This is a genomic window from Pseudomonas sp. NKUCC02_KPG, assembly GCF_019345465.1.
Lineage (GTDB): Bacteria > Pseudomonadota > Gammaproteobacteria > Pseudomonadales > Pseudomonadaceae > Aquipseudomonas.
In genome coordinates, this window is the sequence record NZ_JAHKRC010000020.1 from 1 (window position 1) to 55,220 (window position 55,220).

At 58.8% G+C, this 55,220-nt stretch carries 58 protein-coding genes (1 of these 58 running past the window's edge); 28 read left to right on the forward strand and 30 right to left on the reverse strand.

All coding sequences use genetic code 11. From position 1 onward, the window contains the following. The first annotated feature begins 176 nt into the window (after window positions 1-176). Genes KO536_RS21940 through KO536_RS21950 form a run of 3 tightly spaced genes read left to right on the forward strand, consistent with a single transcriptional unit; the run spans window position 177 to window position 2,161 of the window. Window positions 177-1,298: a beta-ketoacyl-ACP synthase III gene (locus tag KO536_RS21940; protein ID WP_133078980.1), complete on the forward strand. Its 1,122-nt coding sequence runs from the start codon at window positions 177-179 to the stop codon at window positions 1,296-1,298. A gap of 30 nt (window positions 1,299-1,328) precedes the next feature. Further along, entirely contained in the window at window positions 1,329-1,940 is a 612-nt protein-coding gene (locus KO536_RS21945) for an RNA polymerase sigma factor (RefSeq protein ID WP_219262935.1), read from the forward strand. Next, the gene (locus tag KO536_RS21950) at window positions 1,934-2,161 is read left to right on the forward strand and encodes an anti-sigma factor (RefSeq protein ID WP_133078982.1); all 228 of its coding nucleotides are present in this window, start codon (window positions 1,934-1,936) and stop codon (window positions 2,159-2,161) included. The genes KO536_RS21945 and KO536_RS21950 overlap by 7 nt, the downstream gene beginning before the upstream one ends. A 121-nt stretch (window positions 2,162-2,282) precedes the next feature. On the opposite strand, the gene KO536_RS21955 is transcribed toward KO536_RS21950, so the two are convergent. Beyond that, on the reverse strand, window positions 2,283-3,575 hold the full coding sequence (locus tag KO536_RS21955; protein ID WP_219262936.1) for a putative porin: 1,293 nt from the start codon (window positions 3,573-3,575) through the stop codon (window positions 2,283-2,285). A 323-nt stretch (window positions 3,576-3,898) separates the two neighbouring features. On the opposite strand from KO536_RS21955, the gene KO536_RS21960 reads away from it, so the two are divergent. Then, a complete protein-coding gene (locus KO536_RS21960; protein ID WP_219262937.1) occupies window positions 3,899-5,023 on the forward strand; it encodes a GNAT family N-acetyltransferase in 1,125 nt (374 codons plus the stop codon). 18 nt (window positions 5,024-5,041) lie between these two features. Here the strand turns inward: KO536_RS21960 and aqpZ are convergent, their stop codons facing one another. From aqpZ to KO536_RS21980, 4 genes are all read right to left on the reverse strand, one after another. After that, on the reverse strand, window positions 5,042-5,743 hold the full coding sequence (gene aqpZ, locus KO536_RS21965; protein WP_133078984.1) for an aquaporin Z: 702 nt from the start codon (window positions 5,741-5,743) through the stop codon (window positions 5,042-5,044). A 200-nt stretch (window positions 5,744-5,943) separates the two neighbouring features. After that, complete coding sequence (locus tag KO536_RS21970) at window positions 5,944-7,776, reverse strand: ABC transporter ATP-binding protein (RefSeq protein ID WP_219262938.1); 1,833 nt, start codon at window positions 7,774-7,776, stop codon at window positions 5,944-5,946. A 128-nt stretch (window positions 7,777-7,904) separates the two neighbouring features. After that, window positions 7,905-8,468: a peptidylprolyl isomerase A gene (locus KO536_RS21975; RefSeq protein ID WP_019828735.1), complete on the reverse strand. Its 564-nt coding sequence runs from the start codon at window positions 8,466-8,468 to the stop codon at window positions 7,905-7,907. A gap of 162 nt (window positions 8,469-8,630) precedes the next feature. Then, a complete protein-coding gene (locus KO536_RS21980) occupies window positions 8,631-9,554 on the reverse strand; it encodes a LysR family transcriptional regulator (RefSeq protein ID WP_133078986.1) in 924 nt (307 codons plus the stop codon). 155 nt (window positions 9,555-9,709) lie between these two features. On the opposite strand from KO536_RS21980, the gene KO536_RS21985 reads away from it, so the two are divergent. The 3 genes from KO536_RS21985 to KO536_RS21995 all read left to right on the forward strand — a co-directional run bounded on the left by KO536_RS21985 (window position 9,710) and on the right by KO536_RS21995 (window position 12,033). After that, on the forward strand, window positions 9,710-10,309 hold the full coding sequence (locus tag KO536_RS21985) for an FMN-dependent NADH-azoreductase (RefSeq protein ID WP_133078987.1): 600 nt from the start codon (window positions 9,710-9,712) through the stop codon (window positions 10,307-10,309). Window positions 10,310-10,570: 261 nt separating this feature from the next. Continuing rightward, a complete protein-coding gene (locus tag KO536_RS21990) occupies window positions 10,571-11,431 on the forward strand; it encodes a carboxylate/amino acid/amine transporter (protein ID WP_219262939.1) in 861 nt (286 codons plus the stop codon). A 41-nt stretch (window positions 11,432-11,472) separates the two neighbouring features. Next, complete coding sequence (locus KO536_RS21995) at window positions 11,473-12,033, forward strand: alpha/beta hydrolase (RefSeq protein ID WP_133078988.1); 561 nt, start codon at window positions 11,473-11,475, stop codon at window positions 12,031-12,033. A gap of 80 nt (window positions 12,034-12,113) precedes the next feature. On the opposite strand, the gene KO536_RS22000 is transcribed toward KO536_RS21995, so the two are convergent. After that, window positions 12,114-13,400: a mechanosensitive ion channel family protein gene (locus KO536_RS22000; protein WP_133078989.1), complete on the reverse strand. Its 1,287-nt coding sequence runs from the start codon at window positions 13,398-13,400 to the stop codon at window positions 12,114-12,116. Window positions 13,401-13,592: 192 nt separating this feature from the next. Here KO536_RS22000 and KO536_RS22005 point away from each other — a divergent pair, with 192 nt between their 5' ends. Beyond that, a complete protein-coding gene (locus KO536_RS22005) occupies window positions 13,593-14,939 on the forward strand; it encodes a DEAD/DEAH box helicase (RefSeq protein ID WP_133078990.1) in 1,347 nt (448 codons plus the stop codon). A gap of 129 nt (window positions 14,940-15,068) precedes the next feature. Here KO536_RS22005 and KO536_RS22010 read toward each other — a convergent pair whose 3' ends face one another. Together KO536_RS22010 and KO536_RS22015 are read right to left on the reverse strand one after the other, a co-directional pair. After that, window positions 15,069-15,791 (reverse strand): TorF family putative porin, encoded by a 723-nt coding sequence (locus KO536_RS22010; protein ID WP_219262940.1) that lies wholly within the window; start codon window positions 15,789-15,791, stop codon window positions 15,069-15,071. A 190-nt stretch (window positions 15,792-15,981) separates the two neighbouring features. Continuing rightward, complete coding sequence (locus KO536_RS22015) at window positions 15,982-16,161, reverse strand: hypothetical protein (RefSeq protein WP_003441690.1); 180 nt, start codon at window positions 16,159-16,161, stop codon at window positions 15,982-15,984. A gap of 358 nt (window positions 16,162-16,519) precedes the next feature. Between KO536_RS22015 and KO536_RS22020 the strand changes: the two genes are divergently transcribed. From KO536_RS22020 to KO536_RS22030, 3 genes are all read left to right on the forward strand, one after another. After that, window positions 16,520-17,356: a S1 RNA-binding domain-containing protein gene (locus tag KO536_RS22020; RefSeq protein WP_219262941.1), complete on the forward strand. Its 837-nt coding sequence runs from the start codon at window positions 16,520-16,522 to the stop codon at window positions 17,354-17,356. A gap of 23 nt (window positions 17,357-17,379) precedes the next feature. Continuing rightward, complete coding sequence (locus KO536_RS22025) at window positions 17,380-17,784, forward strand: DUF2177 family protein (RefSeq protein WP_133078993.1); 405 nt, start codon at window positions 17,380-17,382, stop codon at window positions 17,782-17,784. A gap of 72 nt (window positions 17,785-17,856) precedes the next feature. Further along, a complete protein-coding gene (locus KO536_RS22030; protein ID WP_133078994.1) occupies window positions 17,857-18,786 on the forward strand; it encodes a DMT family transporter in 930 nt (309 codons plus the stop codon). Here the strand turns inward: KO536_RS22030 and KO536_RS22035 are convergent. Beyond that, complete coding sequence (locus tag KO536_RS22035) at window positions 18,734-19,915, reverse strand: MFS transporter (RefSeq protein ID WP_219262943.1); 1,182 nt, start codon at window positions 19,913-19,915, stop codon at window positions 18,734-18,736. The genes KO536_RS22030 and KO536_RS22035 overlap by 53 nt on opposite strands. Window positions 19,916-20,018: 103 nt before the next feature. Here KO536_RS22035 and KO536_RS22040 point away from each other — a divergent pair, with 103 nt between their 5' ends. Together KO536_RS22040 and KO536_RS24355 are read left to right on the forward strand one after the other, a co-directional pair. Next, window positions 20,019-20,921, forward strand: a complete 903-nt coding sequence (locus tag KO536_RS22040; RefSeq protein ID WP_219262945.1) for a LysR family transcriptional regulator — start codon at window positions 20,019-20,021, stop codon at window positions 20,919-20,921. Between the two features lie 127 nt (window positions 20,922-21,048). Next, window positions 21,049-21,174 carry a PA1414 family protein gene (locus KO536_RS24355; RefSeq protein WP_019828748.1) on the forward strand — a complete coding sequence of 42 codons (126 nt, stop codon included), beginning with the start codon at window positions 21,049-21,051 and terminating at the stop codon, window positions 21,172-21,174. Window positions 21,175-21,296: 122 nt separating this feature from the next. Here the strand turns inward: KO536_RS24355 and KO536_RS22045 are convergent, their stop codons facing one another. The 3 genes from KO536_RS22045 to speB all read right to left on the reverse strand — a co-directional run bounded on the left by KO536_RS22045 (window position 21,297) and on the right by speB (window position 24,407). After that, complete coding sequence (locus KO536_RS22045; protein WP_219262946.1) at window positions 21,297-21,779, reverse strand: hypothetical protein; 483 nt, start codon at window positions 21,777-21,779, stop codon at window positions 21,297-21,299. Window positions 21,780-21,981: 202 nt separating this feature from the next. Beyond that, entirely contained in the window at window positions 21,982-23,361 is a 1,380-nt protein-coding gene (locus tag KO536_RS22050) for a sodium:solute symporter (RefSeq protein ID WP_219262948.1), read from the reverse strand. A 95-nt stretch (window positions 23,362-23,456) separates the two neighbouring features. After that, entirely contained in the window at window positions 23,457-24,407 is a 951-nt protein-coding gene (speB, locus tag KO536_RS22055) for an agmatinase (RefSeq protein WP_219262950.1), read from the reverse strand. A gap of 183 nt (window positions 24,408-24,590) precedes the next feature. Between speB and KO536_RS22060 the strand changes: the two genes are divergently transcribed. Then, window positions 24,591-25,484: a LysR family transcriptional regulator gene (locus KO536_RS22060; protein ID WP_219262951.1), complete on the forward strand. Its 894-nt coding sequence runs from the start codon at window positions 24,591-24,593 to the stop codon at window positions 25,482-25,484. Window positions 25,485-25,501: 17 nt separating this feature from the next. Continuing rightward, window positions 25,502-26,107: a tRNA-uridine aminocarboxypropyltransferase gene (locus KO536_RS22065; protein WP_219262952.1), complete on the forward strand. Its 606-nt coding sequence runs from the start codon at window positions 25,502-25,504 to the stop codon at window positions 26,105-26,107. A 95-nt stretch (window positions 26,108-26,202) separates the two neighbouring features. Here the strand turns inward: KO536_RS22065 and KO536_RS22070 are convergent, their stop codons facing one another. Both KO536_RS22070 and KO536_RS22075 read right to left on the reverse strand, forming a co-directional pair. Next, window positions 26,203-26,601, reverse strand: a complete 399-nt coding sequence (locus tag KO536_RS22070) for a YbaN family protein (RefSeq protein ID WP_219262953.1) — start codon at window positions 26,599-26,601, stop codon at window positions 26,203-26,205. Between the two features lie 4 nt (window positions 26,602-26,605). Further along, the gene (locus KO536_RS22075) at window positions 26,606-27,193 is read right to left on the reverse strand and encodes a YecA family protein (protein WP_095002653.1); all 588 of its coding nucleotides are present in this window, start codon (window positions 27,191-27,193) and stop codon (window positions 26,606-26,608) included. A gap of 269 nt (window positions 27,194-27,462) precedes the next feature. On the opposite strand from KO536_RS22075, the gene recQ reads away from it, so the two are divergent. Next, window positions 27,463-29,592, forward strand: a complete 2,130-nt coding sequence (recQ, locus tag KO536_RS22080; protein ID WP_133079002.1) for a DNA helicase RecQ — start codon at window positions 27,463-27,465, stop codon at window positions 29,590-29,592. 119 nt (window positions 29,593-29,711) lie between these two features. Beyond that, the gene (locus KO536_RS22085; protein WP_133079003.1) at window positions 29,712-30,146 is read left to right on the forward strand and encodes a MarR family transcriptional regulator; all 435 of its coding nucleotides are present in this window, start codon (window positions 29,712-29,714) and stop codon (window positions 30,144-30,146) included. Window positions 30,147-30,280: 134 nt separating this feature from the next. Here the strand turns inward: KO536_RS22085 and KO536_RS22090 are convergent, their stop codons facing one another. Beyond that, window positions 30,281-32,464 carry a patatin-like phospholipase family protein gene (locus KO536_RS22090; RefSeq protein WP_133079004.1) on the reverse strand — a complete coding sequence of 728 codons (2,184 nt, stop codon included), beginning with the start codon at window positions 32,462-32,464 and terminating at the stop codon, window positions 30,281-30,283. Between the two features lie 70 nt (window positions 32,465-32,534). Here KO536_RS22090 and KO536_RS22095 point away from each other — a divergent pair, with 70 nt between their 5' ends. Then, window positions 32,535-32,822 carry a SelT/SelW/SelH family protein gene (locus tag KO536_RS22095; RefSeq protein WP_219262996.1) on the forward strand — a complete coding sequence of 96 codons (288 nt, stop codon included), beginning with the start codon at window positions 32,535-32,537 and terminating at the stop codon, window positions 32,820-32,822. On the opposite strand, the gene KO536_RS22100 is transcribed toward KO536_RS22095, so the two are convergent. The 3 genes from KO536_RS22100 to KO536_RS22110 all read right to left on the reverse strand — a co-directional run bounded on the left by KO536_RS22100 (window position 32,816) and on the right by KO536_RS22110 (window position 36,015). Next, window positions 32,816-33,706 carry a DMT family transporter gene (locus tag KO536_RS22100; RefSeq protein ID WP_133079005.1) on the reverse strand — a complete coding sequence of 297 codons (891 nt, stop codon included), beginning with the start codon at window positions 33,704-33,706 and terminating at the stop codon, window positions 32,816-32,818. The two genes, KO536_RS22095 and KO536_RS22100, sit on opposite strands and share 7 nt — an antisense overlap. A 77-nt stretch (window positions 33,707-33,783) precedes the next feature. Then, window positions 33,784-34,542 (reverse strand): AraC family transcriptional regulator, encoded by a 759-nt coding sequence (locus KO536_RS22105; protein ID WP_133079006.1) that lies wholly within the window; start codon window positions 34,540-34,542, stop codon window positions 33,784-33,786. Window positions 34,543-34,560: 18 nt separating this feature from the next. Next, window positions 34,561-36,015 carry a TrkH family potassium uptake protein gene (locus KO536_RS22110; protein WP_219262954.1) on the reverse strand — a complete coding sequence of 485 codons (1,455 nt, stop codon included), beginning with the start codon at window positions 36,013-36,015 and terminating at the stop codon, window positions 34,561-34,563. Between the two features lie 119 nt (window positions 36,016-36,134). Here KO536_RS22110 and KO536_RS22115 point away from each other — a divergent pair, with 119 nt between their 5' ends. After that, the gene (locus KO536_RS22115; RefSeq protein WP_219262955.1) at window positions 36,135-36,698 is read left to right on the forward strand and encodes an NAD(P)H nitroreductase; all 564 of its coding nucleotides are present in this window, start codon (window positions 36,135-36,137) and stop codon (window positions 36,696-36,698) included. A gap of 130 nt (window positions 36,699-36,828) precedes the next feature. On the opposite strand, the gene KO536_RS22120 is transcribed toward KO536_RS22115, so the two are convergent. From KO536_RS22120 to KO536_RS22140, 5 genes are all read right to left on the reverse strand, one after another. Next, window positions 36,829-38,163 carry an ATP-binding protein gene (locus tag KO536_RS22120; protein WP_133079009.1) on the reverse strand — a complete coding sequence of 445 codons (1,335 nt, stop codon included), beginning with the start codon at window positions 38,161-38,163 and terminating at the stop codon, window positions 36,829-36,831. Window positions 38,164-38,241: 78 nt separating this feature from the next. Beyond that, window positions 38,242-38,673: a Spy/CpxP family protein refolding chaperone gene (locus KO536_RS22125; protein ID WP_133079010.1), complete on the reverse strand. Its 432-nt coding sequence runs from the start codon at window positions 38,671-38,673 to the stop codon at window positions 38,242-38,244. Window positions 38,674-38,815: 142 nt separating this feature from the next. Continuing rightward, the gene (locus KO536_RS22130) at window positions 38,816-39,493 is read right to left on the reverse strand and encodes a response regulator transcription factor (protein ID WP_133079011.1); all 678 of its coding nucleotides are present in this window, start codon (window positions 39,491-39,493) and stop codon (window positions 38,816-38,818) included. 71 nt (window positions 39,494-39,564) lie between these two features. Then, window positions 39,565-39,864, reverse strand: coding sequence for a YciI family protein (locus KO536_RS22135; RefSeq protein WP_133079012.1), 300 nt, complete (start codon window positions 39,862-39,864; stop codon window positions 39,565-39,567). Window position 39,865: 1 nt separating this feature from the next. Further along, the gene (locus KO536_RS22140) at window positions 39,866-40,462 is read right to left on the reverse strand and encodes a septation protein A (RefSeq protein WP_133079013.1); all 597 of its coding nucleotides are present in this window, start codon (window positions 40,460-40,462) and stop codon (window positions 39,866-39,868) included. A gap of 84 nt (window positions 40,463-40,546) precedes the next feature. Between KO536_RS22140 and KO536_RS22145 the strand changes: the two genes are divergently transcribed. The 8 genes from KO536_RS22145 to arfB all read left to right on the forward strand — a co-directional run bounded on the left by KO536_RS22145 (window position 40,547) and on the right by arfB (window position 47,973). Then, the gene (locus tag KO536_RS22145; RefSeq protein WP_133079014.1) at window positions 40,547-41,410 is read left to right on the forward strand and encodes a PHP domain-containing protein; all 864 of its coding nucleotides are present in this window, start codon (window positions 40,547-40,549) and stop codon (window positions 41,408-41,410) included. A gap of 13 nt (window positions 41,411-41,423) precedes the next feature. After that, complete coding sequence (locus tag KO536_RS22150) at window positions 41,424-42,056, forward strand: L-threonylcarbamoyladenylate synthase (protein ID WP_133079015.1); 633 nt, start codon at window positions 41,424-41,426, stop codon at window positions 42,054-42,056. 128 nt (window positions 42,057-42,184) lie between these two features. Continuing rightward, window positions 42,185-42,883: a ScpA family protein gene (locus KO536_RS22155; protein ID WP_162207958.1), complete on the forward strand. Its 699-nt coding sequence runs from the start codon at window positions 42,185-42,187 to the stop codon at window positions 42,881-42,883. A gap of 12 nt (window positions 42,884-42,895) precedes the next feature. Beyond that, window positions 42,896-43,840, forward strand: coding sequence for an SMC-Scp complex subunit ScpB (gene scpB, locus KO536_RS22160; protein WP_219262957.1), 945 nt, complete (start codon window positions 42,896-42,898; stop codon window positions 43,838-43,840). A gap of 116 nt (window positions 43,841-43,956) precedes the next feature. Further along, the gene (locus tag KO536_RS22165) at window positions 43,957-44,148 is read left to right on the forward strand and encodes a DUF1289 domain-containing protein (protein WP_133079018.1); all 192 of its coding nucleotides are present in this window, start codon (window positions 43,957-43,959) and stop codon (window positions 44,146-44,148) included. Between the two features lie 144 nt (window positions 44,149-44,292). Continuing rightward, a complete protein-coding gene (rluB, locus tag KO536_RS22170; RefSeq protein ID WP_133079019.1) occupies window positions 44,293-45,489 on the forward strand; it encodes a 23S rRNA pseudouridine(2605) synthase RluB in 1,197 nt (398 codons plus the stop codon). A gap of 561 nt (window positions 45,490-46,050) precedes the next feature. Continuing rightward, on the forward strand, window positions 46,051-47,469 hold the full coding sequence (locus KO536_RS22175) for an amino acid permease (protein ID WP_133079020.1): 1,419 nt from the start codon (window positions 46,051-46,053) through the stop codon (window positions 47,467-47,469). Between the two features lie 90 nt (window positions 47,470-47,559). Then, on the forward strand, window positions 47,560-47,973 hold the full coding sequence (arfB, locus tag KO536_RS22180; protein WP_019828782.1) for an alternative ribosome rescue aminoacyl-tRNA hydrolase ArfB: 414 nt from the start codon (window positions 47,560-47,562) through the stop codon (window positions 47,971-47,973). Between the two features lie 5 nt (window positions 47,974-47,978). Here arfB and KO536_RS22185 read toward each other — a convergent pair whose 3' ends face one another. From KO536_RS22185 to phhA, 6 genes are all read right to left on the reverse strand, one after another. Further along, window positions 47,979-49,163 (reverse strand): MFS transporter, encoded by a 1,185-nt coding sequence (locus KO536_RS22185; RefSeq protein WP_219262959.1) that lies wholly within the window; start codon window positions 49,161-49,163, stop codon window positions 47,979-47,981. Between the two features lie 35 nt (window positions 49,164-49,198). Next, window positions 49,199-49,375: a hypothetical protein gene (locus KO536_RS22190; RefSeq protein WP_019828784.1), complete on the reverse strand. Its 177-nt coding sequence runs from the start codon at window positions 49,373-49,375 to the stop codon at window positions 49,199-49,201. A gap of 87 nt (window positions 49,376-49,462) precedes the next feature. Continuing rightward, the gene (locus tag KO536_RS24360; protein WP_257623040.1) at window positions 49,463-49,594 is read right to left on the reverse strand and encodes a hypothetical protein; all 132 of its coding nucleotides are present in this window, start codon (window positions 49,592-49,594) and stop codon (window positions 49,463-49,465) included. A gap of 250 nt (window positions 49,595-49,844) precedes the next feature. After that, window positions 49,845-51,041 carry an amino acid aminotransferase gene (locus KO536_RS22195; RefSeq protein ID WP_257623041.1) on the reverse strand — a complete coding sequence of 399 codons (1,197 nt, stop codon included), beginning with the start codon at window positions 51,039-51,041 and terminating at the stop codon, window positions 49,845-49,847. Continuing rightward, window positions 51,041-51,397, reverse strand: coding sequence for a 4a-hydroxytetrahydrobiopterin dehydratase (locus KO536_RS22200; protein WP_048360736.1), 357 nt, complete (start codon window positions 51,395-51,397; stop codon window positions 51,041-51,043). Before KO536_RS22200 ends, KO536_RS22195 begins: the two co-directional genes overlap by 1 nt. 45 nt (window positions 51,398-51,442) lie before the next feature. Continuing rightward, window positions 51,443-52,234, reverse strand: a complete 792-nt coding sequence (gene phhA, locus KO536_RS22205) for a phenylalanine 4-monooxygenase (protein ID WP_133079023.1) — start codon at window positions 52,232-52,234, stop codon at window positions 51,443-51,445. Window positions 52,235-52,596: 362 nt separating this feature from the next. Here phhA and KO536_RS22210 point away from each other — a divergent pair, with 362 nt between their 5' ends. Further along, on the forward strand, window positions 52,597-54,153 hold the full coding sequence (locus tag KO536_RS22210) for a sigma-54-dependent transcriptional regulator (protein ID WP_219262961.1): 1,557 nt from the start codon (window positions 52,597-52,599) through the stop codon (window positions 54,151-54,153). 34 nt (window positions 54,154-54,187) lie between these two features. On the opposite strand, the gene KO536_RS22215 is transcribed toward KO536_RS22210, so the two are convergent. Continuing rightward, window positions 54,188-55,220 carry the final stretch of a DUF2235 domain-containing protein gene (locus KO536_RS22215; protein ID WP_219262963.1) on the reverse strand. 1,547 nt of this gene lie beyond the right edge of the window, so the window shows 1,033 of its 2,580 coding nt (coding positions 1,548-2,580); its start codon lies off the right edge, out of view — the gene reads right to left on this strand; the stop codon is at window positions 54,188-54,190.

The window sequence follows — 55,220 nt, forward strand, 5'->3', positions numbered from 1 at the left end:
GGGGGGGGCACGCTGCACCCCTTGTGACGGGGGGGGGGGGGGGGGAACGCGAGGCAATCCCGACCCAGCCCGCTCCCATGGGACATTGACCGTAACATCCGCAAATAACGCCAAATGCTGGCATTTATGGCAAACTTCGCGGCTATCGACAGCTGAATACATATAGAGGAACGACCGTGCATAACGTCGTCATTAGCGGCACCGGCCTGTATACCCCGGCCAACAGCATCTCCAACGAAGAGCTGGTGCAGTCTTTCAATACCTATGTGCAACAGTTCAACGCGGACAACGCCGAGGCTATCGAGGCCGGTGATGTCCAGCCTCTGGCCGAATCGAGCGCTGCATTTATCGAAAAGGCATCGGGCATCAAAAGCCGCTTTGTGATGGACAAGGACGGCATTCTTGACCCGCAACGCATGCGCCCGCACTTGCCGGCCCGTAGCAACGACGAAATGTCGGTGCTCTGCGAAATGGCCGTTGGCGCCGCCAAACAGGCGCTGGAACGAGCGGGCAAAACAGCTGCCGATATCGACGGCGTGATTGTGGCGTGCTCCAACCTGCAACGTCCGTATCCTGCGATTGCCATCGAGGTGCAACACGCGTTGGGCATTCAGGGTTTTGGTTTTGACATGAACGTGGCCTGTTCTTCGGCGACCTTCGGCATTCAGACCGCCAGCAACAGCGTCCAGTTGGGGCAGGCCCGCGCAGTGCTGCTGATCAGCCCTGAAGTGTGCACCGGCCACTTGAACTTCCGTGACCGTGACAGCCACTTTATCTTTGGTGATGCGGCGACGGCGGTGGTTGTCGAGCGTGCAGACCTGGCAACGTCCGAGTATCAGTTCGATATCGTCAGCACCAAATTGCTGACCACGTTCTCGAACAATATCCGCAACAACTTCGGCTTCCTTAACCGTGCTTCTGACGAGCCTGCTGACAGCCCGGACAAACTGTTCGTACAAGAAGGCCGCAAGGTGTTCCGTGACGTATGCCCGATGGTGGCTGAGCTGATCGGTCAGCATCTGCAAGAGAACCAGCTGGACGTTGAGCAGGTGAAGCGCTTCTGGCTGCACCAGGCCAACCTGAGCATGAACCACCTGATCGTGCGCAAATTGTTGGGGCGCGAAGCTTCCATCGAAGAAGCTCCGGTCATTCTCGATACCTACGCCAACACCAGTTCGGCCGGTTCGGTCATTGCCTTCCATACGTATCAGGACGATCTGCCAAGCGGTGCATTGGCGGTACTGAGTTCGTTCGGTGCCGGTTATTCGATTGGCAGTGTGATTTTGCGTAAACGTTAATCGCGCAGTGCTCGATCAGACGAGGTATCCATGACCGCTGCTGATGACTCAGAACTGCTCAAACGGCTGTTGAGTGGTGAGCAGCGGGCTTTTCGCGATCTGGTTAGCACCTATCAAAGCGCGATGCGTGCCGTGGCCTTTGCGATCGTCGGCAATCGACATGCCGACGAGGTGGTACAAGACGCATGGCTGTCCGTAGTGCGCAATCTGTCCGGGTTTGAGGGCCGTTCCAGCCTGAAAACCTGGCTATTGACCATCACGGCCAATTCCGCAAAAAACCGCTACAAGCAAAATCGCCGTGAAGTGCTGCTCGACGATTTGCCTTCGCCTCACGGCACCATAGACGATGACCGGTTCAGCAGTGATGGCCACTGGTTGCTGGCCCCGTTTGCCTGGCACCAGGACACCCCCGAAGCCTTGCTCACGGAAGACGAGTTGCGCGAATGCCTTGAGCAAACCCTTCTCGGCCTGCCGCAGCTGCAGAGCAGTGTGCTGGTGTTGCGCGAGCGTCAGGGACTTGAACTTGAAGAGATCTGTAATATTCTCGAACTGTCGCTCTCTAATGTGCGGGTGCTGGTGCATCGAGCCCGACTAAAAGTCTTTGCGACTGTGGAACACTTCGAGGAAACCGGCGAATGTTGAGCTGCAAACAGCAAGTAGCGCGCTCAAGCGACTATCTGGATGGCCAGCTGAGCGTTCGTGAGCGGTTGCTGGTGCGCCATCATCTGATGTTTTGTCCTAACTGCCGACGTTTCATCAAGCAAATGCGTTTGATGAGCGCCACGTTGAAAAGACTTCCCGAACCGTTGCCCCCGGACCTTGAGCAAACGGTTGAGCGAATGATGCGCGAGCAATCGCGCTAAAGAAGAAGCATGGGCGAGGGTGTCGTCGGAGGATGTGATGGGGGGCCGACGCCAGCCTCGCTCTGCTGTTCTGACACAAAACGCCGAACGGGTTCGGGGTTTTGTTGATGACGGGACGCTTTTAGAACTTGGCTTCCAGGTCCAGTTGCAAGGTGTTGGCCTTGGCATCTTTCTGGGTGGACGTTACGTAGTCAGCCTTGGTCAGGAAGTACGTCAGGCCAACACCAAAGTTCTTGTCGATTTCGTAACCCACTTTGAACTTGTGACCGCGTGAACCGGTAGTACCGTTGGCAAAGTCGGAGTCGGTGAAGGCGCCGACCACGGCGTTACGCTGAATGTCGCGGTAGTTGTAGTCCAGGCTGAAGGCATTGAGCTTGCTTTTGAAACCCACCAGCCAGGCGTCGTCCTGATCGCTGTCGGTGGCGGCGTTGTGTACGTACTGGCCGTAAAGGGACAGAGGCAGCGGCAGGTTGGCGATATCGACCTGGCCGAAGCCTTCGTACAGGCGGAACTCGCTGGTGCTGTTGCCGTTAACGGCCAGGGCGCAAGGGGTTGTCTTGGTCCCGGTGGTAGGGCAGGCACTGTCCTTGTCATTGTCGTAGCTGTAAACGCTACCGCCCAAGGTCACTTTCAGGCTGTCCGTGGGGGCGAATTTTGCACCCAGCTGACCTGCGTACAGACGCAAGTCATGACGGAATTGCACGCCGTCGCCGTCGACGTTGTCCTTGAGGGTGTAGTAACCGGCGCTACCGAACATCTCGACGCCGCTGTTCCCCAGGTTGTGCTTGTAAGTGGCAGCCAGGCCTTCGGGGTTGATATCGCTATCCCAAATCACATCACCCATGCTGACCCAGGGCTGAGCCATCTTGCCGGCGATCAGGTGCAGGTCCTTGACGGCAGTCGGGTGATAGTCGATGAACGCCATGTCCAGCCACAACTGCTTCTTGTCGAAGTAGTTATCCAGATCCTGGTTGGTGGAGCGCGCATCGTCGCCGCCGCCAGTGGCGATACGAATACCGGTGTTCACTTGCGGGTTGATTTCGGTGTAGGCACCCAGACGGGCACGAATGCGCTGACGGTCCTTGTTCTTGCCATCGGACTCGCCATCAATCTTGATGTTTTCGTGACGAACCCGGACATCCCCCTTGAGTTCGGTTTTAGCTGCCCAGGCGACTTTTTGTTCGAAGGCGGTGAGGTCGGATTTTTTGACCTGATTGGCCGCAGCTTCTTGCTTGGCTTGATTCTCACTGGCGAGTTCAGTTTGCAGCTCGGAGTACTGAGCTGGCGAAATGGAACCGTTGGCTTTCAGCATTTCGAGCAGTCTGGCATCGACTGCTGCGCTGGCCGGAACGCTCATGGCCAGTACCAGGCCACCACACAGTCCAGCCGCAACCCGTGTAGAAACAAGACGCATTGTGAATCTCCCAGTGCAGAGGTGGCCTTGGCCACCTCAAGAAAAATCGGCCCTATACGGGCTCACGTTAACGAGGCTTGGGTGTGTCATGAGCGTGTTGGCAAACAGGTCACTCATAACCTCGTGATCTAAGAAGCGGCGCCAGTATCGCGGCTGGATATGACAGAAAAGTGGCAGTCTGATAGCAAGTCAGTGACACTCGCGGCGGTCGCCAAACCTGCAGGAGCCGAGCTTGCCCGCGCAGGCATCACTGCGTGACATCAGCGCCCACCTCGGTTGCGGTGCTACCATCGCGGCTCACATGTCGCGCCCGGGGATTCTCAATGCCGTTACAACGACTGGACAGCCTGTCCGCCATCACCGCTCAGGAATGGGATGGGCTGGTGCCGGTGGAGCAGCCGTTCTTGCGGCACGCCTTTCTCAGCACGCTTGAAGACAGCGGCTGCCTGGGTCCGCATTCCGGCTGGCAGCCCGAGCACTTGCTGCGCTACGAAAACGGGCAGTTGCAAGCAGCGTTACCCAGCTACCGCAAGTGGCACTCCTACGGCGAATATGTGTTCGATCACGAATGGGCGCAGGCCTGCGAGCGGGCGGGCATCGAGTACTACCCCAAGCTGTTGACGGCCATACCGTTCAGCCCGGTCAGTGGTCCTCGATTGTTGGCCGCCAGTGCCGAGGACGGGATGGAGTTGCTGGCGGCTTTGCCCGGTTATCTTGAGATTGAGGGTCTCTCGAGTGCCCATATCAATTTCACCGATACGCTGGCCGATACAGCCCTGGCGCAACAGCCCGGCTGGATGCAGCGGCTCGGTTGCCAGTTTCATTGGCAGAACCGCGAGTACCGCGATTTTCAGGACTTTCTTGATGCCCTGAGCTCCCGCAAGCGCAAGCAGATGCGCAAAGAGCGCGAGCAAGTGGCCGCTCAAGGGTTTGAGTTCGAATGGCTGGAGGGTCAACAGGTCAGCGAGGCGCAATGGGATTTTGTCTACGCCTGTTACGCCAATACCTACGCAGTACGGCGACAAACACCTTACCTGACGCGGGCGTTTTTCAGTCTGCTGGCCGAGCGTATGCCCGAATCCATTCGCGTTGTGCTGGCCAGGCAGGGCTCGACCCCGGTAGCGATGGCGTTCAGCCTGATCGGTGGTGACAGTTTGTATGGTCGTTACTGGGGGTGCCTGGCCGAGTTTGATCGCCTGCATTTCGAGACATGTTTCTACCAGGGCATGGATTACGCCATTGCTCAGGGTTTCAAGCGTTTTGATGCCGGTGCCCAAGGCGAGCACAAGCTGATCCGCGGCTTTGAGCCGGTGATCACTCACTCATGGCATTACCTGCGTCATCAGGGGCTGAAATCGGCTGTCAGTGACTTTCTGCAGCGTGAGCGGGCAGGGGTGCTGGCGTATGCAGAAGAGGCGAGGTCGGCGCTGCCCTACCGGCAGGCCTGAACCTCGCCGCCTCAATGCTCAGCTGTCCTGTTTGCCCAGCCATCGATAGGTCAGTGCGCCAATCGCTGCGCCCACCAGTGGCGCCAGCCAGAACATCCACAGTTGTTGAAGCGCCCAGCCGCCCACTATCAAGGCCGGGCCTGTGCTGCGTGCCGGGTTGACCGAGGTGTTGGTGACCGGGATAGAGATCAGGTGGATCAGCGTCAGCGCCAACCCTATGGCGATCGGAGCGAAGCCTGCAGGGACTCGCGTGTCAGTGGCACCCATGATGATGAGGATGAACATGGCCGTCATCACCACTTCGCATACCAGTCCCGAGATCATCGAGTAGCCACCGGGAGAATGGTCGCCATAGCCATTGGCTGCCAGCCCGCTTGCAGCCAGATCAAACCCGGGTTTGCCGCTGGCAATGAAGTACAGCAGTGCGGCGGCGATGATGCCTCCCAGAACCTGGGCCACGATGTAAGCGGGTAGCTCTTTTGCAGGGAATCGGCCACCCACCCACAGCCCGAAGGACACGGCGGGGTTCAGATGACAGCCTGAAATATGCCCGATAGCGAATGCCATGGTCAGTACGGTAAGGCCAAAAGCCAGTGCGACCCCTAGCAGCCCGATACCCACGTTGGGGAAGGCTGCAGCGAGTACTGCGCTGCCACAGCCGCCAAGAACCAACCAGAAAGTGCCTACCAACTCAGTTGCCGAACGTTTGAGCAAGGTCATTTGAAGGTCCCGGATAGATAAATCTATCGAGCAATTGAAGCTGCGTCGCGTCCTGCGGTTAACTACAGAACTCTCCCGAATCCTGGTTTAAGTACAGCACTCGCCCGGGTTTTTTCCAGTGCCATAAAAAACGCCAGAGCCCTTTGAAACCGGGCGCTGGCGTGGTGTTTCACGGGCTTTACACTTGCGTGTTTGCGGTCTCAGTCGATGCCTACAAAACCACCCGTTTGATGTTGCCAAAGCCGTGAGTACAGACCTCCCCGTGCGAGCAGTTCACTGTGGGTTCCGGTTTGTGCGATATGGCCGTTTTCCAGCACCACCAGACGGTCCATGCGGGCGATGGTTGAAAGGCGGTGGGCGATGGCAATGACGGTTTTGCCCTGCATCAGGGTTTCGAGGCTTTCCTGGATCGCGGACTCGACTTCGGAGTCCAGTGCCGAGGTGGCTTCGTCCATGATCAGGATCGGTGCGTTCTTGAGCAGTACCCGTGCAATGGCAATCCGCTGGCGTTGACCGCCGGACAGCTTGACGCCGCGCTCGCCCACGTGGGCGTCAAAACCGGTGCGGCCCTGAGCGTCGGACAGAAGCGGGATAAACTCATCGGCCCGGGCTTTTCGCACGGCTGCCCACAGTTCTTCGTCGGTAGCGTCAGGTTTGCCGTACAGCAAGTTGTCACGAATCGAGCGGTGCAACAGCGAAGTGTCCTGGGTAATCATGCCGATCTGTTCGCGCAGGCTTTCCTGGGTTACTTCGGCGATGTTCTGATCGTCGATAAGGATGCGACCGCCTTGCAGGTCGTACAGGCGCAGCAAGAGGTTGACCAGGGTCGACTTGCCCGCGCCGGAAGGTCCGATCAGGCCGATTTTTTCGCCGGGTTTTATCACCAGGTTGAGGTCGCTGATGATGCCGCTGCGTTTGCCGTAATGGAAGTCGACGTGCTCAAAGCGCACTTCACCGCGGCTGACATTAAGGCGTGGTGCCTGTTCACGGTCAGTGACGGCAATGGGTTGTGCAATGGTTTGCAGACCGTCCTGCACCATGCCGATGTTTTCAAAAATACCGTTGACCACCCACATGATCCAGCCGGACATGTTGACGATGCGGATCACCAGGCCGGTGGCCAGGGCGATGGCACCGACGCTGATCAGCGACTGGCTCCACAGCCACAGCGCCAGGCCGCTTGTGCTGACGATCAACAAGCCGTTCATGGTGGTGATCGTGACGTCCATGCTGGTGACCACGCGGCTGGCCAGCCGGGTTTTTTCGGTTTGCTCGATAATGGCTTCACGAGCGTACTGTTGCTCGAAATTGGTATGGGCAAACAGCTTCAGGGTGGTGATGTTGGTGTAGCCGTCGACGATACGCCCCATCAGTTTTGAGCGCGCATCGGAGGACACCACGGAGCGCTCTTTGACCCGGGGGACGAAGTAGTACAGGGCGCCGATGTAGCAGGCGATCCAGATCAGCAGCGGAATCATCAGGCGCCAGTCGGCTTCGGCAAACAATACCAGTGAGCTGATGGCGTAGATCAGCACGTGCCACAGGGCGTCGACCGCCTGAACGGCTGAGTCACGCAGCGAGTTGCCGGTTTGCATGATGCGCTGGGCAATGCGGCCGGCAAAGTCGTTCTGGAAGAAGTTGAGGCTTTGCTTGAGCACATAGCTGTGGTTTTGCCAGCGGATCATGCTGGTCATGCTCGGGCTCAGGGTCTGGTGTACCAGCAGGTCATGCAGGCCGAAGAACACCGGGCGGATGATCAGTGCCACCACGGCCATCCAGATCAGTTCGCTGCTATGGACCTTGAAGAATTCGGTATTGGGCGTGCCCTGGGTCAGATCGATCAGCGTGCTCAGGTAGCTGAACAGCGAGACTTCGATCAGTGCCGCTATCAGCCCGATCACCAGCAAGGCGACAAACATGGGCCAGACCTGGCGCAGGTAGTAGAGATAAAACGCCCAGACAGTGCTGGGAGGGGCTGCGGTAGGGGCTTCGCGGAAGATATCGATCAGTTGTTCGAAACGGCGATAAAGCATGGGCACTGACGCCCGCAGCGCGGGCTCTCCTTTAGTTGACGTTACCCATCCCGTAGCAGTAACGCAGCCTCGTTCCTTCGGCAGCTGCTACGGGGCACAGGTCAAAGCTCCCTGCTGTGTGCCGCCTGTCAGTCGATACGCTTGGCCGACTTGATCAGCACCGGGTCGATCGGCACATTCTGCATGCCTTGTTTGGTGGTGGTTTGCGAGTTGACGATCTGGTCAACCACATCCATGCCATTCACGACCTTGGCAAATACGGCGTACCCGGCGTCACGGCCCGGATCCAGGAACGCGTTGTCTGCCACGTTGATGAAGAACTGGCTGGTGGCAGAGTTCGGGTTGGAGGTGCGAGCCATCGACAGGGTGCCGCGCACGTTATGCAGGCCGTTGCTGGCTTCGTTCTTGATCGGGTCGCGGGTCGGCTTTTGCGCCATCTGCGAGGTGAAACCTCCGCCCTGCACCATAAAGCCCGGGATCACACGGTGAAAAATGGTGTTGTTGTAGAAGCCGCTGTCCACATACTTGAGAAAGTTGTCAGTGCTGATCGGAGCCTTGACCGGATCCAGTTCGATTTCGATCTTGCCGAAGCTGGTATCCAGAACGACATGAGGTGCCTTGGATGTATCGGCAGCCATCAGGTTGGCAGCAAACAGCATGGCGCCAGCGGCAAGTGCAATTTTTTTAAGCATGGTTCAGTGATCCTGGAAAGTGGGGTGACTGTTCAATGCCACGCAGGCAGTGGCGCCCTGTGGTTTGAACCAATGCCCGTGCTACATCCGGTAATGACAGATGTTCACGGGCGGCGGGTGTTGGACAGGATATTCTCGAATCGGGTTCCTGCCCACTGATCTTCACGCTTGCTGCGGTGCTGCAAACGGCGCATCCAGCGGGGCCGTGTCAAAAGTTTGCAGCAGTTCAACCAGGATTTGTGTGGCTGGGCCCAGAGGCTTGTCCTTGTTGGCGTACAGGAAAAATACCGGGTGACGCTTGCCGCCCTGATTGAGCGGCAACGGTTTGAGCACACCTTCCTTGAGTTCGCGCTCGATCATGTGCCGCGGCAACCAGGCAAAGCCCAGCCCGCTGCCCACGAAGGCGGCCGCCGTGGCCAGGCTGCCGACGGTCCAGCGCTGTTCGGAGCCGAGCCAGCCCACGTCACGGGGCTGTTGGCGCCCGGAGTCACGAATCACGACTTGCAGCTGGCTTTCCAGATCCTGGAAATGCAGTTCCCGTTGCAGGCGATGCAGGGGGTGGTCGGGGTGAGCCACGGCAACAAATTCCACGGTGCTCAACTCGGTGCCCAGGTAACCGGGAATATTGAAGCTGCTGATGGCCAGGTCAGCCACGCCTTCGAGCAGGACTTCTTCGACGCCGGACAGCACCTCTTCGCGCAGGCGCACGCGGCAACCACGGCTTTGCGGCATGAAGGCGGTCAGGGCACGCACCAGCCGTGCATTGGGGTAGGCCGCGTCGACCACCAGGCGGACCTCGGCTTCCCAGCCTTGCTCCATGTGATGGGCGAGGTCTTCGAGCTGGCTGGCCTGCTTGACCAGTTGCCGGGAGCGGCGCAGCAGCACGCCGCCCGCCTCGGTGAGCACCGCCTTGCGTCCGTCGATCCGCAGCAGCGGCACGCCGAGTTGATCCTGCATGCGTGCCACGGTGTAGCTGACAGACGACTGCGAGCGATGGAGGACTTCGGCGGCTTGAGCAAAGCCGCCATGATCGACCACCGCTTGCAGGGTGCGCCATTGATCAAGGGTCACGCGGGGCGCTTTCACGATGATTACCTCTGAATGGGAGTGCTGACAGGATACCGCTAAATAAACAGGTTTATAGATAGGTTGTAGCAAATAAATGCGCTTTTTAATCGAACCAATGCTCTCTATTCTCTGCGCCATCGCCTTACCGTATTTACAGATGGAGCTTATCCGCCATGTCCAACGTTCTGATCATTGAAAGCAGCGCACGCCAGCAGGACTCATTCTCCCGACAGTTGACCCGGCAGTTCGTCAGCCAGTGGCAAGCGGCACATCCAGCTGATCAAGTGACCGTTCGTGACCTGGCCCTGAACCCGGTGCCGCATCTTGATGCCAACCTGTTGGGTGGCTGGATGAAGCCCGAAGCACAACGCAGCGCTGACGAGCATGTTTCCCTGCAGCGCTCCAATGAGCTCACCGATGAGCTGCTGGCAGCGGATGTACTGGTGCTCGCGGCCCCGATGTACAACTTTGCGATTCCGAGCACTCTCAAGGCCTGGCTTGACCACGTACTGCGGGCTGGCGTGACGTTCAAGTACACCGAAACCGGTCCGCAAGGACTGCTGGTCGGCAAGAAAGCATACGTTTTGACTGCACGTGGCGGGCTATACGCGGGTAGCACCTCGGACCATCAGGAACCCTATTTGCGTCAGGTCATGGCCTTTATCGGAATTCACGATGTGACCTTTATCCATGCCGAAGGCATGAACCTGGGCGGTGACTTCCAGGAAAAAGGTTTAAACCAGGCCAAGGCCAGGCTGTCTGCAATCTCATAGGCTGTTAATCGACAGATAATCGCTGAATGGCTTAATCGCTTCATTGCTCCTTCAAGCATGCGGTTCGCGCATCGAACCTCCCTTTGCACTTTTTTGAGTGCTCGTACCCGATCAGCCATAGCGCCGGATCGGGTTTTTTTTGTCCGGGTTTTGCAGGGTGATGGTAAAGGTTGATGGAAAACCGCTAAGGTCGCGGACCTTCTGATGCGCTCGCGGGTGTTTTTGCCGGAGAGCCGTTTCGATTTCCTGGGCGAGAGATTCATGGGCTATCTGTTAATTGTCACCTTGATTCAAGCATTCTCCTTCAGCCTGATTGGCGAGTATCTGGCTGGACATGTCGACAGCTACTTTGCGGTGCTGGTGCGTGTGGTGCTGGCGGGGCTGGTATTCATCCCCCTGACGCGCTGGCGTCAGGTAGAGCCTGGCTTTATGCGTGGCATGCTGCTGATCGGTGCCCTGCAGTTCGGCATCACTTACGTCTGTCTGTACTTGAGTTTTCGGGTGCTTACAGTGCCGGAGGTGCTGTTGTTCACCATCCTCACTCCGCTGCATGTGACCCTGATCGAAGATGCCCTTAATCGCCGTTTCAACCCGTGGGCGCTGGTGGCGGCACTTGTAGCTGTAGCGGGGGCGGCGGTCATTCGCTTTGACAGCATCAGCCCGGACTTCTTTGGAGGCTTCCTGTTGCTGCAATTGGGCAATTTCACCTATGCCGCCGGGCAGGTGTTGTACAAGCGCCTGGTGGCGCGTTACCCGAGCGACGTGCCGCATTACCAGCGGTTTGGTTTCTTTTATCTGGGGGCTTTGGCAGTGGTGTTGCCGGCCTTCCTGCTATTTGGCAAGGCCAACTTCCTGCCTGAGGCTCCCTTGCAGTGGGGTGTTCTGGTATTTCTGGGGCTGATTTCTACGGCCCTGGGCCTGTACTGGTGGAACAAAGGCGCGTGCATGGTCAGGGTTGGCACGTTGGCTGTGATGAACATTTTGCATGTGCCGGTCGGCCTGTTGATCAGTTTGCTGATCTGGAACCAGCACGAGCCGCTGGGGCGACTGTTCATCGGCGGGCTGGTGATTGCATTTGCCGTGTGGATCAGCCGGCTAGACCGCAGGGCTGTGACGGTCTAAGGTCAACCACAGTCCATCTATCGCCTAAAGGGAGAGTCGGAATGACAGTCAGGGTGTTGATCTTGCCGGGCCTGTTCAATTCGGGAACAGAGCATTGGCAATCTCACTGGGAACAGCGCTACAGCGGGCTGCACCGAGTCAAGCAGGAGAACTGGGAAACCCCCGTTTGTACGGATTGGGTGCAGAACCTGCAGAAAAAGATCACCAAGAGCGAGCGTCCTGTGGTGCTGGTGGGCCACAGCCTTGCCTGCACGCTGATTGCCCGTTGGGCGCAGCAGCACCCCAAAGAGGCGCGGCGTGTGCGTGGGGCACTGCTGGTCGCGCCCAGCGATACCGAAGCCGACAGTTATCCGCCAGGCACAACGGGTTTCAGCCCGATGCCGCTCAATACCCTGCCTTTTGACGCAATTACCGTCGCCAGTACCAACGACCCCTATGTCACCCAGGAGCGGGCCAGCGCATTCAGCGATGCCTGGGGCAGCGAACTGGTATGGCTGGAAAATGCCGGGCACATCAATGGTGAGGGGGGCTATGGCAACTGGCCCCAAGGGATCGAGTTGTTGTTCAAGCTCACAGGCGATCCACAGTTCAAGCAAGCCTGAGCGCATTATGGGTGATGGAACTGTGGGAGCGGGCTTGCATGGCATCACCCGAATCGCGAGCAAGCCCGCTCCCACAGGGTTCAATCGTCTTTGGACAGCTCCAGCGGAGTATTCAGCTTGCTCAGCAATCCTTTGCGCAGGTCATTGCCGCTCGGTTGCTGATACATGCTGAGCCCGAATTCGGGCAGCACTGACAACAGATAGTCGAAAATATCGCCCTGGATTTGCTCGTATTCGCTCCACACCGTGGTCCGGGTAAAGCAATACACCTCAAGGGGTACACCCTGTGGCGTGGCTTGCATCTGGCGGACCATGCAGGTCATGTTCGGCTGAATGTCGGTATGGCTTTTCAGGTAGGCCAGGGCATAGGCGCGGAAAGTGCCTATGTTGGTCATGCGCCGACGGTTGGCAGACATGGCCGCGACATTGCCCTGGGCTTCGTTCCAGCTTTTGAGCTCTGCTTTCTTGCGATGCAGGTAATCGCTCAACAGGCGTACCTGTTCCAGGCGCTGCTCCTGCTCATCGGTCAAAAAAGCAATGTCGGCGGCGTCAATATACAGGCTGCGCTTGATCCGGCGTCCGCCGGACTGCTGCATGCCACGCCAGTTTTTGAACGATTCGGACATCAAACGCCAGGTCGGAATCGAGACAATGGTTTTGTCGAAGTTCTGTACTTTGACGGTGTGCAGGGTGATGTCGATTACATCGCCATCGGCACCGACCTGCGGCATCTCGATCCAGTCGCCTACGCGCAGCAAATCATTGCTGGTCAACTGCACGCTGGCCACAAACGACAACAGCGTGTCCTTGTAGACCAGCAGAATGACAGCAGACATTGCGCCAAGGCCGGAGAGCAGCAGCATTGGCGAGCGGTCGATCAGGGTTGCGACAATGATGATTGCGGAGAACACATACAGCAGCATTTTAGTCAGCTGAATGTAGCCCTTGATCGGCCGGGTCTTTGCGTAATTGGTGCGCGAATAGATATCGAGCAAGGCATCCAGCAGTGAGCTGATCACCCGCGTGAGCACAAAAATGGTTATGGCCAGCGCCAGGTTGCCAAGGAAGTGGCGACCGTTGTCGCTCATGTCCGGCACCAGGTTGCGTCCGAACTGCACCATCAGGGAGGGGGTCAATTGCGCCAGGCGATGGAACACCTTGTGTTCGCGTAAATCGTTGATCCAGTGCAGGGCCGGCTGACGGCCCAGGATTTTGGTCACGCGCAACACCAGGATGCGTGCAATGTGACCGGCCAGCAGGGCAATGCCCACCAGAACGATCAGACCCAGCATGGCACTGACCCAGGGATGTTGATCCAGGTTTGCCCAAAGGGTCTGGATTTGGGTCCAGAGTGGTTGAGTTTCCATAAGCTAAAACGATATCCCAGTAATAAATGGCCATGGGATTAGAGCACTTCAGAGCAATTTATGGGCTCAGGTTGGACTAAAGACCCTAAAAAACCATTTGTTTCATGCCGTTCGTGCAAAGTAACTCGGCCTTGGCGCTCGAAACCGTTACTCTATGCCGCTGATTTTTTGTATTTCTTCGAGGTAGCACCCGTGTTTTCCGATTTCGCCCTGCACGAACGCCTGCTTAAAGCTGTGGCCGAGCTTAAATTTGTCGAGCCTACGCCTGTGCAAGCAGCGGCCATCCCGCTCGCGCTCGAAGGGCGTGACCTGCGGGTTACAGCTCAAACCGGGAGTGGTAAAACTGCCGCTTTCGTACTGCCGATTCTGAATCGTCTGATTGGTCCAGCCAAAATCCGCGTAAGTATCAAAGCGTTGATTCTGCTGCCGACCCGCGAGCTGGCACAACAAACGCTCAAGGAAGTTGAGCGTTTTTCGCAGTTCACGTTCATCAAGTCCGGCCTGATCACCGGCGGTGAAGACTTCAAGGTCCAGGCCGCCATGCTGCGCAAGGTGCCGGATATCCTGATCGGCACCCCGGGTCGTTTGCTGGAGCAACTGAATGCCGGCAACCTCGACTTGAAAGAAGTTGAAGTGCTGGTACTCGACGAAGCCGACCGCATGCTCGACATGGGCTTCTCCGAAGACGTCCAGCGTCTGGTCGACGAGTGCCCTAATCGCCAGCAGACCATGCTGTTCTCGGCCACCACCGGTGGTTCGGGTCTGCGCGAGATGATCGGCAAGGTGTTGAACAATGCCGAGCACTTGCAGCTCAATCAGGTCAGCCAGCTGAACGCTACCACGCGTCAGCAAATCATCACCGCTGACCACAACCAGCACAAAGAGCAGATTGTTAACTGGCTGCTGGCAAACGAGACGTACCAAAAAGCGATCGTTTTCACCAATACCCGCGCTATGGCAGACCGTATCTACGGTCGTCTGGTGGCTCAGGACTACAAAGCGTTTGTCTTGCACGGTGAAAAAGACCAGAAGGACCGCAAGCTGGCCATCGACCGCCTGAAGCAGGGCGGCGTCAAGATTCTGGTAGCCACCGACGTGGCGGCCCGTGGCCTGGACGTTGAAGGCCTGGATCTGGTGATCAACTTCGATATGCCACGCAGCGGCGACGAATACGTGCACCGTATTGGTCGTACGGGTCGTGCGGGTAACGATGGCCTGGCCATCTCGTTGATCTGCCACGGCGACTGGAACCTGATGTCCAGCGTCGAGCGCTACCTGAAGCAGAGCTTCGAGCGCCGCACCATCAAGGAAGTCAAAGGCGTTTACGGCGGTCCGAAAAACGTCAAGGCCTCGGGCAAAGCTGTTGGTGTGAAGAAGAAAAAAACCGACGCCAAGGGTGTCAAGAAGAAGTCGGGCGCCAAGGCTCCGACCAAGCGCAAAATTGCCAACCGCCCGAAGACTGATGCACTGTCGCTGGTCAGCAAGGACGGCATGGCTCCGCTCAAGCGCCGCAAGCCAGAAGCACCGGCTGCTGAATAAAGCGCAGGTGTAACCTACAAAAAACCCGGCCTGTGCCGGGTTTTTTGTTGTCTGAAAAGGCTGTAGGCGTTGCTGTTTGTCAGGTAGATCGACGTCGTGGGAAAGCCCGCTCCCACAATAAATCAGGGCTCAGTAAAAAGTTCGCTCGGCCTTGAATGTCAGCAAGCCATCACACTGGGCGTTTTGCCCCGAATACGCTGAACAGTCTGTGCCGTCCAGGCTGGAGTCGCTGTAGATCAGATCCAGGTCGATGCCCATCCAGGGGCGGGAAAATTTTATCGACCAGTCATTGAAAGCGCTCACGCGGCCACCATCGGCAATGGATACGGGGGAGCCCAATTGGTGGGTGGTGTATTTCATGCTCACTCCGATACCGAAGGGCTGGTTGACCCCCAGGTCGGCAAACAGCGTGCTGTCGCGTCGGTCCGGGTCGTTGCTGAAAGCGGCGCCAAAGCGCGTACCCAGCACGGTCAGGCCGGCAAAAATCTGCTGACTGTCCAGTGAGTCGAGTTTGGGGTAGCTGTAGTGGATTACCCCCAGCTCGTAGCTCAGGGTTTGGTCGAAGGGGTGTTTGTAGCCCAGGTAGGAATCAACTTCCAGATTGCTGCCAGGCTTGATGCCCATGGTGGGTGCCCATTGGCCAGCGTACCAGCCACTGTCATGGGTCAGGTCCAGGCCGCCATGAAAGGTCGAGCCGGGGCTTGTAGGCTTGACCAGGCCCTGAGCCATGCTGCGGCTGGGCTGTGTGGCCAGTTTGAGGTCGAAGTTGCCCAGTTCGCGGGAAAAGACCTGTGCATCCACAATCGTGCTGGCCAGCAACGTGCCGGTCAGCAGTACCGCCCGTGTGAGCATAATCGGCTCCCTATATGGGCTCAAAGGCTTGATTCAGAGCCTTTGGAGCATACGCAGGAATATCGGCAATAAAGTGCCGTTCGTCGATTTATCGATTCGAATCAGGGATGTGGCGCAAGGGTGGGATAAATCGATAGTCCTAGCGCCTTGGAAGGCAAAGCGCAAGAGGACCAGATGACGCGAGGGGGTATTACTTCTTGCCGAGCGTGATTTGCTTGGACGGGCCAAAAGTTTGGCCGCTGACGCCTTTGTTGATTTGCTGGATCTCGCCGCCGGATTTCAAGAATGCTTCGATTTGAGCATTGATGGAATCACTGGTTTCTACAGCGGGAGCTGGCTTTGCTTTGCTGGCAGATGCTTTAACGCGCATGGCGGCTATTGACCTTTAGAAAATAACTTGGCCAGCGATAGTACCAGAAATACTTGACAATTGCTTGTTAAATATCTTCGTAAAATAATAGAGGTGGTGTCGGCGAAGACATAAGCAAGTGTCTAATTGCCTGCTAACTCGCTGTTTTAATTCATAACAGTGGAGGGATTTTAAACATGTTCAGGTGCTGCCGGACGGGAGGGTGGCCTCCTGCAGGCTGACGAGTGGCAGCCTGACAGCGTTAGAAAATCCTGATAAATCAAACCTTTCACAGATTTTTTGAATACCGGGTCGCGGCGCTCCAATTTGCCCCCCTAAACTCGGGTAGAATGCCGCCTACGTAATGAGGGTATTGGACATGGCTTTAATCGGTCGCTACAACAGTTTGCAAGTGGTTAAACATACAAGTTTTGGTTTGTATCTCGATGGCGGGGCAGACGGCGAAATCCTGTTACCGAATCGTTATATTCCCAAAGATATTCCCAGTGAAGATGAAGACTGGCTCAACGTATTTGTTTATTTGGACAGCGCTGACAAGTTAATTGCCACCACTGAAAAACCAAAAGTTCAGGTCGGTGAGTTCGCCAGTCTTAAAGTGGTTGAAGTTAACAGCATTGGTGTATTCCTCGATTGGGGTCTGCCAAAAGATTTGCTGCTGCCGTATTCCGAAGAAAAACGCCAGATGACCGCCGGCGAATATGTCGTGGTGCATGTCTACCTCGACAAGCACACACGCCGTATCACCGCGACTGCCCGTCTGGACCGTTATCTGGACAAAACCCCGGCCAACTATCAGGTAGGCCAGGAAGTTGATCTGTTGGTGGCCGAGGCCACGGACATGGGTTTCAAAGCCGTGATCAACAACAAGCACTGGGGTTTGATCCACAAGAATGAAATCTTCAAGTTCATGCGTGCGGGCAAGCAAGAGAAAGGTTTCATCAAGGAAATCCGCGCTGACGGCAAAATCAGCCTGAGCCTGCAACCGGTCGGCCAGGAAGCAGCCAGCAGCCTGAACTCAAAGATCCTCAGCAAGTTGCGCGACAATAACGGCGTGCTGGCAGTCAGCGACAAAAGTGCTCCTGAAGTGATCAGCAACCATTTTGGCGTCAGCAAGGGCAACTTCAAAAAAGCCATTGGCGCGCTGTACAAGGAAGGCAAGATTGCGATCCACCCGGACCGCATCGAATTGATCTGAACTGACGCAGGGAGGCTGGCGAGATGAGCAAGGCAGTGTGGGCGTATATCGGTGCGTTACTGGCTTTTCTGGTGCTCGACGGCCTGTGGCTCGGCGTGCTCATGAGCTCTACCTATAAAGAGCTGCTGGGCTCGTTGATGCTGGCGCAGCCCAAGTGGGGCCCGGCCATCGTGTTCTATCTGATGTACGTGCTGGGCGTGGTGTTCTTTGTCGTGCTGCCGGCCCTTGCCCGGGCCAGTGCGCGCAGAGCTGCATTGGCCGGCGCGTTCTTCGGGCTGGTCGCCTATGGCACTTACGACATGACCAACTGGGCTACGCTGCAAGGCTGGTCTGCCCAGTTGGCTTTGATGGACATGGCGTGGGGCGGGTTGTTGACCTGTCTTGCTTCATTGTCGGGTTACTGGACGGCCCGCAAGCTGGCGTCCTGACTCTATTTTCTTGCACGTTAAACACTGTGCTGTTCTGCATTTGTGCGGGCGTGGCTTTTTTTCGGGTGGACTATGAGTGTTACGCGGCGTGCAACGGATGCATTCGCACTGCAGGTCATGCTGGGCTTATGCCTGATCTGGGGCGTGCAGCAGGTCATCATCAAAATTGCCGCACCCGACATCGCCCCCGTGATGCAAGCGGCCTTGCGCTCAGGTATTTCAGCGCTGCTGGTGGGCCTGTTGATCTGCTGGAAGGGTGGGTGGAGCCAGGTGCCCGCCACCTGGCGTGGCGGCTTGCTGGCCGGTAGCCTCTTCGGCCTTGAGTTCTTCTTCATTGCCGAAGGGCTGCAACTGACCAGTGCTGCGCATATGTCGGTATTCCTCTATACCGCGCCCATTTTTACCGCCCTCGGAATCAACTGGCTGTTGCCCAGCGAGCGTTTACGACCGTTGCAATGGCTGGGGATCATTCTCGCGTTTGCCGGGATAGCCTTTTCTTTTGCCGGGGGGATTTCGTTTGCCGACATGGACCGCAACATGCTGCTGGGCGATGTCTACGGGATTCTGGCAGGCATGGCCTGGGGGGCGACCACGGTGGTGGTGCGCGGCTCCCGGTTGTCGGAAGCGCCAGTCACCCTGACCCTGTTCTACCAGCTTGTCGTAGGTTTTTTCGGATTGTTGGTAATTGCAGCGGCCAGCGGCCAGATCACCCATGTCAGCCTGACCACCGTCGCGGTGGCCAGCGTGCTGTTTCAGGGTTTGGTTGTGTCGTTCTTCAGCTACCTGGTGTGGTTCTGGCTGCTCAAGCGCTATATGGCTTCCAATCTGGCGGTGTTCTCATTCATGACGCCCCTGTTTGGCGTGACCTTCGGTGTGCTGGTGCTTCACGAGCCCCTGAGCGTCAACTTTGTCGTGGGCGCGATTCTGGTGCTGTGCGGCATCACGTTTGTCAGCGCTGAGCAGTGGGTGCGCCGCAAAGTGCGCGCTCTGCTGGGGCACTGATCGACTTCCAGGCAAGCACGCCAGCAAGCAACAGCCCGCTGGCGGCAATGATCAGCGCCGGTTGCAGTCCACCGCTGAAATGGCTGCTGAGGGCTGCCAGCAATGGCCCGGACAGCTGGCCCACGGCAAAGCAGGCGGTCAACAGGGCTGCGTTTCGGGCGGTGGCGCGGGGCGCCAGATCCCGTGAGCGCTGCATGACCAGCGACATGCAGGCCAGAAACGGCGTGCCGCACAGGATCACACCCAGGGCCAGGCCTGCGCTGCTCGGTATCAGGCACGCAAGTACGCCAAAGGCCTGAACCCACAGCGCGCCCATCAGCCAATAACGGGTGGTGGCAGGGCGATGACGACGAAAACTGATCAGTACCACGCCAATCGCGGCGCATAGCCCGAAGGCAGGCCAGAACAGATCGGCTTGCCATTGGCCGTGAAACCGTGCGTTTGCCATCTGTGACAAAAACGTCGCAGGAATGATGTACCCCAGGCCATACAGCCCATAAATCGCCCCCAGTCGTGCGATTCCGGGTTGGCGGCTGTCAGGTGCTGAGGTGTGGGTTTGTTCGGCAGTCGAAGCCGGTTGTGGCAGGGCGGGCCAAATCACCAGCAGCATCAGCAGCGCCGCCACGGCATAGATCATCCAGAGGGTGGCCGAGTTTTGCCCGGTTACATTGGCTGCCAGTGCCAACAAGCCGGTAAGCATCACGCCAAGACCGGGCCCGGCAAACACCAGGGCGCCCAGGCGTGGCCGATTCTCAGTGAGAGCTATGTGCTGACTAAGCGCGGTAATCATGACCATCACCCAGGCACTGGCGATACCGGAACCAAACCGCAAGAGCAGGTGCGGCCAAAAACCGTAGGCCCAGTACGAAACCAGAGTCAGCAGGACGCACAGCCACAGGCCAGTGTGCAAACGGCCGCGCACCTGCTCCGGACGCCGGGCGCGCATGGCATCCAGTGCTCCGAGCAGATAGCCAAGGTAGTTGGCGGCAGCAATCAGCCCGGCGCCGGTCAGGTCGATCTGCCCTTCACCAATCAAGTGAGGCAGTTGCGGGGTCAGGGAGAAGCGTCCAATGCCCATGGCCATCATGAGCGCGATAAAGCTGGCGAGTAAGCGGATCAGGGGCGACATGCTGCAGGTTCCTGGGTAAAGGCAATGACCGTCAGGCTAGTGCTGTTTGACTTTCCTTAAAAATGAATAATAGTGAGTGACTTATTCAGTTTTGGAGAATGGTGTGGAATTCAGCCAGCTACGGATTTTTCAGGCTGTGGCCCAGGAAGGATCGATCACTCGTGCGGCTGAGCGCCTGCATCGAGTGCCTTCAAATCTGTCGACTCGGCTCAAACAGCTTGAGGAACAGATGGGCGTCGAGCTGTTCGTACGTGAGCGCCAGCGCCTGCAGTTGTCTCCTGCGGGGCAAGTGTTGCTGGACTACACGGCACGGCTATTTGCCCTTCACGATGAAGCCCTGAGCGCCGTTCAGGGGGGCGTGCCTTCGGGCAAGTTCACGCTGGGGACGATGTACAGCACGGCGGCGATCCACTTGCCGGGTCTGCTGGCGCACTATCACCGCACGTATCCGGCAGTGAGTTTGCACGTTCAGTCGGGCCCCAGCGGCGAGTTACTCGAAGGGCTGTTGACGGGGCGTCTGGATGCCGCGCTGGTGGATGGCCCGCTGGAGTTGGCCGGGCTGGACGGTGTGGAGTTCTGCGAGGAGAGCCTGGTGCTTATCAGCGATCTGGACCATCCGCCGATTGGCCGTGCCCGGGACGTACAAGGCAGGGAAGTCTTTACCTTTCGTCAGGGTTGTTCGTATCGCGCCCGGCTTGAAGCCTGGTACGCCAGCGACCGTGCCTCCTTGGGGCGGGTGATGGAGATCGAGTCCTATCAAGGGATGCTGGCGTGTGTGGCGGCGGGTTCAGGGGTGGCGCTGATGCCGGCGTCGATGCTGGCCAGCTTGCCGGGGCGAGAAAATGTCAGGATACATCCCTTGAAACAACCTTTTGCCAGCGCCACAACATGGTTGATGTGGCGAAAAGGCATGATGGGCACCAACTTGAATGCGTGGATTGAGCTGCAGCAGACGGCGCCGTTGCCAAATGGGGCTGTGTCGCCGCAACTCAAGGTGCTGCCTTGAGTCAGATAAGTAGGAAATTAGCCTAAAGTTCATTGACCTTAGGCAAGCATTGAGTAGGACTTAGGGCTATTATCTGTGTGAAGCGACCACAGAATTCCCGTCGCCAGAGTGACCCCAAGGGGGATATATGAAAGACAAACTGCAAACCTGGCTTCATGACGTTGGTGTTGCGCTTGGCCTGATCGAGCCGCCACTGCAGCCTGTGCCGATTCCTGTCGATGACACGCGTCGCCGTCCACAACGTCGCCGCTAAGGCCTGATTGCACGTTAGACCAGCGCGCTGGTCGTGTTTCTTTCGGTCCTTGATCGGCGAAAGAGTTGTGTGCTGCAAAAAACAAAAGGGCAGTGTGAGCTGCCCCCTCCCTCCAGGTTTTTTCAGCCCATGGTGAAGCGCACGCTGTAATTGAGCGGCGCTTCGTCTGTTTTCTCCGTTACCCGCGCTTCACATTTCACATCGTCCATGCCTGTAGAGGTTGCGCTGGCTGACCGCGTAGCGCTCAGTGTCGGCTTGAATACGCCGAATGACTGGGTAACTCTCAGCGCCGTGGTAAAGGTGCATTCCCGATTGCCATTGGCATATGAAATGACTTCGCGCAGTGTCGCAGGGGTTTTTCGCGGGTACCCGAAGTTGGTCTGATAGTTCGCTTCAAAGGAGTGCTCGCCATACGGGTCCACATCAAAGAAGCCGGGGGCGGCCAGTGAAAGCTCCCAGCTTGAACGGTTGAGCTTGAGTGCTCCCGAAGTGTTATTGACGACTTCGAATGTCAATGTGGTGACGTCGGCTTGAGCGTTGACGCCGGTTAGCGCCAGGGTGCAAGCCATGACAGCGGTGGCCAGACAGTTGTTTGAGTAGGTCATGTGTTAAGTCCATTTAGTGAGTTGCACGTTGCTTGAAGGTGTGCGGCGACATCCCATGTGGCCGCTTTTCAAGCGTAGTTGGACTCATTGATGGGCTGGCAGAGATAAGGCGATGTATGGGCGGGGTATTGGTATTCGGGGGTGTATGAAAGAGGAAAACGGGTACGACCTGTCACGTCGTACCCGTCGAACAAAGGGTTTATCAGGCGGCGCTCACCACCGAAGCAGGGCGTCGATCCATCAGGCTAACCACAACAAAGCTGATCAGCGCCACGCCCAGGCTGTAATAAATGGGCGTGTTGGCTTCCAGGCCATCCTTGAGCATGAACCCCAGTGCCGTGACAAACCCCAGGCTCATGCTGGTGATGGCGCCCGCAGTGGTGGCCCGCTTCCAGAAAATCGCCCCGATCAATGGCACCAGCATGCCGCCGACCAGCAGGTTGTAAGCCAGGGTGAGGGCGCTGATGACATCAGAGACCACCAGGGCGATGCCCAGTACGGCAAAGCCTGTCAGCAAGGTAAACAAGCGGTTGATATTGAGGCTCGATTGCTTGCCGCCACGCAGCCTTGGCAGCAGATCCTCGGTCAGTACTGTGGAGGCTGCCAGCAAGCCAGCGCTGGCGGTCGACATCATGGCCGCCAGGGCCGCAGCGATCACCAGGCCGCGAATACCGTCTGGCAGCGAGACTTTCACGATGGCGGCGAAAGCGTTGTTGACGTTGTCCAGGTCCGGTAGCAGCACGTGGGCGGCCATGCCGATCAGCGCGCACGTCAGGCCGTAGAGGATGCAATACAGGCCTGCGAATGTCCCCGCGTACTTCGCCACCCGGGCCGTTTTGGCGGTAAACACACGCTGCCAGATGTCCTGGCCGATCAGGATGCCGAAGAAGTAGATCATGAAGTAAGTGATGATCGTGTCCCAGCCGATGCTGGTGAAGCTGAAGTTCGATGCGGGCAGCTTGCTGACCAGTTCGTCCCAGCCGCCGACGCGGTACAGGCAGATCGGCAGCAGCACGAACATCAGGCCGATGGTCTTGATCGCAAATTGCACGATATCTGTCAGGGTCAGCGACCACATGCCGCCAATGGTCGAGTAAATCACCACCACGCCGCCGCCCAGCAGTACGGAAATCCAGAAAGGAAGATCGAACAGGACTTCCAGTACGGTGCCAATGGCCAGAATCGAGGTCACGCCAATCATCAGCGCGTAGGCCAGCATGATCACCGCGCTGGCCTGGCGGGCCATCGGGTTGTAGCGCTTCTCCAGTACCTGGGTCACGGTGAATATTTTCAGCTTGAGCAACGGCTTGGCCAGGAACAGGTTCAGCGCGATGATCCCGCAACCCAGTGCGGCACACAGCCAGAAGCCTGAAATTCCGTGCACATAACCCAGGCGCACGGTGCCGACGGTGGAAGCCCCGCCCAGTACCGTCGCGGCCATGGTGCCCATGTAGAGCGTAGGGCCCAGGTTGCGGCCTGCGACCAGATAGTCTTCGTGGGTCTTGGCCTTGCGCATGCCGTAGTAACCCAGCACCAGCATTGCCGCAGCGTAGATAAGGACGACCAGTAGATCTAAAGCCATGATGGCGAATCTCCGATTATTTTTTTTATGGATGCAGCAGGCACGGTGGCTTGGTGCCGTAAAGCGCAAGGCTTGATGGCACCGCAAGGATGTCCTTATCGATGTACAACGCCGGGCAGCACGCAGAGCATTTCGTACAGCAGGTTGGCGCCCAGTAACGAGGTGTTGCCGGTGGTGTCGTAGGGCGGCGAGACTTCTACCAGGTCGCAGCCGACCAGGTCGAGGCCTTGGCAGCCGCGGATGATTTCAATCGCCTGAATGGTGGTCAGGCCGCCGATTTCCGGAGTGCCGGTGCCGGGAGCCCAGGCCGGGTCGATGCCGTCGATATCAAAGCTGAGGTAGACCGGGCCGTTGCCGACTTTTTCGCGTACCTGTGCCATCAGGGGCTCCAGGGACTTGTGCCAGCACTCTTCGGCCTGCACCACGCGAAAGCCCTGGTTGCGGCTCCAGTTGAAGTCTTCGGCGGTATAGCCCTGGGCGCGCAGGCCGATCTGAACCACGCGGTCACAGTCCAGCAGGCCTTCTTCAACGGCGCGGCGGAAGGTCGTGCCGTGGGCGATTTTCTCGCCGAACATATGGTCGTTCACATCGGCGTGGGCATCGATATGCACCAGCCCGACCTTGCCGTGTTTTTTGTGCATCGCCCGCAAAATCGGCAGGGTAATGGTGTGGTCGCCACCCAGGGTCAGGGGGATGACATCGTGCTCAAGGATTTCGTCGTAGGACGCTTCGATGATGCGCACCGCATCCAGCAGATTGAAGGTGTTGATCGCCACATCGCCAATATCGGCCACGGACAGCGAGTCGAACGGCGCGGCGCCGGTGGCCATGTTGTAAGGGCGGATCATCACCGATTCGGCGCGGATTTCCCGAGGACCGAAACGGGTGCCGGGGCGCAGCGAGGTGCCGATATCCAGGGGCACGCCGACAAAGGCCGCGTCCAGGCCCTTGGCCGATGGCAGGTGGGGCAGGCGCAGCATGGTGGCGATGCCGGCGAAGCGCGGCATTTCATTGCCGCCCAGTGGTTGATGAAGAATTTTGTCCACGGGTAAGGCCTCGTCGTTTGTTGTGGTTATGGCGTTCGATTCTGCGAAAGGCGCGAGGCGGGAAGAATCGCTGTGGGCAAATACTTAGTTCAGGTTTTTCTAAACTAATGGCGGTAGACTCTGGCTCTCAACGTCGCCTGTATGGCGAGCAAGTCCGCTCCCGCCGTGGCAAGTGAGTGATTGATGGCCAGCGCGTTACCCGATCTGAAACTATTACGAATATTTGCCAGCGTGGTCAGGCACCAGGGGTTTGCCAATGCGCAACAGGCGCTAAACCTCTCGACCTCGGCCATCAGCACCTATATGAGCCAGCTCGAAGCCAGTCTGGGCCTTGTGCTGTGCCATCGCGGGCGCGGCGGGTTCAGCCTTACCAGCAAGGGCGAGCTGTTTCACCAGGAAACTCTGCGCCTGTTGGGTGAGCTGGAAGGTTTTGAACAGTACGCCGCAGCACTCAAGGGTGAGTTGCGCGGCACTTTGAACCTGGGGGTTATCGACTCCACGGTCAGCGACAAGGCCTTGCCCTTTGCCGAGGCCATTGGCGCCTATAGCCAGGAGCACCCGGCGGTGCATCTGCATTTGTCGGTGATGAGCCCCTACGAATTGCAGCTTGGCGTGCAAGATAACCGCCTTGATCTGGCCATCGGTGCGTTTTCGACGCGCATGAGCGGGCTGGTCTACCAGCCCCTTTATCGTGAGCAGCACTGGTTGTACTGCAGCACACGGCACCCCCTGTTCAGCGAGCGGCGCATTCCCGAGCCGGTGATTACTCAGCAGAGGATGGTGGGGCGCGGCTATTGGAGTCAGGCCGAACTGGCGCGTCACGGCTTCAAGCACAGCGCGGCGACGGTCGACAGCATGGAAGCACAGCTGATCCTGGTGCTTTCGGGGGCTTACATTGGTTATTTGCCCGAGCACTACGCAGAGCCCTGGGTGGAGAAGGGCGACTTGCGGGTGCTGCTCCCCGCGACCTTTGGCTATCAGGCGCCGTTTTCGATGATCGTGCGCCGTGGTCGCAGCCGAGAGCCGCTGATTCAAACCTTCCGCGACCTGCTCAAAGCACAGCTTAATCAACCTTGAACGAGAGCTTTATTCCCATGTCACGCGCCCAATGCCCTCGCTGCTTGCGCCCGCAGTCGCACTGTTTGTGCGACTTGATTCCACACCTCGACAGTCGCACCCGTGTGTTGCTGTTACAGCATCCGAGCGAGGTCAATCATGCGCTGAACACTGCACGGCTGGCGGCGCTGGGTTTGATCAATGCCGAGTTGCTGGTGGGCGAAGTGTTTGAGGATCTGGACAGGTTGCTCAACCCGCCGGGGTATCAGGCGCGGTTGTTGTTCCCGGGGGATGATGCACAGTTGCTCCAGGCGAGCACTGCGCCAGGCGAAAGCCTGCCATTACTGCTGGTAGTGCCGGACGGAACGTGGCGCAAGGCCCGCAAGTTGTTGCACCTCAACCCTCTGCTGGCACAGTTGCCACGGGTCACGCTGCCCGAAGGTGCGGTGTCGCGCTACCGACTGCGCAAAGCGCCGGGGCCGGGCGCCTTGTCGACCCTGGAAGCCATCGTGCAGGCGCTGGAGATCCTGGAGCCGCCCATGTCGTTTGTGTCGTTGCTGCGCCCGTTCGAGGCGTTGATCGAAGGGCAGATCGAAGCAATGGGCGCTGAAACCTATCTGAAAAATCACGGGGACAAGTCGTAACGTGTGGGAGCGGGCTTGCTCGCGATGCAGGCGGCGGGGTATGTCAGGGAGGCAGGGTTGATGCGATCGCGAGCAAGCCCGCTCCCACAAAGGTTTCAGGGTTTTTCGAGGGTTTTTTGACGCAGGATGTAAATGCTCACCAGCACCGCGCTGGTCAGCATGAACCCCCGTGCCCAGGGTAAAGGCACCAGATAACACGACACGCCGATACTCAACCACATCAGGCCGATGGCGTAGACCTTGCCTTTGAGCGGGATGCCGTTGCCATCAAGGTAGTCGCGGATCCACGGCCCGAGTCGAGGGTGTTCGACCAGCCAGTGATAAAAGCGCGGCGAGCTGCGGGCAAAGCACGCGGCAGCCAGTAGCAGAAAGGGCGTTGTGGGCAGGACAGGGAGGAAGATGCCGATCACTCCCAATGCCACGCTCAGCCAGCCGATGGCAAACAGAACGTGGCGCAGCAACCGCGAACGGTTGCCGAAATCGGGAGGTGTCACTGAATCAGTGGTGACGTGGCTTGAGGATCGCAGGCTTTTCGTCCGGCGCCTGGCACAGCAGGTACAGGGCAGTCAGCGCTTCCGGGATCTGGACGATCATGTCGTCCATCAGGTTGGCATCCTTGGCGATGTCTTCGAACTCAGGCTGATCATCGAACAGGCCCGAACCCACCATGATGGGCAGCAGCATTTCGCTGACTTCTTCTTCAGCGGTTTCGAACCAGGCGGCTTCGCGCATGAATACGCCTTCCATGAAGCCTACACACCAGCCGCGCAGGTCGGAATCATCCGGCTCGTCGCCCAGGTCCAGGTCGCATGGCAGTTCGAACTCTTCATCGGACGCCAGTTGGCGGGCGATGTGAGCCTTGAGCTGGATCAGCGTGCCTTCGATTTCGGCGCGCTGGGCGTCGTCTTTGTAATGCGGGGCTTCGGAGAAGATTGCGTCGATCCACTCACGCTCAGGAACTTCTTCGGAGCAAATGGACAGGGCAGTCAGATAGCCGTGGGTGGCCACGTAGTCCAGCGCCTCGTCATGCAGCTCGTCGGCGTCGAGGAAGGCTTGCAGGCGGGTTAGTTGCTCAGCGAAGGACATTAAGTGCTACCTAGTAAATAAACGATAGTGAATTCTAGGCTTTCTTGAGCTTCCAAGCCAGTCGCAGGGCACATTTGCCATCAGTTCCCGGTTATCGGTGTTGCAATTACACAACCCGCAGCGGGGGAGTGCTCGGGTATACTGCCGCGTTTTGTGATGCCCTGCGTCAAATGTAGCGCACCGGTGGCCAGTGCCCGAACCTTTTCAAGGTTTGCGGCCGTGCCGGATCGCGCTGGCGCAGGGGTGTTTCGGCGATTTCTGGAGTTTCTATGCTCGAACAGGCTCAACGCGTACTCAAAGACATCTTCGGCTACGACAGTTTCCGTGGCCGTCAGGGTGACATCATTGAGCGCGTGGCCAGTGGCGGTGACGCCTTGGTGCTGATGCCTACCGGCGGCGGCAAATCCCTGTGCTTCCAGGTACCGGCATTGTTGCGCGATGGCCTGGCCGTGGTGGTTTCGCCGTTGATCGCCCTGATGGACGATCAGGTGGCAACCCTTGAAGAACTCGGGGTGGCGGCTGCGGCCCTGAACTCGACCCTCAGCGCCGAACAGCAGCGTGATCTGGCCAACCGCATCAAGCGCGGTGAGGTCAAAATGCTCTACCTGGCGCCCGAGCGTCTGGTACAGCCGCGCATGATGGCGTTTTTGCAGAGCCTGGACATCGCCCTGTTTGCCATTGACGAAGCCCACTGCGTATCGCAGTGGGGCCACGATTTCCGTCCGGAATACCTGCAACTGGGCCAGCTGGCCGAAGTGTTCCCCAATGTGCCGCGTATCGCCCTGACCGCCACGGCAGACAAACGCACCCGCGAAGAAATCGTTACCCGTCTGCATTTGCAGAACGCCGAACGCTTTCTGTCGAGTTTTGACCGCCCCAACATTTTTTATCGCATCGTGCCTAAAGAGCAGCCGCGCAAGCAGTTGCTGGCGTTCCTCTCGGAGCGACGCAGCGACGCGGGCATCGTGTATTGCCTGTCGCGCAAAAAGGTCGATGAAGTGGCGAAGTTTCTGTGCGAGCAGGGCTTCCCGGCCTTGCCGTATCACGCCGGTTTGCCGAGTGATACCCGGGCCGCCAACCAGAAGCGCTTCCTCAACGAGGAGGGGCTGATCATGGTGGCGACCATCGCGTTTGGCATGGGGATCGATAAATCCAACGTACGTTTTGTCGCGCACCTCGATTTGCCCAAGTCCCTTGAAGCTTATTACCAGGAAACCGGTCGGGCAGGGCGTGATGGCCTGCCGGCTGATGCTTGGATGGCCTACGGTCTGCAAGACGTGGTGATGCTCAAGCAAATGCTGCAAAACTCCGAGGGCGATGAGCGACACAAGCGTCTGGAGCACCACAAGCTCGATGCCATGCTGTCGTTGTGCGAAGAAACCCGCTGCCGTCGTCAGACCCTGCTCGCGTATTTTGATGAAGACATGCCGCAGCCTTGCGGGCATTGCGATAACTGCGTGGATGGCGTTCAAACCTGGGATGCCACCGAGCCTGCACGTCAGGCACTTTCGACGATTTATCGTACGGGCCAGCGTTATGGCACCGGGCACTTGATCGACGTGTTGCTGGGTCGAGAAAACGAAAAAACCCGCAGCATGGGTCATCAACACCTGTCCGTATTCGGTGTTGGCAAAGACCGCAGCGAAGGCGAATGGCGCACGCTGTTCCGCCAGCTGGTAGCCCGTGGCCTGGCCGACATTGATATTGAAGGCTATGGCGGCTTGCGGTTGAGCGACACCTGTCGCCCGTTGCTGCGTGGCGAAGTGACCCTGGAACTGCGTCGCGAGCTCAAGCCGCAAACTTCGGTCAAGAGCAGTTCTGCCAGTCCGGCCAGTCAATTGGTGCGCGGCGAAGAGCGCGAGCAGTGGGAAGCCCTGCGTGCGTTGCGGCGCAAGTTGGCCGAAGAACACGGCGTGCCGCCTTACGTCATCTTCCCCGACTCAACCCTGCTCGAAATGTTGCGCAGCCAGCCGACTTCCTTGTCCGAGATGGCAACGGTCAGCGGTGTGGGCGCGCGCAAGCTGGAGCGTTACGGCGAGGCGTTCCTCGAAGTGCTGGGCGGGCAGGCCGAAACGCCAAAAGTGGTGGCCGATATCCGTCACGAGCTGATCAGCCTGGCCCGGGCCGGCATGACTCCGTTGCAGATCAGCGGGCAATTGCAGTGTTCTGAAAAGAATGTTTACACAATGTTGGCCGAGGCCATTGGTCGTCAGGAGCTTTCGCTGGAACAGGCGCTGGACTTGCCTGAAGACCTGATGGAAGAAGTGCAGGATGCGTTCCTGGATGGTGAAGGTGAATTGCCGAGCGTGGCCAGCATCGCCGAGCAGTTCAAGGGCCGTGTACCGGAAGGTGTGCTGTATTGCGTACGTGCAGCGCTGCAATCTGAGTTTGAAATGTGACCATGTTGCTGATTTTGTAACGATTGATTGACTTGCACCTCTTGCCTATGAGCAAGCGGCATGCTTAGCTGACTAATAATTAGCTTCACTCTATTTTCAGTCTAATCATCGAGTTTTTTATGCCGTTAACCGATCAGCACCGTTTTGGTATGCAACTGGCCCAAATGTCTCGTGGCTGGCGTGCCGAGCTGGATCGTCGTCTTGCCGGTCTGGGGTTGTCCCAGGCGCGTTGGCTGGTGCTCTTGCATCTGGCCCGCTTTGACGAAGCGCCGACTCAGCGCGAACTGGCCCAAAGTGTTGGCGTTGAAGGTCCGACCCTTGCTCGTTTGCTCGACAGCCTTGAAGCCCAGGGCCTGGTTCAGCGTCACTCGGTGGTTGAAGACCGTCGCGCCAAGAAAATCGTCCTGAGTGATTCTGCCCGTCCGTTGATCGAGCAGATCGAAGCCATCGCCACGGCGTTGCGCCAGGAGCTGTTTGTGGGTATCGATGAAGAAGAGCAGCGCATTTGCCTGCGCGTCCACAAGCGCATTCTGGATAACCTCGAGAAGAACTGATGTAGACCTGTGGGAGCGGGCTTGCTCGCGATGCAGGCGGCGTGGTGCATCCGGGTGGCCGCGTCGATGCAATCGCGGGCAAGCCCGGCTTCCACAAGTTCTGTGCTGTTTACAGCTCTCTGTGGGCGGGCTTGTCAGAACGTCTGCCCCAGGTTCAGATACAACGCTTTTTGGTCATCATCGTTAAAGCCATAGCTGAAGTTCAGCGGGCCCAGCGGTGTGTCGAAGCCGATAAAAATACTCGCCGCATTGATATAGCCGCTGTCGAACTCGTTGTCGTTGTTCCAGGCGCGCCCGCGCTCCAGCGAGGCACCGGCATACAGCGGGAAATCAAACGGCAGATACGAGCGCGGTGTGAGGCGACGATAGTACACGGCCCGCATCAGGCTGATGTTCTGCCCCGAGATCCCGTCCTCCCTGAACCCGGACAATTGCCGTGCTCCGCCCAGCAGGAAGCTGGAGGTCACCACATTGGCCTTGTCCAGCGTGCGCCCGTAGCGCCCGCCCAGAATCCAGGTGTCGGGCCCTGAACTCAGGGCCTTGTCCAGATTGAACTCCCACTGACGATAACGCTCATCCGAGCCAAGCCCCGGTTCGAATTGGCGCACGCTCAGGCTGATGTCTTCACCCGAATGGGGGAAGTACACGTTATCCAGAGAGTCGAAGGAGTATTTCAGGTCGTAGAAGCCTTCGTTGAAGCTGGTACTTGGCAAGTCACGTTCCCCAATTCGCACGTCGGCCTTGCCCCATGCCTCGCCCACTCCCAGACGGATCTCGCCGCTGTTGCCGATTTGACGACCAAAATTGAGGCCAAAACCGTAACGCTCAAGTCGGTATTCGGCAATGGGGTCGTTGTCGAGGATGGCTTCCACGTTTTGTGACTGGGCGTTGATGTAGGGCGCAACGAAGTAGCGCGATCCCGCATCCAGCGGCTGGTAAAACTCGCTGTACAGCTCTTGCTTGTCGCCAATCTGCACCCGCGTCAGCCACTCTGCGCCCAGGGTATTGATGCCGTTGATGCGGTAACTGGCGCCGATATTGAATGCGCTGTCGCCGCGCATATCGTCAGACAGGTTCAGTCCCAGGCGCAGATAGTCGGTACCGCTGCGTTTGCCGCGGGCGCTGATCACCAGGGTGCGATCCTTGCCCTTGTGCACCACGCGGTATTGCACCTGATCGAAGTAGTCCAGCCCGTACAGCGTGCCCATGTCCCGTTGCAGGCGGCCCAGGTCCAGCGGTTCGCCAATGGGTTGGCGAATGTAATAGCGGATCACCGAGTCGCCGATTTTAGAGTCGTTTTCGATCCTGATCGCGGTAATGACCGGGGTGCGCTCTTCGGGGGAGCGGGCCTCGGCCAACTGAGTGCTGGAGTCATGGCGCAAGCTGGCCAGGCGTTTTTCGAGAATCTGTGTGGCGCGGTAGCCGGCGTTGATGATGTCTTGAGAGCGACCAAAATCAGTGGCGCCATAACTGGCCAGTGCGGGCTGGATCAGGATGTCATCGGGCTTGAGTGACGCAAGCTGTATCTCGGAGTTGCTGCGGGTCATCAGGGTGATGGACTGATTGAGGATGTCGAACACGGTATTGAGTTGTTTGCGCCCGCGAAGGGGGGTGCCGATATCCACCACGATGACCATGTCCACGCCCATCTCGCGGGCCACATCCACGGGAATATTGTCGACCATGCCACCGTCAACCAGCAGTTGGCCGTTGATCTCAACCGGGGCGAACACCGCCGGGATCGACATGCTGGCGCGGATCACCTGGGGTAGATGGCCTTTGCGAAACACCACCTTTTCACCATTGACGATATCAGTGGCGACGGCGCGGAACGGGATCGGCAGCTTGTCGAAATCACGGATGTCGCTGCTGTGGGCCAGCAGGCTTTCGAGCAGTAACGCCAGGTTCTGGCCCTGAATCACGCCCAATGGCAGACCCAGACTGCCATCATCACGGAAACTGAGTTGCTGTTTGACCAGAAAGTCACGGTCGTCCTGCTTGCGCCGGAACGGTACGTCTTCGCGGGCCGGGGCATCTGACAGGGCTTCTTGCCAGTCGATACCCAGCGCGAGCTTTTCCAGCTCATCGATCTTGTAGCCCGAGGCATACAGGCCGCCGATCACCGCTCCCATGCTGGTCCCCGCGATGGCATCGATCTGGATGCCTTGCTCTTCAAGGGCCTTGAGTACGCCGACGTGGGCCAGACCGCGGGCCGCCCCTCCGGACAGCACCAGGCCGATTTTGGGCTTGCCCGCTTCGGCGGCAAACAGCACCAGGGGACATAAACACAGGAGTAAACAGCTCAGCAGGCGGCGCATCATGAATCTCTGGGCAAGCGACAAAGGCGGCTATTATAGCGGCGCCTTTCCTACAAGAGCCTTTGAAATCATGCCGTCGAACAAACCCGAAGTTGTCATCACCTACTGCACCCAATGCCAGTGGCTGCTGCGTGCTGCCTGGCTGGCTCAAGAGTTGCTCAGTACTTTTGCCGAAGACCTTGGCCGGGTCGCGCTGGAGCCTGGTACTGGCGGGGTGTTTCGCATCACCTGCGACGGCGTGCAAATCTGGGAGCGCAAGGCCGATGGCGGCTTTCCCGAGGCCAAGGTGCTCAAGCAGCGGGTTCGCGACCAGATCGACCCGCAGCGCGACCTTGGGCACAACGACCGGGTTCAGTGAGCCGCGGCATCCAGCGCGGGCTTGCCTGGAGCGGGGCCGCCGGCCATGCGGCTCGACACCACGATCGCGACAATAATCAGCAGCCCGCCCAGTAGCATGCGCAGCGAAGGTGTTTCGTGGAACAACAGCCAGGCCAGGGTGATTCCGTAGACCGGCTCCAGGGCAAAGACCACGGCCGCAGTGCGCGCCTTGATCACGGCGAGGCTGGCGACGAACAGGCTGTGAGCCACGCCCGTGCACAGCACGCCCAGCAGGCAGATCCACAGCCAGTCCAGCGGTCGGACATCGCTTAGCTGCGGGGCGGCAAATGGAAGCAGGCACAAGGCGACCACCGCGTTTTGCCACATTGCCGCCTGCACGGCGGGTACCCGGCCCGAGTTGGCCCGGTTGTTCAGTGACAGCAGGGAGAACAGCAGGCCCGAGGCGATCGACCACAGCAGCCCTTCGGTCGCCTGGCTGGCCAGATCAAAACTCGGGGTGACGAGGATCAGTCCGACGCTGACCAGTACCACCAGAATGATTTCGTTGAGCCGAATGCGTTCGCGAAAAATCAGCCCTTCGAGAATCACCGTGAATGCCGGAAAACTGGCAAAGCCCAGGGTTGCAATCGCCACCCCGGCGATCTTGACCGAGATAAAAAAACTCACCCAGTGCCCGGCCAGCAGTAAGCCGCTCAACAGCAGGTTGCGGGCATCGCGCAGGGTCAGCGTGTACCAGCTGCGTTTGGCCAGACCGGCGAAGCAGACAAGGGCCAGAACCGCAAAGGCGGCGCGGCCAAAGACGATGATTGCAGCCGAAGCGGCCGCCAGCTTGCCGAATACGCCCGTCAGGCCAAACAGCAAGGCACCGATGTGCAGGGCACCCAAAGCGGTACGCGGAGTCATTGCAATCCTTAAATCAATACGGGCAAGGCGTGCAGTCTAAGGGGCGGGGCGGGGAGCTGTCTGTCGTGAGACTGGCGTCAGTTGTCGCCAGACTCGCGGCGCAGTACCGAAGGCGAGGCTCCGAATTCCCGGAGCATGGCGGCTGCAAAAGCGCTTTGTGAACTGTAACCGACGCGGCTGGCGACTTCGCCAATGGGCAGGGTGCTGTGGCGTAACAGCGTCAAGCCGCTGTACAGACGGCGTTGGCGAATGTAGTCCATGGGCGTTTGCCCGCTCTCGCTGACAAAGCGACTGTGCAAGCGGGCGCAGGAAAGACCGGCAATCTGCGCCAGATCTGCAACCTGAAGTGGGTAGGCGGCATTTTGTGCGATGTAGGCATCCATGGCGGCGTAGGGCAGGCGTCGGGCTTGTGTCTGTTCAGGCGCGAGCGGGTTCAAGCTGGCGAGCAGCAGAATCGCACCTTGGCGGGCAATCAGAGGGTCACTCACAGGACTGCTGGCCAGCCAGCTCACCAATTGGTGTTGCCTGGGGTCCAGGACCAGGTGACCGGTCGTGTCGAGAAGGCGACGGCTGGCATCGGCGTGCTCGCCCAGGGTTTGCCCGAGCCAGTTTTGCCCCGGAACGTCGAGCACCAGGCAGTGGCTGCCTTGCGGGCTGCCGCAGGTGTGGTGAGCGCCTGCGGGAATAATGATCAGATGCTGCTGACGTAACAGGCTGGCGCGTCCGTCCACTTCGAAATCGAGTTTGCCGGACAGACTGATCACCACCTGCGCGTGCTCATGGCTGTGAGCAATCACCTCTTGGCGGTAATGACGCAGTGACAGGATTTGGTCCATGGCGACCTCATGTGTGGATCAGTGCCGCCAGAATGCCGGGATGCACAGTACGAACACGGTAATGATCTCCAGGCGACCTAGCAACATGCCCAGGGACAGAATCCACTTGGCTGCATCCGGCAGGCTGGCGAAGTTGCCGGAGGGGCCAATGGTTTCGCCCAGCCCCGGTCCAACGCCGGACACTGTGCTGGCAGCGCCGGTGAGGGCGGTCATCCAGTCCAGCCCCAGCAGCGAAAGGGCCAGGGCGATCACACAAATGGTGATGGCAAAGAAGAACGAAAAGGTCAAAATCGAGCGTACGATTTCTTCGTCGAGGCGGTGGCCGTTGTACTTCTGCTTGATCACTGCACGAGGGTGGATCAGCTGATTAAGGTTGGCCTTGAGCAGGATGTAGGCGACTTGAAAACGGAAAATCTTGATTCCGCCAGCAGTCGAGCCCGAACATCCGCCAATAAAGCCCAGATAGAAGAACAGCATAAGCGAGAAATTGCCCCACAGGCTGTAGTCGCCCAGAGCGAAACCAGTGGTTGTAACAACCGAAGTCACGTTGAGCGCCACATGGCGGAAGGCGTCCCAGTAAGGCATGTTGGTGGTCCACCACAGCCAGGCGCTGAGTACGATCCAGGTCACCAGCAGCAGGCCCAGTAAGCCTTGCACCTGCTGGTCCTTGATCAGGGCCTTGCGATGGCCGCGCAAGGTGGCGACATACAGGGTAAACGGCAAACTGCCCATGATCATCACGGCGATGGCCACCCAGTGCACTGCCGGTTGTGACCACTTGGCCAGCGACTGGTCGGAGGTCGAGAACCCGCCGGTGGAAATGGCCGACATGGCGTGGTTGATCGCGTCAAACACACTCATGCCTGCCCACCAGAACGCCAGGCTGCCGATGATGGTGATGCCGACATAAGCGGCCACAATCAGTCGCGCCACCATATGCGAGCGGGGCATGACCTTTTCGGATCGGTCAGAAGATTCGGTCTGGAACAGGCGCATGCCACCGATTCGCAGCAGGGGCAAAATCGCTACCGCCATGCCGATAAAGCCAATGCCACCCAGCCAGTGGAGCATTGAGCGCCACATCAAAATGCCGGGGGACATGGTGTCCAGCCCGCTCAGGACCGTGGAGCCGGTGGCGGTAATGCCGGACATGCTTTCGAAAAATGAGTCGGTGTAGCTGATGTGCTGCGTCAGCAAAAATGGCAGTGCGGCGAAGATGCACACGATGACCCAGCTGGACACCGTCAGCAGGTACATGTCCCGTGGACGCAGGTGGACCTGCTCGGGGCGCCCGGGTATCACCAGCGCCAAACCTGCAATAAAGGTAATCAGGCTGGCCCACAGGAAAGATGGCAAGTCGCCCTGGTGGTCGTAAATCACCAGGGTCAACATGGGCACAGCCATGCTGATCGCGAGCGTAATCAGGAAGATGCCGATAATAAAACCGATGATGCGTAAGGTCGGCAACGCCATGAAGTCAGCTCGGGGATGAAAGAGGGGCGCCATTCTACCTGTGGTCTGGGCTATGTAAACTGCCAGGCCCTCGGGAGATACCGTTAGAATAGCCGCACATTTTCTTCAGGAGGTGGCCAATGGAGGCTCTCGACGCTTTGCTCAACCGTGTTTCTGCCCCGCGCTTGCTTGATCCGGCGCCGACGGCCGAGCAACGTGAAGTACTGTTTGCGGCCGCCTTGCGTGCGCCGGACCACGGCCAGTTGCGTCCTTACCGTTTTTTGACGGTTGAAGGCGAAGCGCGCAACCAGCTGGGTGAAATACTTGCCGAGGCCGTGCAGGCCCAGGGCGGCGAGGTGACACAAGCGGCATTGGACAAGGCTCGCGCCATGCCTTTGCGCGCACCGTTGGTCGTTGTGGTGATTGCCCGTTTGCAGGATCACTTCAAAGTACCGAAATCCGAGCAACTGATTACGGCAGGCTGTGCAGCCCATGCCATTGAACTGGCAGCTTTTGCCCAGGGTATTGGTGCGGTATGGCGTACCGGTGAATTGTCCTATGCGCCACATGTGGCCAAGGGACTGGGGCTGGGCGAGGGCGAGGAAGTGGTCGCGTTCTTGTATCTGGGGACCGCGCAGAACGAACTGCGTACCGCGCCGAAAGTGGATAGCGCCGAATTCGTGAAGGCGTGGCCGGTCAAGTAATCCCGGATCTCGAAACCTGTGGGAGCGGGCTTGCTCGCGAGGGCATCACCGCGGTCATCCAGACAAACCGCGTCGCCTGCATCGCGAGCAAGCCCGCTCCCGCAACAGCAGCGCAAACGCCGCATCAGATTTACAGATTGCCGTTGGGCTCCAGCGGCAACTCCAGCGTGGCAATAAACCCGCCATCCGGATGATTGCCCAGCACCAGGCGCCCGCCATGACGTTCCGCAGCACGGCGTGCAATGGCCAGTCCCAGCCCGTGCCCGGCGGCCGTCTGGCCAGGCGCGCGGAAGAACGGTTCGCCCAGTTGTGCCAAGTGCTCCTCGGCGACACCGGGCCCGTGGTCGCGTACCTTGATAGTGATGTGCTCGCCCTCGCGCGCCGCACTCAACTCGATCGGCTGACCGGGCGGGTTGAAACGTTGCGCATTGCGCAGCAGGTTATCCACCGCCCGCTCGATCATGGTTGGCCAGCCATTGAGGCTCAAATCCGGCTCGGCAAGCAATTGCACCGCTTGCTCGGGGGCCGCCATTGACGCATCCTTTTGCACCGCGCCGAGCAGGGCATTGAGCTCCACGTGCTCTGCGCTGGCCTGGTCGGCATCAACCCGGGCCAGGGTGAGAATCTCACTGATCAACGATTCAAGCCGATCGCATTCGCGGGTCAGCCGTGGCCACAGTTTTTCCCGCTCCTCAGGTCCGGCGCGCTCGGCCAGTGCCAGGGCGATTTTAAGGCGGGCCAGTGGCGAGCGCAGCTCGTGGGACACGTCGCGCAGCAACTGGCGCTGACTGCCGATCAAACTTTGCAGGCGGGCGCCCATGCGGTTGAAGTCGGTGGCCAGTACGCCAAACTCATCGCGGCGCGAGGCCAGTCGCGCCAGGCTGTTCTGCTGGTAGGTGGTTTGCCCCAGATCATGCACTGCAACTCGCAGGCGGCTCAGCGGCCGGGTGATAGAGAGGGTGACCATCAGGCTGAACAGGGTCAGTACCACCAGGGCAATCCCCAGGGCACTCAGCGGCCAGATCAGGCTCTGGCGATGCCAGGCATCCAGTTCCGGGTGTGGAATGCGATAAATCAGCAGGTAGGTTTCGGCGGTTTTTGGGCTGGTGTATTCGACCGTCAGGCGGCGCCAGGGCAACTGCTCTTCGCCCGGATGCTGGCGAGCTTCCCAGGCCGCTGCCCGGCGAGGGAACGTGCCGCGAACCACGGGGTCGCCACTTTCGTTAAGTACCTGCACGTCGATGTGATAGCGACGTTTACGCTTTTCGAGGAAGTCTTGGGCGGCGTCGGCGCCCTGGGTTTCGTAGCGCTCAGTCCATTGTTGCGCCAGGTTGGCGATCCCTGGGTGGCGGGAAAGAATCCACGCGTCCTGATTGAGCATGTGCCCCATCAGGATCGAAAGCCCTGCGACCAAGGCAATCGCCAGCCAAAAGCTGGCAAGAATGCGCCAAAACAGTGATCGCACGGTAATTCCTCGCGGGTAATGGGTTAAAACGAGTAAAGCCCAACGGCCAAAGGCCGTTGGGCTTCATGTGCGCGTGGATTATTGCGCTTTAGGAGCTTGCTGTGCTTTCCATTCCTTGAACTGCTTCCACTCAGCCTGGCGCTCGGTGCGTTTCTGTTGCATCTCGTCGAAGCGTTTTTGCTGATCAGGCTTGAGCAAGGCACGGATATCGCTCTGGGTCTTGTCGTGCTTGGCCTTGATCTCGTCTTTCAGTGCTTTTTGATCAGCGGCTGGAAGTTTTTCCAGGTACTTCTCGACCAACTGCTTGCGGTCATGCATTTGCTCGCCCATCAACTTGCCAATCTGCTGGCGTTGTTCGCGGCTCAGGTCCAGTTGGCTGTAAGGGGCTTCGCCGCGACCGTGGTGCTCGCCACCGTGACGTGGGCCCATTGAGCCGTCGCCACCAGGCATGGCCATTGCGACGGTTGGCAGTGCTGCAGCAAACATCAAAGCAATTAGAGTTTTACGCATGGTGTGTCTCCTTCGATTACGTTCCGGTGAATCCGGATGCGCCCAGTTTAGGGAGATCAAGGTCAAGCGCTGTCAGCCCTGCGTAAAGCTTTGGTAAAGACGGTTTTGCGGGGTATTTACATACGCTCCCGGCAAAAAGGGGTTATGCGCTGTAAAAGTAACCACGGCTGCGCAGCGCCACAATACGGGGGCTGCCGTCGGGGTGGGGGCCAATCTTCTTGCGCAGGTTGCTGATGTGCATGTCCAGGCTGCGGTCGTACAGGGTCAGTTTGCGGCCCAGGGCAATCTGCGCCAGTTCCTGCTTGTCCAGCGGCTCGCCCGGTTGACGCAGCAGGGCTTCAAGAATCCGGCTTTCAGACACGGTCAGCGTGATGTCGCGCTGGTCGATCGTGACCACGCCGCGCATGGGGCTGAAGCACAAATCCCCCAGCTCCATCTGGCTGGATACCGCTGCCGGGTGGCTGCGGCGCAATACAGCGCGCAGGCGGGCAGTCAGTTCCCGGGGGTCGCAGGGTTTGGCCAGGTAGTCATCGGCGCCCAGTTCGAGCCCCAGAATGCGGTCCAGGGGTTCGCCACGGGCTGACAGCATCAGCACCGGCAAGTCCGGATGATCGCTGCGCAGTTGTTTGAGCAGCTCAAGGCCACTGCCATCTGGAAGCATGACATCCAGCACCACGGCATCGGGGCTGGACTCGTTCAACGCCTTGCGGGCGCTTGAACCGTCATGGCAAGCGCGAACCTGGAAGCCTTCCTGGCTCAGCCAACTGACGAGAAGCTCACACAGCTCCTCGTCATCATCTATCAGTAACAGGTCGCTCATGACTTACTCGATTTAACCAGTGCCGACGTTGTCTACGTCGGCTACCGGCAAAGATACCCCAGGGAGGCGGGTTACGGCAGGACTTGCTTGAACGGCTTGACGATGACACTGGCATACACGCCAGCAGCAACGAAGGGATCAGCCTCGGCCCAGGCCTGGGCTATGGTCAGGGATTCGAACTCGGCCACGATCAGGCTGCCGCTGAAGCCGGCAGCGCCCGGATCATTGCTGTCGATGGCCGGATGAGGGCCGGCCAGCACCATGCGACCTTGCGCGTTAAGCTGTTGCAAGCGCTCAAGGTGCGCAGGGCGGGCAGCCAGGCGAGCTTCAAGCGAGTTGGCGACGTCTGTTGCAATGATGGCGTAGAGCATGTCAGTCCTTGGTCTTGGGGGTGGTTGGATCGGTGTCATGCAGATGGCGCGACAGGTAGATGCCTTGGCCGATCAGGAACAGCACGGTCATGCCCAGGCTGCCGAACACTTTAAAGTCGACCCAGAAGCTTTGATAGGTGAACGCAACGTAGAGGTTGGCCGCGCCGCAAAACAGGAAGAATGCTATCCAGGCCAGGTTCAGGCGTGTCCATACCGCGTCGGGCAGGGTCAGTACATGACCCATCATGCGTTTGATCAGCAGTTTGTCGCCGATAAAATGGCTACCGGCAAACACCAGTGCAAACAGCCAGTTCACCACCGGCGCTTTCCACTTGAGGAAGGTTTCGCTGTGGAAGGCGAGGGTCAGGCTGCCGAACACCAGGCAGGCTATCAGGGTCAGCCATTGGCTTTTTTCAAGTTTGCGCTGTTTAAAAAACAGAATGCCGTACACCACCAGCGAACTGGCAATCAGCATCGCCGTAGCGCTGTAGATACCCCCGACCGACAGGCTGTGCCCGCCGATTTCGATGATGCGTGGGTCGGTTTTGTAAACGATGAAAAACAGTAGCAGCGGGATGAAGTCGATGAATTGTTTCACAGTGGCAGCCAGAAGCAGGATGTGGCGGCATAATAACAAACATCAATGACAGCGAAAGTGTCAGCTAGAGGTTATTAAATCCCCGTGGAAATTGACTTGCATTGCCATAGCACAGCTTCCGATGGCGCCCTGGCGCCTGCGGTACTGGTCGCGCGTGCGTTCGAGAAAGGTGTGCGAGTCCTGGCCCTGACCGATCACGACACACTTGAAGGTCTGGACGAAGCCCGCACAGCGGCGCAGGCGCTGAACATGACCTTGATCAACGGCGTCGAATTGTCGTGTACCTGGGGCGGGGCCACGATTCATGTGCTCGGCTACGGTTTTGATGTCAATGCCCCGGCGTTGGTCGAGGCCATTGCCAAACTGCATGAGGGTCGCTGGCTGCGGGCCGAGGAGATCAGTCGCAAACTGGCGCTCAAGGGCATGCCCGGCGCACTTGAAGGCGCGCGGGCCATCCAGCAAGGGCTGGGTGACAGCGGTAATGCCCCGGCCCGTCCGCACTTTGCCGATTTTCTGGTCGAGGCCGGGTACGTCAAGGATCGCGCCGAAGCCTTTCGCAAGTGGCTGGGGGCGGGCAAGCTGGGCGACGTCAAACTGCATTGGCCGACTCTTGAAGACACGGTCGCCACCCTGCGTGCAGCCGGGGCCTGGGTAAGCCTGGCGCACCCGTCGCACTACGATTTCACCCGCAGCAAGCGCCGACGTCTGATTGGCGACTATATTCAAGCTGGGGGTCACGCTATTGAAGTGGTCAACGGGTATCAGCCAGCCGATCAGGTAGGCAGCCTGGCGATCCTTGCGCGTGAGTTCGGTCTGCTGGTCAGTGCCGGCAGTGATTTTCATGGTCCGGGAGGTTGGTCCGAGATTGGCGAGTACCGCCCGGTCCCGGAAGATCTGCCGCCATTGTGGTGTCGATTCAAATATGAACAGCCCACTGCTAACGTCTGAACAGGTAAACACTGTGAGTCAATTTTTCCAGATTCATCCGGAAAACCCTCAAGCGCGCCTGATCAAGCAGGCCGTCGAGATCATCAAAAAGGGTGGGGTGGTGATTTATCCCACCGATTCGTCCTATGCCGTGGGTTGCCAGATGGGCGACAAGGGTGCGATCGAGCGGATCAAGCGCCTGCGCAACCTGGACGACAAGCACAACTTCACCCTGATGTGCTGCGATCTTTCCCAGCTGGGGCTTTTCGCCAAGGTCGATACCGGCACGTTCCGTTTGCTCAAGGCTCACACGCCGGGACCTTACACCTTCATTCTCAACGCCACCCGCGAAGTGCCGCGCCTGCTGCTGCATCCCAAGCGCCGTACTATCGGCCTGCGCGTACCGAGCCACCCGATTGCGCTGGCGCTGCTTGAAGAGCTGGGCGAGCCGCTGATGAGCGTGACGCTGATTTTGCCGGGCGAAAGCGAGCCGATGGAAGATCCGTACGAGATTCGCAATGCCCTGGAAAAACAGGTCGACCTGATTATCGATGGCGGTTTTGGCGGCAACAAGGCCTCGACCGTGATCAGCCTGGTCGACAGCGGTGATCCCGAGATTGTCCGTGTGGGTTGCGGCGATCCTGAACCGTTTATGGTCGAGGCCTGATGTCTGACGTTCAAGCTCCTGAGGCGGTAGAGGCCCAGGCCGGTGTCCAGCAAGAACTGTCGCTCGCTATGGTCTATGGCCAGGCGGTCATCGAAATGCCGCAAGACCTGTACATCCCTCCGGATGCGCTGGAGGTGTTCCTCGATGCCTTTGAAGGCCCGCTCGACCTGCTGCTGTACCTGATCCGCAAGCAAAACATCGATATCCTCGACATTCCGGTGGCTGAAATCACCCGCCAGTACATGGGCTATGTCGAGCTGATGAAAACCGTACGCCTGGAGTTGGCCGCCGAGTACCTGGTGATGGCCGCCATGCTGGCCGAGATCAAGTCCCGCATGCTGTTGCCTCGCTCGGTCGAAATCGAAGAGGACGAGGGCGACCCCCGTGCCGAACTGATTCGCCGCTTGCAGCAATACGAGCGTTTCAAGGCTGCCGCTGAAGGGATTGAAGGGTTGAGCCGGGTAGGGCGCGAGGTGTTTGTGCCCAAACTCGATGCCCCTGAAGCCCGGGCCCGCAAGCTGGTGCCGGATGTGGCGCTGGAAGAGTTGCTGATGTCCATGGCTGAAGTGTTGCGCCGAACCGACATGTTTGAAAGCCATCAGGTCAGCCGTGAGGCCCTGTCGACCCGCGAACGCATGAGCGACGTGCTCGAACGCCTCAAGGGCGGCGGCTTTGTGCCTTTTGTCGAGCTGTTTACTGCCGAAGAAGGCAAGTTGGGCGTGGTCGTGACGTTTATGGCCGTGCTTGAACTGGTCAAGGAGTCGCTGGTCGAGCTGGTGCAAAATGAACCCTTCGCGCCGATCCATGTGCGGGCAAGAGCCGAATAAAGAGCTGAAACCATGAATTTGACTGAACCCCGCGAGCTTGCCTCCTTGCTTGAGGCCTTTCTGTTGGCCTCGGGAAAGCCGCAAAGCCTTGAGCGCCTGTTTGAACTGTTTGAAGAAGGTGAGCGTCCGGAACCGCCTGTATTTAGGAAGGCCCTGGAACTGCTGCGCAAATCCTGCGATGGCCGAGCGTTTGAACTCAAGGAAGTTGCCTCGGGCTATCGCCTGCAGATTCGAGAAAAGTACTCGCCGTGGGTCGGGCGTTTGTGGGAAGAGCGCCCGCAGCGCTACTCGCGAGCCATGCTTGAAACCATGGCGCTGATTGCCTATCGCCAGCCCATCACGCGGGGCGAGATTGAAGACGTGCGAGGTGTGGCGGTTAACAGCCACATCGTCAAAACCCTGCTTGAGCGAGAGTGGATCCGCGTGGTGGGCTATCGCGACGTGCCGGGCAAGCCTGCGATGTTCGCAACCACCAAGGGTTTTCTCGATCACTTCAACCTCAAGAGCCTCGACGAACTGCCGCCGCTGGCCGAGTTGCGCGAGCTTGAGCCTGATCCGATCCTCGATTTCGACGACGCTCCGGTGCCTGCGCACCTTCAGGCCCTGGCCGACGAAAGCGCCGAGCCGGAAGAGCCCAAGGATGAAACCAGCTTCCGTACCCTGCTGACGGAACTGGACTCGATGGAAGAAGGTCTCAAGACCGACTTTGACGATTTGCTGCGCGACGCTGTGCCCGTCGATGTTCCGGAGCCGGAAGCAGAGGTAGCGGTAGCGGTAGAGGTCGAAGTAGAGGTGCAACCACAACCGGCGCAACCCTCTGCGGCCGAGCTGGCCCGCGAGCGATTGCGCGCTGCCGTTGCGGCCCTTGAGCAGCGATCGGCCTTGAGCGATGAAGAGCGTGAGGCTCAGGCACTGGCTGAAGCCATCGAGCAGGAGCGCCGCGAGCAGCAAGATTGACAAATCTTTGTAGTCGCTGCCGAAGGCTGCGATCGAGCCCGCAGGGGTCGTGCTTTTTAAAACGAAGGTACTGCGGCAGCCTTCGGCAGCGACTACACATAAGTGGGAGGGCAGTAATGACTTCACCCAAAGACCCCTGCATCGGCGTCTGCAAATTTACCGATGACATCTGCATCGGTTGCGGGCGCACCAAGCGTGAAATCAAGGCCTGGAAGAAACTCGGCAAAGACGAAAAGCGTGCAGTGCTGGCGGAGTCGGCGCTGCGTTTGCTGGCGTTTGAGGCCACCGGTCGGCGGAAAAAGAAGTAAGTCGGCCACTTCGTGACTAGCCTTTGATGCGCAATGGCCAACATCAGCGTATGATTCGCGACCCTTTGGCGCTCGATAGAGCCCCAAGGCCCATTTTTAACACTTCAGGCGTTCGCCTGAATTGACACACCGGGAGGTGCCCAGATGAGTGATCTAGACCCTAAAGACAGCCAGGAAATTGGCCCAGCAGGCGAAAAACTGCAAAAAGTCCTCGCCCGTATTGGCGTTGGCTCGCGTCGCGACGTAGAGAGTTGGATCAGCCAGGGCCGTATCAAGGTCAATGGCAAGGATGCAACCCTGGGTCTGCGCGTAGACCTGCACGACGCCATCTCCATCGATGGCAAGGTGATCAAGCGTGAAGAGGCAGCCGAGTCGGTTCGCCGCGTGATCATGTACAACAAACCCGACGGCGAAATCTGCACCCGTGACGACCCTGAAGGCCGTCCGACCGTGTTCGACAAACTGCCGCGTCCAAAAGAAGGCCGCTGGATCAACATCGGCCGCCTGGACATCAACACCACCGGCTTGCTGATGTTCACCACCGACGGTGAGCTGGCCAACCGCCTGATGCACCCTTCCTACGAAATGGACCGTGAATACGCGGTACGTGTACGTGGCGAAGTGGATGACGAGATGATCGAGCGCCTCAAGGCTGGCGTTGTGCTGGAAGACGGCCCTGCGCGTTTCACCGACATCAAGCAGGCTCCGGGCGGCGAAGGTTTCAACCATTGGTACCACTGCGTAGTGATGGAAGGCCGTAACCGTGAAGTACGTCGCCTGTGGGAATCCCAGGGCCTGGTGGTCAGCCGCCTGAAGCGCGTGCGTTTCGGTCCGGTGTTCCTCAACTCCGACCTGCCGATGGGTCGCTGGCGCGAAATGAGCCAGTTTGAGGTTGATATCCTCAGTGCTGAAGTTGGCCTCACGCCGGTTGCCATGCCGCAGATGAACGCCAAGAGCAAAGACAAGCTGGAGCGTATGCAGCGTAAATCCTCGCGCCCTGTGGCTCGTGGTGATCGTGTTGCCCGCGTTCTGCGTCCGGCCGAAGGTGCCCCGTTGGCTCCGCGTCCAGCCCGTCAGCCACACATCGAAGGCGAGCGCCCGGCGCGTCCTGCCCGCGATGAGGCTGCTCGTCCGGCACGCAAGCCGGCAGGTCGCACTGACCGCGTACCTGCGGGTCGTGGTGCGCCGGTTGCCGAGCGTCCGAGCGAAGTCAACAAGCGTCCAACCAAGCCAAGCCGTTCAGGCCCCAAGCTGGTTGACGATGCACCGTCGGGCAAGCGTCGTGGCGCTCCGGCCGGTTCCGGCCAGCGTCCAGGCTTTGGCCGTCGCAAGCCGCAGTAAGCGTTAAGCGCTGTACAAAAAACGCCAGCCCCTCGGGGTTGGCGTTTTTTTATGCCTGAAAAACGCCTTCGGCAGGTGCAGCAGGCAATAAATTAGGTGGAAAATAATCGTTACAGCTCGTCAACAAATTCATACGAATTCAGCCACTTACCGCCCTTAAACCGCTGAAATCACTTCGCTGTAATGAAAATTTGCCGAGTTTTATAGAATTAGGACACTTCCTACATAGATTGCGGCTTGTTTCGTCTTGCTATCGGCTGTGTGATGGGATCTTGCCTACGTGCGGGTGTACAATGCGCCGCGTTTTAACTGTGACTCAATTGCGTACCCGCGCATTTTGCCAAGGCTGCACGCCTTGAAAATTCCGCAATGCCACAAGCGTTGCGGGTTCGATTCCGTCACAGATAAAAACAAACAGGTGACGCATGACTCGTGAAACAACCTTGGATTCCTGGCGCCTGCGCTGGGGTTTGATTTGTGTTGTAGACCCTTCGATCACTGCCTCTGGTGCTCAAGCTACAACGCACTGAATCACATCAAACCTTGTGTGGGACCTTTTCAATGAGTGGAAATACCTCGCATTCGGGCGAGCTGAAACGCGGCCTGAAAAATCGTCATATTCAGCTGATTGCCCTCGGTGGCGCGATTGGTACTGGCCTGTTCCTCGGTTCGGCCGGGGTGCTGAAGTCAGCCGGTCCATCGATGATTCTGGGCTATGCGATCTGCGGCTTCATTGCCTTCATGATCATGCGCCAGCTCGGCGAAATGATCGTCGAAGAACCGGTCGCCGGTTCTTTCAGTCACTTTGCCCATAAGTACTGGGGTGGTTTTGCCGGCTTCATGTCGGGCTGGAACTGCTGGGTGCTCTACATTCTGGTGGGCATGTCGGAACTGACCGCCGTCGGCAAGTACGTGCACTACTGGTGGCCGGAAATCCCGACCTGGGCCTCGGCAGCAGCCTTCTTTGTCCTGATCAACCTCATCAACCTGACCAACGTCAAAGTGTTTGGCGAGGCCGAGTTCTGGTTCGCGATCATCAAGGTCGTGGCGATCGTCGGCATGATCGCCCTTGGCAGCTACCTGCTGGTCAGCGGCAGCGGCGGTCCTCAGGCATCGGTCAGCAACTTGTGGGAGCACGGCGGCTTTTTCCCGAACGGGACGACCGGTCTGATCATGGCCATGGCCTTTATCATGTTCTCCTTCGGCGGTCTGGAAATGCTCGGTTTCACCGCAGCAGAAGCCGACAAGCCGCGCACCGTGATCCCCAAGGCGATCAATCAGGTGATCTACCGCATCCTGATTTTCTACATCGGTGCCCTGGTGGTTCTGCTGTCGTTGACCCCGTGGGACTCGTTGCTTGAAACCCTCAACGCCGGTGGCGACAGCTACAGCAGCAGCCCGTTCGTGCAAGTGTTCTCGATGCTGGGCAGCAACACGGCGGCCCATATCCTCAACTTTGTGGTCCTGACCGCAGCGTTGTCGGTGTACAACAGCGGCACCTACTGCAACAGCCGCATGCTGTTGGGTATGGCGCAGCAGGGTGACGCACCCAAAGTGCTGGCCAAAATCGACAAGCGCGGTGTGCCGGTCAACTCGATCCTGGCTTCGGCTGCCGTCACGGTGATTGCGGTCCTGCTCAACTACCTGATGCCACACGATGCGCTGGAACTGCTGATGTCCCTGGTAGTGGCCACCCTGGTGATCAACTGGGCGATGATCAGCTTCTCCCACGTCAAGTTCCGCCAGCACATGGACAAAACGGCGCAAGTCCCGCTGTTCAAGGCCTTGTGGTATCCATACGGCAACTACATCTGCCTGGCATTTGTAGCGTTCATTCTGGTGATCATGTTGTTGATCCCGGGGATTCGCGTGTCGGTGTATGCGATTCCGGTGTGGGTGGTCTTTATGTGGGTGTGCTACCTGATCAAAAACAAGCGCGCGGTGCAGGCATCGGCTGCGGCTTACAGCTCTGCCAAATAAGCTGAGCGGTTAATCCAGCAAACCCGGCCATTGCGCCGGGTTTGTTGTTTGTGGGGTATCCTGCACGCCCCGAAGACGGACCCATTTTTGATGCTGGTGATTTCCAATAACGTGCACATCCCCGATGCCGAGATCGAACTGACGGCAATCCGCGCCCAGGGTGCGGGCGGGCAGAACGTCAACAAGGTGTCGAGCGCCATGCATTTGCGCTTCGATATACCCAACTCGTCGTTGCCGCCGTTTTACAAGGAGCGGCTGCTGGCGCTGCGCGACAGTCGGATCACCAGTGATGGCGTGCTGATCATCAAGGCTCAGCAATACCGCACCCAGGAACAAAACCGGGCGGATGCGCTGGAGCGTCTGGTGGAGTTGATCGTCAGTGCGACCAAGGTGGAGAAAAAGCGCCGTCCGACCAAGCCGACCCTGGGTTCGAAGAAGCGTCGCCTGGAATCAAAGACCAAGCGTGGCAGCATCAAGGCAGGGCGGGGCAAAGTAGATTTCTGAAGGGGTCAGGCTCGGGCTCTCTGAGCCTGGCGATACAGATAAACACTCAGCAGCAATCCACTGAACGCTGCCAGTGCCGCGAACAAGAAGATCGAAGCAAAGCCAAAACCTGCCGCCACAGCGCCCACCAGCGGGCCGGTAATGCCCAGTGACAGATCGATGAACAGCGAGTACGCGCCCACGGCCGCACCACGGCTGGAGGCGGGCACCAGGTTGACGGCTTCAACCCCCAGCGCCGGGAACACCAGCGAGAAGCCGAAACCGCTCAGGGCCGCGCCCGCCAGTGCCAGTTGCGGGTTCGGTGCCAGCCACAGCAACAGCAGGCCCAGGGTCTCGACGCTCAGGCAGGCAATCGCCACCCGAAAACCGCCGATCCTGTTGATAAAATTGCCAAACACCAGGCGTGCACCGATAAAGCTGGCACCGAACAGGCTCAGGCACAGCACCGCGTTTTCCCAGTTGTTGGTCGCGTAGTAAAGGGTGATGAAGGTCGCAATGGTGCCAAAGCCGATCGAGCCCAATGCCAGCCCGGCCCCGTGGGGGAACACGCGCCCCAGGACATGCAGGAACGGCAGGCGCACACCGCTGACGATGGGCGCAGCGCGCTTGGGCCATGCCAGCAGCAAGCCCACCAGCGCCAGCAATATAATGCTTACGCCCATGCTCCACATGCCCAAGTGCCCGACCATCACCACGCCTAATGGCGCGCCAATGGCAATGGCCCCGTAACTGGCGATGCCGTTCCAGGAAATCACCTTGGCGGTGTTGGCCGCGCCGACCCGGCCAATGCCCCAGCCGATGGAGCCTGAGCCCACCAGGCTTTCGGCGCTGCCCAATACCAGGCGTCCGACCAGCAGGCTGGCAAGGCTAAGCGCCGGCATCGCGGTCAGCCAGCTGGAAGCCAGCATGAAGACGCCGCTCAGGCCGCAGCCCGCCAGGCCATACATCACGGCGCGCTTGCTGCCCAGGTTATCGATGATGCGGCTGGCGTAGGGGCGGCTCAGCAACGTGGCCAGATATTGCACACTGATCACCAGCCCGGCGATGACGGTGCCATAGCCCAGGTGGTTGTGCACGTATCCGGGCAGCACGGCCAGCGGAATGCCGATATTCAAATAGCCAATAAAGGTGAACAGAACGATGGAGACCACTTGCAGGGTGATCGCCATAGGACGCTGTGTTTCGGGCATGGGGTAGGGGTCCTGCGGGGTGCGGTTGACGCAGATTACAATGGTGCAACCAATTGTGTCGCGATTAAAGCGGCCAAGGCGTTTTCCTGGGTGCCGAAACGCTTGAGCAAGGTTGCTTGCTTTTCGGGGCTGAGACGCTCCCAGAGGTCGATCATTTTTTCGGCGGTGCCGATCAGGACGCTGGCTTGGGTTTCGCTGAAAGTGTCAGTCACGCTTGAATCCGGAATAGGGGGGGTGGAGCGATTGTGTCAGACGGTATGAAAAACAAGATGCTTTTCGCACCGTCTGATTGTGAGCCGTCAGTCTTCGCTGTCGGCCTGGAGGCTTTCTGAGGCCTCATCCAGAGCGCTTATTTCGCCACTGGTGTGTTGCGGGACTGGCTGCTCGGTTTCGTGCAGGCTTGGGAAGGGGAGGTTTGGGATCTCGTGCATCGTCGCGCTCCTCGCAAGGTGTGTTTTAAGTAGCTTGCTAAGGATACAGGACAGAGTGTGACAATTTGTCTTTTTATTGCGTCTGGGGGGAATTGTATTGAAATTTCATCTGGCGGCGTAAGAACCCTGTAGTCGCTGCCGAAGGCTGCGTGAGGTCTGCGTGAAGGCTGCGGTGAGCTCGAGACAACGGGTTGCTCCGCAACCCTTCGCAGCCTTCGGCAGCGACTACAGGTACAGGATCAGTACAAAATCAACGGGTACAAACCTGCGCAATCGCCTTGGCCAGCAGGCTCAGGCGGGTGCCGTCGACGCCGGCCATGTTGGCGCGGCCAGAACCGACCATGTAGACGCTGTGTTTCTCGCGCAACAACTGGACTTGTTCCTGAGTCAGGCCGGTGTAGGAAAACATTCCGCGTTGCTCATTGATGTGAGCGAAGTGTTCGGCCAGCCCGAATGGCGCCAGTGCTTCCACAAGCCCGCTGCGCAAGTGCGCGATGCGGCTGCGCATGGCTTCCACTTCGTCGATCCACAGGTTTTTAAGCGCTGCATCGCCGAGGATGGTTGCGACCACCGCCGCACCATGATCCGGCGGGTTGGACCACAGGTTGCGCGCCAGGTAGGCCAGCTGGCTGCGGATATCCGTCAGCTTTTCGGCATCATTGGCACACACGATCAAGGCGCCAACCCGCTCGCGGTACAGGCCGAAGTTCTTCGAGCATGAACTGGTGATCAGCACTTCCGGCAATTCGCTGACGAACAGGCGAGTTGACCAGGCATCTTCCTGCAGGCCGTCACCGAAGCCCTGGTAAGCGAAGTCGATCAGCGGCAGCAGTTCGCGACGGCGTACCACCTCCAGCACCTGCAGCCAGTCAGCCTGGGACAGGTCGAAACCGGTCGGGTTGTGGCAGCAGGCGTGAAGCAGAACCACATCGCCTTTTGGCGCGTGTTCCAGTGCCTGAAGCATCGCCGCGACGTTGAGCTTGTTGTCGCGGCCCACATACGGGTAGTGGCTGATCTTCAGCCCGGCAGCGGCAAAGATGGTTTCATGGATCGGCCATGTCGGATCGCTCAGCCAGATGCCCCGGCCCGGCAGGCATTGCGCGATAAAGTCGGCGCTCAGGCGCAGCGCGCCGGTGCCGCCCGGGGTTTGGGTGGCTCCCGCACGTTTGCCCGCCAGCAGCGGCGAACCCTCACCCAGTACCAGCTCGCTGATCAATTGCCCAAAACGGCTGTCGCCATGACCGCCGATATAGGTTTTGGTCAGTTGCTGGTCGACCAGGCGCTGTTCGGCTTTCTTGACCGACTGCAAGATCGGCGTCAGGCCATTGGCGTCCTTGTAGACGCCCACGCCCAGGTCGAACTTGTCCGGGTTGCTGTCTTGCTTATAGGCGTCCATCAAACCGAGAATCGGGTCGCCCGGTACCCGACCTATGGCGTCGAAGTGCATTATTTGCGGCCTTCAGCGGTTTTGGCGACTTCGTCAGTGCGTGCGGCCATGATGAAATCGTTGCGGTGCAGGCCCTTGATCGAGTGGCTCCACCAGGTCACGGTCACCGAGCCCCACTCGGTCAGCAGGCCAGGGTGATGGCCTTCGGCTTCTGCGATTTCGCCCACGGCATTGGTGAAGGCCAGTGCGAACTTGAAGTTCTTGAACAGAAAGACCTTTTCCAGCTGCATGATGCCGTCGCGAACTTCGATGTTCCAATCCGGAATTTGCTTGATCAGTACCGGCAGTTCTTCGTCGCTGACCTGTGGAGCATCGGCGCGGCAGGCTTCGCAGTGGGCTTGGTTCAGTGCGTTCATGGTGGATTCCTGAATTCAGTTTTTATTGATATGTAAAAAGACGTGTTATGCCGCTTTCGGTTTAGGCGCAAATTTGGGCGCATGCAGGCCCATTGTCATGCCTTTTTCGACCATGCCCATGATGTCTTCGTGGGCCAGATCAAACAGACGCTTCAAGTCCGGCAGGACAAAATACAGCGGCTGCAAAATATCGATGCGATACGGCGTGCGCATGGCTTCCAGCGGATCGAAGGCCTGATGTTCCGGTTCTGACGACAGGCTGTAAACCGTTTCTTTGGGCGACGAAAGAATCCCGCCGCCATAAATGCGTTTGCCTTCCGGGGTGTCCACCAGGCCAAACTCGATGGTCATCCAGTACAGGCGGGCCAGATACACCCGTTGTTCCTTGCTCGCTTGCAGCCCCAGCTTGCCGTAGGTGTGGGTGAATTCGGCAAACCACGGGTTGGTGAGCAGCGGGCAGTGGCCGAAAATCTCGTGGAAAATGTCTGGCTCTTGCAGGTAATCCAGCTCTTCAGGGGTGCGAATGAAGGTCGCTACCGGGAACTGCTTATTGGCCAGCAATTCAAAGAAGGTCTGGAAGGGGATCAGTGCGGGAACGCGGGCAACTTGCCAGCCAGTGGTGGCACCCAGTACCTGATTGATTTCGCTCAGTTGCGGGATGCGATCGTGGGGCAGGCCCAGCTTTTCGATGCCTTGCATGTACTCTGGGCAGGCGCGGCCTTCCAGCAGTTTGAGCTGACGGGTGATCAGCGTATTCCACACCGCGTGTTCGGCAGGTGTGTAGTCGATAAAGCCATTGGCATCCGGCTCACGGGCGACGTATTTCGTTTGCTTCATGGGGCTCTCCGCAAGGAAATCGTTTTTATTATTCGGTGTTGTTGCGATGCCTTAGTGATACCCCAAGTGATTGCTCCGTGCAGCTAGCCTAAAGCCAGTAATGCTGGGATGATGGCGATTATTCGTAAAGTATTCGTTACGATGTGAGGGTTTGGCTGTCATTGCTCAGTTTTAAACAGCGCAACTGTCACAAAATCGTGACGATGAAATGCCTGCCAGCGCATTAAATATCCCCAAATGTGGGAGCGGGCTTGTTCGCGATTGCAGCCATGAGGTGTACCCGCCAGATCGCGGTGCCTGAATCGCGAGCAAGCCCGCTCCCACCTTTGATCTTCATTTTCAGGAACTGCCGAGCCATCCCCATGCGTATCAAAGTCCACTGCCAAAACCGGATTGGCATCCTTCGCGACATCCTTAACCTGTTGGTCGCCTACGGCATCAACGTGAAGCGGGGGGAGGTCGGGGGCGATCAGGGCAACGCGATTTATCTGTACTGCCCCAATCTGATCAACCTGCAGTTCCAGGCCCTGCGTCCGAAGTTTGAAACCATCGCCGGAGTGTTCGGAGTCAAGCGCGTAGGTTTGATGCCCAGTGAGCGCAGGCATATGGAGCTCAATGCCTTGCTCGGGGCCCTGGAGTTTCCGGTGCTGTCCATTGACATGGGAGGCTGCATCGTCGCCGCCAACCGTGCGGCTGCGCAGTTGCTGGGGGTACGGGTCGACGAGGTGCCGGGCATTTCCCTGTCCCGTTATGCCGAAGACTTCGACCTGCCCGAGCTGGTGCGGGTCAACAAGTCGCGGATCAACGGCTTGCGGGTCAAGATCAAGGGGCTTGTGTACCTGGCTGACATTGCACCCTTGCAACTGGAGCACGATGAAAGCGAAGCGATGGCCGGTGCCGTCTTGACCCTGCACCGTGCCGACCGCGTGGGCGAGCAAATCTACAACGTGCGCAAACAGGAGTTGCGAGGCTTCGACAGTATTTTCCAAAGCTCCAAGGTCATGGCTGCCGTGGTGCGTGAAGCCCGGCGCATGGCGCCACTGGACGCGCCTCTCTTGATAGAAGGCGAAACCGGCACCGGCAAAGAACTGCTGGCGCGCGCCTGCCACCTGGCCAGCCCCCGTGGGCAGTCGCCACTGATGGCGCTCAACTGTGCCGGGCTGCCCGAGTCGATGGCTGAAACCGAGCTGTTCGGGTATGGGCCGGGGGCTTTTGAAGGCGCACGGGCCGAAGGCAAGCTCGGCCTGCTTGAGCTGACAGCAGGCGGTACGTTGTTTCTTGATGGTGTAGGCGAAATGAGTCCGCGCTTGCAGGTCAAACTGCTGCGCTTTTTGCAGGATGGCTGCTTTCGGCGTGTGGGCAGTGATGAAGAGGTGTATCTGGATGTGCGGGTAATGTGCGCCACCCAGGTCGACCTGTCCGAGCTGTGCGCCCGCGGGGAGTTTCGCCAGGACCTCTACCACCGGCTCAACGTGCTGTCCCTGCATATTCCGCCGCTGCGCGATTGCCTTGACGGGCTGGAGCCTCTGGTCGAGCACTTCCTGGATCAGGCCAGCCGGCAGATCGGTTGTTCGCTGCCGCGTCTGGCGCCTGCCGCAATGGACCGCTTGAGCCACTACCACTGGCCCGGCAATGTGCGTCAATTGGAGAACGTGCTGTTCCAGGCGCTTTCGCTGTGTGATGGCGGCGTGGTCAAGGCCGAGCATATTCGCCTGCCGGACTACGGCGTGCGCCAGCCGCTGGGCGAGTTCTCGCTGGAAGGCGGGTTGGACCACATTGTCGGCCGTTTCGAAAAGGCGGTGCTGGAGCAACTGTATTCCGAGCACCCCAGCAGCCGATTGCTGGGCAAGCGACTGGGGGTTTCCCACACCACCATCGCCAACAAGCTGCGTGAGTACGACATCATCAAGCCGGGCTAGCGTGTGAGGTGTCGCCCTGGGGAGTGCTCGGCAACTAGCCCTTGAAGCTTCCCGCCACGCCCTTTGCCTGATCCAGCCAGCCCCTGGTTGGCTCAGCCTGGGGCGTTTGTGTTTGCAGCGCTTGTTCCAGCAGGTTGTTGGCTTTAAGTGCTTGCGCGGCCTTGAGGATCGAAATCAAATTATCCGTAGTGGCGGTTTTTTCGGTCAATGCAGGTGGCACGGGCAGCGCCTGGGCCGCTTTCACTGCGTCGCCGGTGTTTTTGGTAAAGGCGCATACGGTTTCTATGTTTTCGATCATCGGCAGTGACAGGCGGGTCACGGTGTCAAACGCACTGATAAACGGGAACTCCACCTTGCCGCGAAGCACCGGGGTGCCCAGGCTTGGCAGAATCAGCCCCACCAGATAACGCGGGTTCTGGCGCCTGATCGTCAGGCCGACACTGGCCACCGCCAGGGCCACGCCCACCACACGCCCAACGTTCACCAGCAGCGACAGTTCGTTGTTGGATTGAGTGTCGAAGAAGATCCCGCGGTACCGAAAGTAGTCGCTAAACACCTCCCGCTCGTTCAAGGCCGCGTTCATGAACCAGGCGCGGGAATCATGCACATGCTCGTCAAACAGGCCCACGATCGCCCAGGCTTTGTCGTTCACCGGCTTGCCGTTGGCGCCGAACAGCAGGGCGTAATTTTCTTCACCGGCCTGGCGCAGCTTGGCATAGTGCTCGGCCTCATCCTGGCCGTTGGTCATATACACCAGCCCGCCCACCAGGGTGTTGGCGAGGGTGCCAAAGCTGATCATCTCGCTCAAGGTCAGGTTCCACTCCGGCACGTAGTCGCGCCGAAAGTCGGCCATGGCGTTGCTCAACTGGCGGTAATCCAGGTTGGGCTCGAACACTTTGCTGGTGTTGAACGAGGCGGCAGGTTGGGTGCCGGTGCGCTTTTCATAAGCCTCTTTTGTGGCTTGATGTTTTTTTTGCGACGCCCGCTCGGCGTCTGACCAGACCGGTGCTTTAGAGCCGGCGCGCAGGGCGGCATCTTCTTCGAGCTGCATGGCGTGCAGGGCCTCG

What these genes read in the sequence shown, in the direction of transcription:
- KO536_RS22035 (WP_219262943.1), bottom strand. Translation starts at nt 19,915, where the DNA reads ATGTCGCCCCTGATCCGCTTACTCGCCAGCTTTATCGCGCTCATGATG.
- KO536_RS22090 (WP_133079004.1), bottom strand. Translation starts at nt 32,464, where the DNA reads ATGCGCCGCCTGCTGAGCTGTTTACTCCTGTGTTTATGTCCCCTGGTG.
- KO536_RS22025 (WP_133078993.1), top strand. Translation starts at nt 17,380, where the DNA reads ATGAGCAAGGCAGTGTGGGCGTATATCGGTGCGTTACTGGCTTTTCTG.
- KO536_RS22175 (WP_133079020.1), top strand. Translation starts at nt 46,051, where the DNA reads ATGAGTGGAAATACCTCGCATTCGGGCGAGCTGAAACGCGGCCTGAAA.
- KO536_RS21990 (WP_219262939.1), top strand. Translation starts at nt 10,571, where the DNA reads ATGGGCTATCTGTTAATTGTCACCTTGATTCAAGCATTCTCCTTCAGC.
- KO536_RS22030 (WP_133078994.1), top strand. Translation starts at nt 17,857, where the DNA reads ATGAGTGTTACGCGGCGTGCAACGGATGCATTCGCACTGCAGGTCATG.
- KO536_RS22010 (WP_219262940.1), bottom strand. Translation starts at nt 15,791, where the DNA reads ATGCTCACACGGGCGGTACTGCTGACCGGCACGTTGCTGGCCAGCACG.
- KO536_RS22095 (WP_219262996.1), top strand. Translation starts at nt 32,535, where the DNA reads ATGCCGTCGAACAAACCCGAAGTTGTCATCACCTACTGCACCCAATGC.
- phhA (WP_133079023.1), bottom strand. Translation starts at nt 52,234, where the DNA reads ATGAAGCAAACGAAATACGTCGCCCGTGAGCCGGATGCCAATGGCTTT.
- rluB (WP_133079019.1), top strand. Translation starts at nt 44,293, where the DNA reads ATGAGTGATCTAGACCCTAAAGACAGCCAGGAAATTGGCCCAGCAGGC.
- KO536_RS22195 (WP_257623041.1), bottom strand. Translation starts at nt 51,041, where the DNA reads ATGCACTTCGACGCCATAGGTCGGGTACCGGGCGACCCGATTCTCGGT.
- scpB (WP_219262957.1), top strand. Translation starts at nt 42,896, where the DNA reads ATGAATTTGACTGAACCCCGCGAGCTTGCCTCCTTGCTTGAGGCCTTT.
- KO536_RS21970 (WP_219262938.1), bottom strand. Translation starts at nt 7,776, where the DNA reads ATGCTTTATCGCCGTTTCGAACAACTGATCGATATCTTCCGCGAAGCC.
- KO536_RS21955 (WP_219262936.1), bottom strand. Translation starts at nt 3,575, where the DNA reads ATGCGTCTTGTTTCTACACGGGTTGCGGCTGGACTGTGTGGTGGCCTG.
- KO536_RS22060 (WP_219262951.1), top strand. Translation starts at nt 24,591, where the DNA reads ATGGCCAGCGCGTTACCCGATCTGAAACTATTACGAATATTTGCCAGC.
- aqpZ (WP_133078984.1), bottom strand. Translation starts at nt 5,743, where the DNA reads ATGACCTTGCTCAAACGTTCGGCAACTGAGTTGGTAGGCACTTTCTGG.
- arfB (WP_019828782.1), top strand. Translation starts at nt 47,560, where the DNA reads ATGCTGGTGATTTCCAATAACGTGCACATCCCCGATGCCGAGATCGAA.
- KO536_RS22185 (WP_219262959.1), bottom strand. Translation starts at nt 49,163, where the DNA reads ATGCCCGAAACACAGCGTCCTATGGCGATCACCCTGCAAGTGGTCTCC.
- KO536_RS21985 (WP_133078987.1), top strand. Translation starts at nt 9,710, where the DNA reads ATGTCCAACGTTCTGATCATTGAAAGCAGCGCACGCCAGCAGGACTCA.
- KO536_RS22075 (WP_095002653.1), bottom strand. Translation starts at nt 27,193, where the DNA reads ATGTCCTTCGCTGAGCAACTAACCCGCCTGCAAGCCTTCCTCGACGCC.
- KO536_RS24360 (WP_257623040.1), bottom strand. Translation starts at nt 49,594, where the DNA reads ATGCACGAGATCCCAAACCTCCCCTTCCCAAGCCTGCACGAAACCGAG.
- KO536_RS21995 (WP_133078988.1), top strand. Translation starts at nt 11,473, where the DNA reads ATGACAGTCAGGGTGTTGATCTTGCCGGGCCTGTTCAATTCGGGAACA.
- KO536_RS22210 (WP_219262961.1), top strand. Translation starts at nt 52,597, where the DNA reads ATGCGTATCAAAGTCCACTGCCAAAACCGGATTGGCATCCTTCGCGAC.
- KO536_RS22100 (WP_133079005.1), bottom strand. Translation starts at nt 33,706, where the DNA reads ATGACTCCGCGTACCGCTTTGGGTGCCCTGCACATCGGTGCCTTGCTG.
- KO536_RS21950 (WP_133078982.1), top strand. Translation starts at nt 1,934, where the DNA reads ATGTTGAGCTGCAAACAGCAAGTAGCGCGCTCAAGCGACTATCTGGAT.
- KO536_RS22015 (WP_003441690.1), bottom strand. Translation starts at nt 16,161, where the DNA reads ATGCGCGTTAAAGCATCTGCCAGCAAAGCAAAGCCAGCTCCCGCTGTA.
- KO536_RS22065 (WP_219262952.1), top strand. Translation starts at nt 25,502, where the DNA reads ATGTCACGCGCCCAATGCCCTCGCTGCTTGCGCCCGCAGTCGCACTGT.
- KO536_RS21945 (WP_219262935.1), top strand. Translation starts at nt 1,329, where the DNA reads ATGACCGCTGCTGATGACTCAGAACTGCTCAAACGGCTGTTGAGTGGT.
- KO536_RS22110 (WP_219262954.1), bottom strand. Translation starts at nt 36,015, where the DNA reads ATGGCGTTGCCGACCTTACGCATCATCGGTTTTATTATCGGCATCTTC.
- KO536_RS22050 (WP_219262948.1), bottom strand. Translation starts at nt 23,361, where the DNA reads ATGGCTTTAGATCTACTGGTCGTCCTTATCTACGCTGCGGCAATGCTG.
- KO536_RS24355 (WP_019828748.1), top strand. Translation starts at nt 21,049, where the DNA reads ATGAAAGACAAACTGCAAACCTGGCTTCATGACGTTGGTGTTGCGCTT.
- KO536_RS22000 (WP_133078989.1), bottom strand. Translation starts at nt 13,400, where the DNA reads ATGGAAACTCAACCACTCTGGACCCAAATCCAGACCCTTTGGGCAAAC.
- KO536_RS21960 (WP_219262937.1), top strand. Translation starts at nt 3,899, where the DNA reads ATGCCGTTACAACGACTGGACAGCCTGTCCGCCATCACCGCTCAGGAA.
- KO536_RS22135 (WP_133079012.1), bottom strand. Translation starts at nt 39,864, where the DNA reads ATGCTCTACGCCATCATTGCAACAGACGTCGCCAACTCGCTTGAAGCT.
- KO536_RS22085 (WP_133079003.1), top strand. Translation starts at nt 29,712, where the DNA reads ATGCCGTTAACCGATCAGCACCGTTTTGGTATGCAACTGGCCCAAATG.
- KO536_RS22020 (WP_219262941.1), top strand. Translation starts at nt 16,520, where the DNA reads ATGGCTTTAATCGGTCGCTACAACAGTTTGCAAGTGGTTAAACATACA.
- KO536_RS22105 (WP_133079006.1), bottom strand. Translation starts at nt 34,542, where the DNA reads ATGGACCAAATCCTGTCACTGCGTCATTACCGCCAAGAGGTGATTGCT.
- KO536_RS22115 (WP_219262955.1), top strand. Translation starts at nt 36,135, where the DNA reads ATGGAGGCTCTCGACGCTTTGCTCAACCGTGTTTCTGCCCCGCGCTTG.
- recQ (WP_133079002.1), top strand. Translation starts at nt 27,463, where the DNA reads ATGCTCGAACAGGCTCAACGCGTACTCAAAGACATCTTCGGCTACGAC.
- KO536_RS22045 (WP_219262946.1), bottom strand. Translation starts at nt 21,779, where the DNA reads ATGACCTACTCAAACAACTGTCTGGCCACCGCTGTCATGGCTTGCACC.
- KO536_RS22125 (WP_133079010.1), bottom strand. Translation starts at nt 38,673, where the DNA reads ATGCGTAAAACTCTAATTGCTTTGATGTTTGCTGCAGCACTGCCAACC.
- KO536_RS22200 (WP_048360736.1), bottom strand. Translation starts at nt 51,397, where the DNA reads ATGAACGCACTGAACCAAGCCCACTGCGAAGCCTGCCGCGCCGATGCT.
- KO536_RS21975 (WP_019828735.1), bottom strand. Translation starts at nt 8,468, where the DNA reads ATGCTTAAAAAAATTGCACTTGCCGCTGGCGCCATGCTGTTTGCTGCC.
- KO536_RS22165 (WP_133079018.1), top strand. Translation starts at nt 43,957, where the DNA reads ATGACTTCACCCAAAGACCCCTGCATCGGCGTCTGCAAATTTACCGAT.
- KO536_RS22130 (WP_133079011.1), bottom strand. Translation starts at nt 39,493, where the DNA reads ATGAGCGACCTGTTACTGATAGATGATGACGAGGAGCTGTGTGAGCTT.